The sequence below is a fragment of the Streptomyces sp. NPDC020731 genome (assembly GCF_044334705.1).
Classification (GTDB): Bacteria; Actinomycetota; Actinomycetes; order Streptomycetales; family Streptomycetaceae; genus Streptomyces.
Map to the genome: position 1 here is coordinate 1 of NZ_JBIRTN010000003.1, position 55925 is coordinate 55925.

General features: G+C 73.2%; 53 protein-coding genes (1 of these 53 running past the window's edge). 36 read left to right on the forward strand and 17 right to left on the reverse strand.

What is annotated here, in order from left to right:
• The 4 genes from ACH4VX_RS05020 to ACH4VX_RS05035 all read left to right on the forward strand — a co-directional run.
• Window positions 1–135 (forward strand): alpha-glucosidase C-terminal domain-containing protein (locus tag ACH4VX_RS05020; RefSeq protein ID WP_398366293.1); only part of this gene is annotated, 135 nt, incomplete at its 5' end.
• 28 nt (window positions 136–163) lie between these two features.
• Complete coding sequence (locus ACH4VX_RS05025; protein ID WP_398365943.1) at window positions 164–1522, forward strand: maltokinase; 1359 nt, start codon at window positions 164–166, stop codon at window positions 1520–1522.
• A gap of 4 nt (window positions 1523–1526) precedes the next feature.
• The gene (gene glgB, locus ACH4VX_RS05030; RefSeq protein ID WP_398365944.1) at window positions 1527–3752 is read left to right on the forward strand and encodes a 1,4-alpha-glucan branching enzyme; all 2226 of its coding nucleotides are present in this window, start codon (window positions 1527–1529) and stop codon (window positions 3750–3752) included.
• A gap of 109 nt (window positions 3753–3861) precedes the next feature.
• On the forward strand, window positions 3862–4983 hold the full coding sequence (locus ACH4VX_RS05035; protein WP_398365945.1) for a glutamate--cysteine ligase: 1122 nt from the start codon (window positions 3862–3864) through the stop codon (window positions 4981–4983).
• 6 nt (window positions 4984–4989) lie between these two features.
• On the opposite strand, the gene ACH4VX_RS05040 is transcribed toward ACH4VX_RS05035, so the two are convergent.
• Window positions 4990–5223, reverse strand: coding sequence for a DUF6480 family protein (locus ACH4VX_RS05040; protein ID WP_398366294.1), 234 nt, complete (start codon window positions 5221–5223; stop codon window positions 4990–4992).
• Between the two features lie 153 nt (window positions 5224–5376).
• On the opposite strand from ACH4VX_RS05040, the gene ACH4VX_RS05045 reads away from it, so the two are divergent.
• Window positions 5377–7281 carry an AMP-dependent synthetase/ligase gene (locus ACH4VX_RS05045; protein ID WP_398365946.1) on the forward strand — a complete coding sequence of 635 codons (1905 nt, stop codon included), beginning with the start codon at window positions 5377–5379 and terminating at the stop codon, window positions 7279–7281.
• A 162-nt stretch (window positions 7282–7443) separates the two neighbouring features.
• Entirely contained in the window at window positions 7444–7878 is a 435-nt protein-coding gene (locus ACH4VX_RS05050) for an ATP-binding protein (RefSeq protein WP_085573630.1), read from the forward strand.
• Between the two features lie 2 nt (window positions 7879–7880).
• On the opposite strand, the gene ACH4VX_RS05055 is transcribed toward ACH4VX_RS05050, so the two are convergent.
• Together ACH4VX_RS05055 and ACH4VX_RS05060 are read right to left on the reverse strand one after the other, a co-directional pair.
• Window positions 7881–8312 carry an ATP-binding protein gene (locus tag ACH4VX_RS05055; protein WP_398365947.1) on the reverse strand — a complete coding sequence of 144 codons (432 nt, stop codon included), beginning with the start codon at window positions 8310–8312 and terminating at the stop codon, window positions 7881–7883.
• Window positions 8309–8680: a PRC-barrel domain-containing protein gene (locus tag ACH4VX_RS05060; RefSeq protein ID WP_398365948.1), complete on the reverse strand. Its 372-nt coding sequence runs from the start codon at window positions 8678–8680 to the stop codon at window positions 8309–8311. The genes ACH4VX_RS05055 and ACH4VX_RS05060 overlap by 4 nt, the downstream gene beginning before the upstream one ends.
• 333 nt (window positions 8681–9013) lie before the next feature.
• Between ACH4VX_RS05060 and ACH4VX_RS05065 the strand changes: the two genes are divergently transcribed.
• From ACH4VX_RS05065 to ACH4VX_RS05110, 10 genes are all read left to right on the forward strand, one after another.
• Complete coding sequence (locus tag ACH4VX_RS05065) at window positions 9014–13015, forward strand: HAMP domain-containing protein (RefSeq protein WP_398365949.1); 4002 nt, start codon at window positions 9014–9016, stop codon at window positions 13013–13015.
• Entirely contained in the window at window positions 13012–15426 is a 2415-nt protein-coding gene (locus tag ACH4VX_RS05070) for a SpoIIE family protein phosphatase (protein ID WP_398365950.1), read from the forward strand. Before ACH4VX_RS05065 ends, ACH4VX_RS05070 begins: the two co-directional genes overlap by 4 nt.
• Window positions 15427–15529: 103 nt before the next feature.
• Window positions 15530–15922 carry an STAS domain-containing protein gene (locus ACH4VX_RS05075; protein WP_398365951.1) on the forward strand — a complete coding sequence of 131 codons (393 nt, stop codon included), beginning with the start codon at window positions 15530–15532 and terminating at the stop codon, window positions 15920–15922.
• A 38-nt stretch (window positions 15923–15960) separates the two neighbouring features.
• Window positions 15961–16860: an STAS domain-containing protein gene (locus ACH4VX_RS05080; protein ID WP_398365952.1), complete on the forward strand. Its 900-nt coding sequence runs from the start codon at window positions 15961–15963 to the stop codon at window positions 16858–16860.
• Window positions 16857–17276 (forward strand): STAS domain-containing protein, encoded by a 420-nt coding sequence (locus ACH4VX_RS05085; RefSeq protein ID WP_398365953.1) that lies wholly within the window; start codon window positions 16857–16859, stop codon window positions 17274–17276. The genes ACH4VX_RS05080 and ACH4VX_RS05085 overlap by 4 nt, the downstream gene beginning before the upstream one ends.
• Window positions 17276–17716: an anti-sigma regulatory factor gene (locus ACH4VX_RS05090; RefSeq protein WP_398365954.1), complete on the forward strand. Its 441-nt coding sequence runs from the start codon at window positions 17276–17278 to the stop codon at window positions 17714–17716. The genes ACH4VX_RS05085 and ACH4VX_RS05090 overlap by 1 nt, the downstream gene beginning before the upstream one ends.
• Window positions 17716–18768, forward strand: coding sequence for a SpoIIE family protein phosphatase (locus ACH4VX_RS05095; RefSeq protein WP_398365955.1), 1053 nt, complete (start codon window positions 17716–17718; stop codon window positions 18766–18768). The genes ACH4VX_RS05090 and ACH4VX_RS05095 overlap by 1 nt, the downstream gene beginning before the upstream one ends.
• On the forward strand, window positions 18765–20480 hold the full coding sequence (locus ACH4VX_RS05100; protein WP_398365956.1) for a PP2C family protein-serine/threonine phosphatase: 1716 nt from the start codon (window positions 18765–18767) through the stop codon (window positions 20478–20480). Before ACH4VX_RS05095 ends, ACH4VX_RS05100 begins: the two co-directional genes overlap by 4 nt.
• A 118-nt stretch (window positions 20481–20598) precedes the next feature.
• Window positions 20599–21972, forward strand: coding sequence for an NAD(P)/FAD-dependent oxidoreductase (locus ACH4VX_RS05105; RefSeq protein WP_398366295.1), 1374 nt, complete (start codon window positions 20599–20601; stop codon window positions 21970–21972).
• A gap of 79 nt (window positions 21973–22051) precedes the next feature.
• Window positions 22052–24286, forward strand: coding sequence for an FUSC family protein (locus ACH4VX_RS05110; RefSeq protein ID WP_398365957.1), 2235 nt, complete (start codon window positions 22052–22054; stop codon window positions 24284–24286).
• A gap of 214 nt (window positions 24287–24500) precedes the next feature.
• On the opposite strand, the gene ACH4VX_RS05115 is transcribed toward ACH4VX_RS05110, so the two are convergent.
• The 4 genes from ACH4VX_RS05115 to ACH4VX_RS05130 all read right to left on the reverse strand — a co-directional run bounded on the left by ACH4VX_RS05115 (window position 24501) and on the right by ACH4VX_RS05130 (window position 26720).
• Entirely contained in the window at window positions 24501–24929 is a 429-nt protein-coding gene (locus ACH4VX_RS05115; RefSeq protein ID WP_073935966.1) for a hypothetical protein, read from the reverse strand.
• Window positions 24930–24957: 28 nt separating this feature from the next.
• Window positions 24958–25188 (reverse strand): DUF5133 domain-containing protein, encoded by a 231-nt coding sequence (locus tag ACH4VX_RS05120; RefSeq protein WP_398365958.1) that lies wholly within the window; start codon window positions 25186–25188, stop codon window positions 24958–24960.
• A gap of 32 nt (window positions 25189–25220) precedes the next feature.
• Window positions 25221–26084 carry a SigB/SigF/SigG family RNA polymerase sigma factor gene (locus ACH4VX_RS05125; protein WP_398365959.1) on the reverse strand — a complete coding sequence of 288 codons (864 nt, stop codon included), beginning with the start codon at window positions 26082–26084 and terminating at the stop codon, window positions 25221–25223.
• Between the two features lie 195 nt (window positions 26085–26279).
• A complete protein-coding gene (locus ACH4VX_RS05130) occupies window positions 26280–26720 on the reverse strand; it encodes an ATP-binding protein (protein ID WP_398365960.1) in 441 nt (146 codons plus the stop codon).
• A 142-nt stretch (window positions 26721–26862) separates the two neighbouring features.
• Here ACH4VX_RS05130 and ACH4VX_RS05135 point away from each other — a divergent pair, with 142 nt between their 5' ends.
• Entirely contained in the window at window positions 26863–27093 is a 231-nt protein-coding gene (locus ACH4VX_RS05135) for a hypothetical protein (protein WP_398365961.1), read from the forward strand.
• A gap of 908 nt (window positions 27094–28001) precedes the next feature.
• Entirely contained in the window at window positions 28002–28460 is a 459-nt protein-coding gene (locus ACH4VX_RS05140; protein ID WP_398365962.1) for a cyclic nucleotide-binding domain-containing protein, read from the forward strand.
• A 182-nt stretch (window positions 28461–28642) separates the two neighbouring features.
• Here the strand turns inward: ACH4VX_RS05140 and ACH4VX_RS05145 are convergent, their stop codons facing one another.
• A complete protein-coding gene (locus ACH4VX_RS05145) occupies window positions 28643–29260 on the reverse strand; it encodes a LysE/ArgO family amino acid transporter (protein ID WP_398365963.1) in 618 nt (205 codons plus the stop codon).
• Window positions 29261–29330: 70 nt separating this feature from the next.
• Here ACH4VX_RS05145 and ACH4VX_RS05150 point away from each other — a divergent pair, with 70 nt between their 5' ends.
• Complete coding sequence (locus tag ACH4VX_RS05150) at window positions 29331–30227, forward strand: LysR family transcriptional regulator ArgP (RefSeq protein ID WP_398365964.1); 897 nt, start codon at window positions 29331–29333, stop codon at window positions 30225–30227.
• 262 nt (window positions 30228–30489) lie between these two features.
• Here ACH4VX_RS05150 and ACH4VX_RS05155 read toward each other — a convergent pair whose 3' ends face one another.
• Window positions 30490–31185 carry a TetR/AcrR family transcriptional regulator gene (locus ACH4VX_RS05155; RefSeq protein ID WP_398365965.1) on the reverse strand — a complete coding sequence of 232 codons (696 nt, stop codon included), beginning with the start codon at window positions 31183–31185 and terminating at the stop codon, window positions 30490–30492.
• A 132-nt stretch (window positions 31186–31317) separates the two neighbouring features.
• On the opposite strand from ACH4VX_RS05155, the gene ACH4VX_RS05160 reads away from it, so the two are divergent.
• The 3 genes from ACH4VX_RS05160 (at window position 31318) to ACH4VX_RS05170 (ending at window position 33324) form a co-directional block, all read left to right on the forward strand.
• Window positions 31318–32538: a saccharopine dehydrogenase family protein gene (locus ACH4VX_RS05160; RefSeq protein WP_398365966.1), complete on the forward strand. Its 1221-nt coding sequence runs from the start codon at window positions 31318–31320 to the stop codon at window positions 32536–32538.
• Between the two features lie 110 nt (window positions 32539–32648).
• Window positions 32649–32906 (forward strand): WhiB family transcriptional regulator, encoded by a 258-nt coding sequence (locus tag ACH4VX_RS05165; RefSeq protein WP_398365967.1) that lies wholly within the window; start codon window positions 32649–32651, stop codon window positions 32904–32906.
• 67 nt (window positions 32907–32973) lie between these two features.
• Complete coding sequence (locus ACH4VX_RS05170) at window positions 32974–33324, forward strand: DUF488 domain-containing protein (protein WP_398365968.1); 351 nt, start codon at window positions 32974–32976, stop codon at window positions 33322–33324.
• A gap of 11 nt (window positions 33325–33335) precedes the next feature.
• On the opposite strand, the gene ACH4VX_RS05175 is transcribed toward ACH4VX_RS05170, so the two are convergent.
• Window positions 33336–35009, reverse strand: coding sequence for an FAD-binding dehydrogenase (locus ACH4VX_RS05175; protein ID WP_398366296.1), 1674 nt, complete (start codon window positions 35007–35009; stop codon window positions 33336–33338).
• Between the two features lie 32 nt (window positions 35010–35041).
• Entirely contained in the window at window positions 35042–35650 is a 609-nt protein-coding gene (locus tag ACH4VX_RS05180; RefSeq protein WP_398365969.1) for a TetR/AcrR family transcriptional regulator, read from the reverse strand.
• Window positions 35651–35797: 147 nt separating this feature from the next.
• On the opposite strand from ACH4VX_RS05180, the gene ACH4VX_RS05185 reads away from it, so the two are divergent.
• From ACH4VX_RS05185 to ACH4VX_RS05195, 3 genes are read left to right on the forward strand one after another with little or no spacing between them, the layout of a single operon-like run.
• A complete protein-coding gene (locus tag ACH4VX_RS05185; protein ID WP_398365970.1) occupies window positions 35798–37030 on the forward strand; it encodes an acyltransferase in 1233 nt (410 codons plus the stop codon).
• Window positions 37031–37089: 59 nt separating this feature from the next.
• Window positions 37090–37842, forward strand: a complete 753-nt coding sequence (locus tag ACH4VX_RS05190; protein WP_398365971.1) for an MBL fold metallo-hydrolase — start codon at window positions 37090–37092, stop codon at window positions 37840–37842.
• A 41-nt stretch (window positions 37843–37883) separates the two neighbouring features.
• Window positions 37884–39116, forward strand: a complete 1233-nt coding sequence (locus tag ACH4VX_RS05195) for a DUF4032 domain-containing protein (RefSeq protein WP_398365972.1) — start codon at window positions 37884–37886, stop codon at window positions 39114–39116.
• A gap of 10 nt (window positions 39117–39126) precedes the next feature.
• Here the strand turns inward: ACH4VX_RS05195 and ACH4VX_RS05200 are convergent, their stop codons facing one another.
• On the reverse strand, window positions 39127–39999 hold the full coding sequence (locus ACH4VX_RS05200) for a universal stress protein (RefSeq protein WP_398365973.1): 873 nt from the start codon (window positions 39997–39999) through the stop codon (window positions 39127–39129).
• A gap of 210 nt (window positions 40000–40209) precedes the next feature.
• Here ACH4VX_RS05200 and ACH4VX_RS05205 point away from each other — a divergent pair, with 210 nt between their 5' ends.
• The 7 genes from ACH4VX_RS05205 to ACH4VX_RS05235 all read left to right on the forward strand — a co-directional run bounded on the left by ACH4VX_RS05205 (window position 40210) and on the right by ACH4VX_RS05235 (window position 48552).
• Complete coding sequence (locus tag ACH4VX_RS05205; protein ID WP_398365974.1) at window positions 40210–41886, forward strand: FAD-dependent oxidoreductase; 1677 nt, start codon at window positions 40210–40212, stop codon at window positions 41884–41886.
• On the forward strand, window positions 41883–43352 hold the full coding sequence (locus ACH4VX_RS05210) for an ATP-binding protein (RefSeq protein ID WP_398365975.1): 1470 nt from the start codon (window positions 41883–41885) through the stop codon (window positions 43350–43352). The genes ACH4VX_RS05205 and ACH4VX_RS05210 overlap by 4 nt, the downstream gene beginning before the upstream one ends.
• A complete protein-coding gene (locus ACH4VX_RS05215; RefSeq protein ID WP_398365976.1) occupies window positions 43349–43702 on the forward strand; it encodes a UBP-type zinc finger domain-containing protein in 354 nt (117 codons plus the stop codon). Before ACH4VX_RS05210 ends, ACH4VX_RS05215 begins: the two co-directional genes overlap by 4 nt.
• Before the next feature lie 87 nt (window positions 43703–43789).
• A complete protein-coding gene (locus tag ACH4VX_RS05220) occupies window positions 43790–45091 on the forward strand; it encodes a CAP domain-containing protein (protein WP_398365977.1) in 1302 nt (433 codons plus the stop codon).
• 69 nt (window positions 45092–45160) lie between these two features.
• Window positions 45161–45838, forward strand: a complete 678-nt coding sequence (locus ACH4VX_RS05225; RefSeq protein WP_398365978.1) for an AIM24 family protein — start codon at window positions 45161–45163, stop codon at window positions 45836–45838.
• A gap of 82 nt (window positions 45839–45920) precedes the next feature.
• Entirely contained in the window at window positions 45921–46880 is a 960-nt protein-coding gene (locus ACH4VX_RS05230; protein ID WP_398365979.1) for a threonine/serine dehydratase, read from the forward strand.
• A 79-nt stretch (window positions 46881–46959) separates the two neighbouring features.
• A complete protein-coding gene (locus tag ACH4VX_RS05235; RefSeq protein ID WP_398365980.1) occupies window positions 46960–48552 on the forward strand; it encodes a serine/threonine protein kinase in 1593 nt (530 codons plus the stop codon).
• On the opposite strand, the gene ACH4VX_RS05240 is transcribed toward ACH4VX_RS05235, so the two are convergent.
• Window positions 48523–49995: a serine hydrolase domain-containing protein gene (locus tag ACH4VX_RS05240; protein WP_398365981.1), complete on the reverse strand. Its 1473-nt coding sequence runs from the start codon at window positions 49993–49995 to the stop codon at window positions 48523–48525. The genes ACH4VX_RS05235 and ACH4VX_RS05240 overlap by 30 nt on opposite strands.
• Window positions 49996–50068: 73 nt before the next feature.
• Between ACH4VX_RS05240 and ACH4VX_RS05245 the strand changes: the two genes are divergently transcribed.
• Complete coding sequence (locus ACH4VX_RS05245) at window positions 50069–51049, forward strand: LLM class F420-dependent oxidoreductase (RefSeq protein ID WP_398365982.1); 981 nt, start codon at window positions 50069–50071, stop codon at window positions 51047–51049.
• 107 nt (window positions 51050–51156) lie between these two features.
• Window positions 51157–51582: an SsgA family sporulation/cell division regulator gene (locus tag ACH4VX_RS05250; RefSeq protein ID WP_398365983.1), complete on the forward strand. Its 426-nt coding sequence runs from the start codon at window positions 51157–51159 to the stop codon at window positions 51580–51582.
• A gap of 203 nt (window positions 51583–51785) precedes the next feature.
• Here ACH4VX_RS05250 and ACH4VX_RS05255 read toward each other — a convergent pair whose 3' ends face one another.
• Window positions 51786–52283, reverse strand: a complete 498-nt coding sequence (locus ACH4VX_RS05255; RefSeq protein WP_398365984.1) for a DUF6328 family protein — start codon at window positions 52281–52283, stop codon at window positions 51786–51788.
• 140 nt (window positions 52284–52423) lie between these two features.
• On the opposite strand from ACH4VX_RS05255, the gene ACH4VX_RS05260 reads away from it, so the two are divergent.
• Entirely contained in the window at window positions 52424–52765 is a 342-nt protein-coding gene (locus ACH4VX_RS05260; protein WP_398365985.1) for a hypothetical protein, read from the forward strand.
• A gap of 12 nt (window positions 52766–52777) precedes the next feature.
• On the opposite strand, the gene ACH4VX_RS05265 is transcribed toward ACH4VX_RS05260, so the two are convergent.
• The 3 genes from ACH4VX_RS05265 to ACH4VX_RS05275 form a co-directional block, all read right to left on the reverse strand.
• Complete coding sequence (locus ACH4VX_RS05265; RefSeq protein ID WP_398365986.1) at window positions 52778–53761, reverse strand: aldo/keto reductase; 984 nt, start codon at window positions 53759–53761, stop codon at window positions 52778–52780.
• A gap of 64 nt (window positions 53762–53825) precedes the next feature.
• On the reverse strand, window positions 53826–54524 hold the full coding sequence (locus ACH4VX_RS05270; protein WP_398365987.1) for a ribonuclease H: 699 nt from the start codon (window positions 54522–54524) through the stop codon (window positions 53826–53828).
• A 623-nt stretch (window positions 54525–55147) separates the two neighbouring features.
• Window positions 55148–55630, reverse strand: coding sequence for a VOC family protein (locus tag ACH4VX_RS05275; protein ID WP_398365988.1), 483 nt, complete (start codon window positions 55628–55630; stop codon window positions 55148–55150).
• Between the two features lie 225 nt (window positions 55631–55855).
• Here ACH4VX_RS05275 and ACH4VX_RS05280 point away from each other — a divergent pair, with 225 nt between their 5' ends.
• A protein-coding gene (locus tag ACH4VX_RS05280) for an ATP-dependent Clp protease proteolytic subunit (RefSeq protein ID WP_398365989.1) crosses the window boundary here: on the forward strand, window positions 55856–55925 show its 5' portion. Its footprint extends 587 nt past the window's final position; 70 of the gene's 657 nt are visible here — the first part of the coding sequence; the start codon lies at window positions 55856–55858; its stop codon lies off the right edge, out of view.

Genomic DNA, 55925 nt, shown 5'->3' on the forward strand with positions numbered 1-55925 from the left:
CACCCGGTCGAGCTGTTCGGCGGGGTGCGCTTCCCGGCCGTCGGCGAACTGCCGTATCTGCTGACCCTCGGGGGCCACGGCTTCTACTGGTTCCGGCTCACCCGAGCCGCATCCCGCCTCGGCCGACGACTGTGAGCGTGTGCCGGGGAGAGGAGGCGTCACCATGACGAAGACCGCGTTCCTGCGGCCGCGAAGCGCGCCCGCCGAGCCCATGGAGTCGCTCGCCGGGCTGCTGCGCGAGTGGCTGCCGCTGCAGCGCTGGTTCGCCGGCAAGGACCGGCCCGTCGCCGACCTCGGTGTGCTGTCGATGACGGAGCTGTTCCCGGGCTGTCTGCACATGCTGGTGCACGCCGGTCACGGAGGTGTGCCCGCTCCCGGCGGCACGATTCCGGCCGGTGACTGCTACCAGCTCCTCCTCGGCGTACGGGAGCATCCCTCGCCACGGCTCGGCAAGGCACTCATCGGCAGGGTGCTGGACGGCCGGCTGGACGGACTGACGGTCTACGACGCCCTTCACGACCCGCGCACCGCCCAGCTGCTCCTGGAGCGGCTGCGCCACCCCGGCGCGGCGGGCCCGCTGCGTTTCGAGTGCGACGGGTCCCAGCAGGTGCCCGCCGGACTGGTGCCGCGCCTGATGACCGCCGAGCAGTCCAACTCCTCGCTGGTGTACGGCGACGAGTACATCCTGAAGGTGTTCCGGCGCATCCAGCCCGGTGTCAATCCGGACCTGGAGGTGCCCGGGGCGCTCGTCCGGCAGGGCTGCCACCGGGTGCCCGCCCCGGTCGCCTGGCTGCACACCACGCATCCGTTCAAGGCGACGCTCGGCGTGCTCCAGCCGTATCTGCGCAACGCCTCCGACGGCTGGACCCTGGCCCTCGACGCGCTCGCCGCCGGCGACGACTTCACCGCGCAGTCGCACGCCCTCGGCCGGGCCACGGCGGACGTCCATCTGGCGCTGTCCTCGGCGTTCCCCATCGGCGCGCCGGGCGAGAACGGGCGGACGGCGGCGGCGATGACCGAGCGGCTGACCGCCGCGGCGCACGCCGTCCCCGCGCTCCAGCCGTTCGTGCCGGGGCTGCGGGCCGCCTTCGCCGCCCTGGCCACCTGCGACGCCGGGCCGCCCGCCCAGCGCATCCACGGCGACCTGCACCTGGGGCAGGTGCTGCGGGCGGGACGCGAGTGGTTCGTCATCGACTTCGAGGGCGAGCCGTCCCGGCCGCTCTCCGAACGGCGCAGCGCCCACTCCCCCGTGCGGGACATCGCCGGGATGCTGCGCTCCTTCGACTACGCCGCCCGCCAGCGCCGCCCCTGGCGCCCGGAGTGGGCGCGCCGCTGCCGTGAGGCCTACTGCGCGGGCTACGCCGCCCGTGCCGGCTGGGACCCACGCAAGAAGCACGGCCTGCTCCGCGCCTACGAGACGGACCGGGCCGTGTACGAGGTGCTGTACGAGGCCCGGCACCGACCCGACTGGCTGCCCGTACCCATGGCGGCGATCGAGCGCCTCGCCGTGAGAGGAGACTGAAGCCGTGGCCCTGCGTGACACCCCGCTTCCCGAGTCGGCCGGGCCCGTCCCGTCCGCCACCGCACCCCCCGGTGCGGCACCCGCCCTCGACCCGACCGACAGGGGGCGCCTGCTGGCGGGCGCCCACCACGATCCGCACGCGCTGCTCGGCGCCCGTCCGGTGCCCGGCGGGATCGCCGTCCGCGCCCTGCGCCCGTTCGCCCGTGAGGTGGACGTGGTCGTCGACGGCGCGCGCACCCCGCTCGTCCCGGAGGGTGACGGCCTCTTCTCCGGCGTACTGCCGCTGGACGCGGTCCCCGCGTACACGCTGGCGGTGGCCTACGGCGACGACGAGGCCGTCGAGACGCACGATCCGTACCGGTTCCTGCCCGCGCTCGGCGAGTTCGACCTGCACCTGATCGGCGAGGGCCGGCACGAGGAGCTGTGGACGGCGCTCGGCGCGCACCCGATGACCCACCAGGGCGTCACCGGCACCCGCTTCACGGTGTGGGCGCCGAACGCGCAGGGGGTGCGGGTCGCCGCCGACTTCACCCACTGGGACGGCACGGCGTTCCCGATGCGCTCGCTCGGCTCGTCCGGGGTGTGGGAGCTGTTCCTGCCCGGTGTCGGCGAGGGCACCCGCTACAAGTTCGAGATCCACTCCCGCTACGGCCACCGGTTCCTCAAGGCCGACCCGATGGCGCGGCGCACGGAGGCGCCGCCGAACACGGCGTCCGTGGTGACGGCCTCGCACTACGAGTGGGGTGACGCCGAGTGGTTCGCGCGGCGGGCCGAAGTGCCCGTGCACGAGGCGCCGTTCTCGGTGTACGAGGTGCACCTGCCGTCCTGGCGGCCGGGTCTGACGTGCCGTCAGCTCGCCGAGCAGCTCCCCGCGTACGTCAAGGACCTCGGCTTCACCCACGTCGAGCTGATGCCGGTCGCCGAGCATCCCTTCGGAGGCTCCTGGGGCTACCAGGTCACCGGGTTCTACGCGCCCACGGCCCGCCTCGGCACCCCGGACGACTTCAGGTACCTGGTCGACGCCCTGCACCGGGCCGGGATCGGCGTGATCATGGACTGGGTGCCGGCGCACTTCCCGAAGGACGACTGGGCGCTGGCCCGGTTCGACGGGGATCCGCTGTACGAGCCCGGGGACTCCCGGCGCGCGGAGCACCCCGACTGGGGGACGTACACCTTCGACTTCGCCCGCACCGAGGTGCGCAACTTCCTGGTCGCGAACGCCGTGTACTGGTGCCAGGAGTTCCACATCGACGGGCTGCGGGTGGACGCGGTGGCCTCCATGCTCTACCTGGACTACTCGCGCGAGGACGGCGGGTGGGAGCCGAACGCGTACGGCGGCCGGGAGGACCTGGCGGCGATGGCGTTCCTGCAGGAGATGAACGCGACCGTGTACCGGCGCTGCCCCGGGGTGGTGACGATCGCGGAGGAGTCCACGGCGTGGGGCGGGGTGACCCGGCCGACCGACACCGGCGGCCTCGGGTTCGGCTTCAAGTGGAACATGGGCTGGATGCACGACTCGCTGGAGTACGTGTCCCACGAGCCGGTGCACCGCAAGTACCACCACCACGAGATGACGTTCGCGATGGTGTACGCCTACAGCGAGAACTACGTACTGCCCATCTCGCACGACGAGGTGGTGCACGGCAAGCAGGCGCTGGTGTCGAAGATGCCGGGCGACTGGTGGCAGCGGCGCGCCAACATGCGTGCCTATCTCGGTTTCATGTGGGCCCATCCAGGCAAGCAACTGCTCTTCATGGGGCAGGAGTTCGCCCAGGGGGCCGAATGGTCCGAGAAGCAGGGCCCCGAGTGGTGGCTGCTCGACGAGGGCTACCACTCCGCGGGAGACCACCGCGGGGTGCGGGACCTGGTGCGCGACCTCAACGTCCGCTACCGGGCGACCCCGGCGCTGTGGCAGCGCGACACCGACCCGTCCGGCTTCCGGTGGGTGTCGGTCGACGCGGCCGACGACAACGTCTTCGCGTTCCTGCGGTACGACACCGGGGGCCGGCCGCTGCTCGCGGTGTCGAACTTCTCCCCCGTGGTCCGCCGCGACCACCCGCTCGTCGTCGGCGACGACGTGATCGCCTGGCAGGAGGTCCTCAACACCGACGCCGCGCACTACGGCGGCGGGGACGTCACGAACCCGGACCCGGTCAAGCCCGAGGACGGCACCGTCCGGCTCACGCTGCCACCGCTCGCGACGATGTGGCTGACGCCGGTCGCCCCCTGAGAGTCCGGTGCCGCCGCCAGGTGTCCGATGCCCTCGCCGGGGCATTCGGGGTCGTACGGCCGAGGGCTTCTCGGCGTCGTCGCGGCAGGTCACAGAAGGGCGGCAACAGGTGCGCACCGTCGGAGTGGAGGAGGAGCTCCTCCTGGTCGATCCGGAGAGCGGCGAACCGCGGGCGATGTCCGCGGCGGTACTCGCCCGGGCCGCCCGGGACGGCGCGGAACAGGACGTCTTCGAGAAGGAACTGCACGAGCAGATGCTGGAGTTCGCCACGCATCCGCAGTCCTCGATGGAAAGCCTGCACGCGGAGATCGTCCGCTGCCGCGAGGAGGCCGCCGGGCACGCCGGGGAGATCGGCTGCGCCGTCGCCGCCCTCGCCACCTCGCCGCTGCCGGTGAGCCCGTCCATCGGCGTCAACCGGCGGTACCGGTGGATGGAGGAGCAGTACGGCATAGCCACCCGGGAACAGCTCGTCATGGGCTGCCACGTCCATGTGTCCGTCGAGTCCGACGAGGAGGGCGTGGGGGTCCTGGACCGGCTGCGGCCCTGGCTGACGGTGCTGGCGGCGCTGAGCACGAACTCGCCGTTCTGGCAGGGCAAGGAGACGGGGTACAGCAGCTACCGCAGCCGGGTCTGGCAGCGCTGGCCGTCGGCCGGTCCGGCCGAGCCGTTCGGCTCGGCCGAGCGCTACCACCGGCGGGTCGCCGACATGGTGGCCACCGGCGTCATCCTCGACGAGAAGATGGTCTACTTCGACGCCCGGCTGTCCCAGCAGTACCCGACGGTGGAGATCCGCGTCTCCGACGTCTGTCTGCACGCGGAGACGGCGGGGCTGATCGCCACCCTCGCCCGCGGGCTGGTGGAGACCGCGGCACGCGAGTGGCGGGCCGGCCGGGAGCCGGTGGACCCCGGCGTCAGCCTGCTCCGGCTGGCCGCCTGGCAGGCGGCCCGGTCGGGGCTGACGGGCGAGCTGCTCCACCCGGAGACCACGCGCCGCATGCCGGCCGAGGCGGTCGTACGCGGCCTCCTCGACCACACCGCCGAGGCCCTGGAGGCCACCGGCGACCTGGAGCGCGCCCGTGAGGGCTGCGCACGGCTGCTGCGCGACGGCAACGGGGCGCAGGTTCAGCGCGCCCTGCTGGAACGCACGGGCAGCCTGAGGGACGTCGTCACGGAGTGCGTACGGCACACCCAGGGGGTGGCGGGGCGTACGGGGTCCGCTCCTCGTGGGTAGGGGGCGTCAGAGGATGAGGATGATGGCGTAGACCAGGAAGAACGCCGCGATCAGCACCACGAGGACGAGGATCGCGGCCAGCGGGCCCTTGGCCCAGCCCTTGGTCGGGTTGTGCGTCTCCCGGGGGCCCGCCTCGGGCATGCTGCTCTCCGCGGGCGGGGTCTCACCCGGGGGTACGCCGCCGCCCGGTTCGAGGCCGGTGCTGCGTTCCGGTTCGGGATCTGGATTGACGTAACTCATGCCGTCCGGGTCCCCCGAAAGCGCCGAGATCATCAGTGCGGACACACTTGTCGCGATCCCGGCGCGGGGGCGCTCCGGCTCGGCTACATTCAGGCACCGCCGATGACGGTGCCCATCGGCCGGGTCACACCCCGCACACGTCAGGAGCAGTGCATGCGCGACCTCGCTCTCGCTCCCCCGTCCGCCTCGCCCCTGACCGGCGGTCTCGCCGACAGCCTCTTCGAGACGGCGGCCGAGAGCCCCGCCCTGCCGATGCTCGCCCGCCGCACCCGTCCGGCCTCCGCCACCTGGGAGCGGATCACCGCCGTCGAGTTCCGCGACGAGGTCGTCGCCGTGGCCAAGGGCCTGGTGGCGTCCGGGGTCTCGCCCGGCATGCGGGTGGCGATCATGGCGCGCACCCGCTACGAGTGGACTCTCCTGGGCCACGCCCTGTGGACGGTGGGCGCCGAGGTCGTCCCCATCCATCCGACCTCCGCGCGCGAGCAGGTGGAGTGGATCCTGAGGGAATCCGGCTGTGTGGCCGTGCTGGTGGAGGACGAGCAGGGCGTGATGACCGTCGGGTCCGTGTGCGCCGCGCTGCCGCGGCTGCGGCACGTCTGGCAACTGGACGCGGGCGCGCTGGACCAGCTGGTGGCGCGCGGCGAGTTCATCCCGGCGGCCACGGTCGACTCGCTGCGCCGCATCGTCCTGCCGGACTCCACGGCCGTCGTCGCCTACACCTCCGGTACGTCCGGCCACGCCATGGGCTGCGCGCTGAGCCACCGCGGCCTGGCCTTCATGAGCGACACCCTGCTGGCGGGCTGGGGCCACGTCACGGCACCCCCCGGTGAGCAGGGCGCCGTCCTCGCCTTCCTGCCCTTCTCCCACGTCTACGGTCTGATGATCCAGGTGCTGTGCGTGCGCGGCGGGCTGCTGATGGGGCACGAACCCGACATCGGCGGGGAGGCCCTGTCCTCGGCCCTGCGCACCTTCCGGCCCACCTATCTGTACGCCGTCCCGTCGCTGCTGGAGAAGATCTACAAGAACTTCCTGCGCGCGGCGCAGCTGTCGGGCCGCGGCGCCCTGTTCGAGCGGGCGGCCGGCACGGCACGGGACTTCGCCGCCGCGCTGGAGCGGCAGCGGCTGGGCCGCGGCTCCGGGCCGGGCCTCGATCTGCGGCTGCAGCACGCCCTGTACGAGCGCACGGTCTACCGCAGGCTGCGGGCCGCGCTGGGCGGCCGGGTGCTGCGCGCCACCTCCGGGGGTTCGACGCTCAACCGCGACCTGTCCCTCTTCTACGAGGGGATCGGCATCTACGTCCACGACGGTTACGGGCTCACCGAGACCAGCGGCGGGGTGACGATGCAGCCGTTCGGGCGGGAGAAGTCCGGCACCGTCGGGCAGGCGCTGCCGGGCACCGGGATCCAGGTGGCCGACGACGGGGAGATCCTGGTGCGCGGGCCGTCGGTGTTCCAGGGGTACGTGGGGGACGAGGCCGCCACCCGGGCCGTGCTGCGCGGCGGCTGGCTGGCCACCGGCGATCTGGGCCGGCTGGACGCCGAGGGCTACCTCACGATCACCGGCCGCAAGAAGGACATCATCATCACGAGCAGCGGCAAGAGCGTGGCGCCGACGGCCCTGGAGCAGCGGCTGCGGATGCACCCGCTGGTCCATCAGGCCGTCGTCGTGGGCGACAACCGGCCGTGTGTGGGCGCCCTGATCACGCTGGACCCGGAGTTCCTCAACGACTGGCGGGCGGCGCTGTCCCTGCCGGGCGACGCGCCGGCCCGGGAGGCGCGGGAGGAGAACGCGCTGCGGGAGGAGGTCGCGCGGGCGGTCGCCGCGGCCAACAGCAGTGTGTCGCGCTCGGAGTCGATCCGGGTGTTCCGGGTGCTGCCCGAGCCGTTCGACGTGGCCAACGGGCTGCTGACGCCGTCGATGAAGCTGCGCCGGGACGAGATCGTGCGGCGCTACGCGCTGGAGATCGACGCGATGTACCAGTCGCGGACGCGTCCGGGGCGGACGCCGGCCATGGACGAGCCGTCCGCCTGGGACGACTCCGACAACGTCTTCCGCTGAGCGCCCGGGGAGGGCGGGGAGCCGCTGCCGGTCGGTGACGGGTTTGTCACCGGCCGGGTACGGGCATGCGGGCGCGTAGGCTCCGCCCGCGCGGGAACCCACAGTTCGAGGGATGCAGAAGCGAGAACGACTGCCCCGCGACGACGGGGCCTGGAAGGCGAGATGGCACGCGAGCCGCGTAGGGACAGGACACTGGCTGCCGAGGACATCACGAGCCGCATCGCCAGCTTCCCGGGGGAGCTGCACGATGTGACGGACGCACGCCTGGTCGCGGAGGAGTTCCTCTTCGATCTGGCCCGTGTGTCGGCGCCATCGGCCCCCGAGCACTGGGACGACATCCTCCTGGTGGTCACGGAGCTGGCCGCCAACGCGGTCCAGTACGCTCCGGGGCCGTTCCAGCTGCGTCTGCGCAGAACGTTCGACGGCGTGCACGTGGTGATGCACGACACCAGCACCACCGAGCCGGCCCCGCGCCCCTTCCACCCCAACCGCGGCGGCGGCGGTATCGGCTGGCACCTGATCCACACGCTGTGCGATCAGGTCAGCGTCGTCGGCAACGACCAGGGCAAGGACATCCACGTCTTCCTGCCCTGGTGAACCTACGGCGGCGCGTCGCGCAGGGGGACGAACACGCTGATGGTCTTGCCGCCGCCGGGGCGCCTGCGGACGTCGATGTCCCGGGCCAGCCGGATCACCAGGGGCCAGCCGTAACCGCTGCCGCGGTGCACGGCCGGCAGGGCGCCGGTTCCGCCGGCGGCCTCGGGGATGACATCGCTGTGGTCGTGGACGGCTATCCGTACGCCCTCCCCCGTCGTCCGCGCGTCGAAGCCGGCCAGTCCGGCGCCGTGCCGGATGGCGTTGGTGACCAGCTCCGACACGACGAGCGAGAGGTCGATCATGTCCTGCTGGTGCGGGGTGCGGCCCTCGGAGTCCCAGCGCGCCCGCACCGTCGCCTCGGCGTGCGCCCGCGCGCCGGCCGCGCTGCGCACCCCCGTGCCGTCGGCCGGACGCGTCCGTCGCGCGGTGTTCACCCGGTGGGGTTCCCACGCGGCGGCAGCCGGTGGTAGTGGTCACCGACCGCGGTGAGATAGGCGGGGTCCATGGTCTCGCTGTCGGTGTGGAACCGGGGCGCCGCCTTCACCTCGGCCCTGGTGCAGTCCAACGTCACCTGCCGTTCCCCGGCGTGGACGTCCGCGACGACGCCGACCGGCACCAGGAGGCTGCGGCCGAACACCCACACTCCGGTGTCGACGACGAGGTGCCGCATGCCGTGGTGGTCGGCCTGCCGGTCCACATGGCCGATGGTGCCGTCGCTCGCGACGACGGTGTAGCCCGTGAGGTCCTGCTCCTGGACATGGTCCAGGTCCGGCGCGTATGACCAGATGCTGTCGATGGGCACTGCTCCTTGCCTCCCCGGTGACGACGGATCCCCTGGGCGACGCCCAGTTCCACAACAGCAAATACCCGGCGGGCGCGCGCGCATTCGAAAGGCACGGACCAAAACCGCGCGCCGGTACCACGAGGGCTTCGCGCACCACGGGAAATTTGATCGAGTACCCCTCATGAGCCGGGGTATGCATGCGATTTCAGGATTCTCCCGGACCGGTTCCCCTGTGGTGCCACGCTTTGTTCCGTGCCCGCGACCTGGGTTAGCCTTCGGCGTATTTTCTCATCGCGCACATCCGTGAACTGCGGAAACGCGCACTGATCTCTGGCCGGAACGAGGGTGCGCATGACCAGCAAGAGCACCGAGGGGACCGAGGCGGCGCCGGGGGACCAGGAGCTGAGGCGGCTCCTGGCGGGGCTGACGGCCGTACGGGACGGGGACTTCGGTACCCGGTTGCCGGACGACGCGGACGGCCTCATGGGGGACATCGCCAAGGTCTTCAACGGGATGGTGGACCAACTGTCGGTGTTCACCTCCGAGGTGACTCGTGTGGCCCGCGAGGTCGGCACCGAGGGGGCGCTGGGCGGCCAGGCGCAGGTGCCGGGAGTCTCGGGCACCTGGGCCGACCTGACGGACTCGGTGAACGCGATGGCGGGCAACCTCACCGCGCAGGTCCGCAACGTCGCCCAGGTGACGACGGCGGTCGCCAAGGGCGATCTGTCGCAGAAGATCACCGTGGACGCCCGCGGCGAGATCCTCGAACTCAAGAACACCATCAACACGATGGTCGACCAGCTCTCCGCCTTCGCCGACGAGGTCACCCGCGTCGCCCGCGAGGTCGGCACCGAGGGCCGCCTCGGCGGCCAGGCCGATGTGCAGGGCGTGAAGGGCACCTGGCGCGATCTCACCCATTCGGTGAACTTCATGGCCGGCAACCTCACCGGCCAGGTCCGCAACATCGCGCTGGTGGCGACGGCGGTCGCCAAGGGCGATCTGTCGCAGAAGATCACCGTGGACGCCCGCGGCGAGATCCTCGAACTCAAGAACACCATCAACACGATGGTCGACCAGCTCTCCGCCTTCGCCGACGAGGTCACCCGCGTCGCCCGGGAGGTCGGCACCGAGGGCCGCCTCGGCGGCCAGGCGCAGGTGCGCGGTGTCTCCGGCACCTGGAAGGACCTCACCGACAACGTCAATGTGATGGCGTCCAACCTGACCGGCCAGGTCCGCTCCATCGCCCAGGTCTCCTCCGCGGTGGGCCGGGGCGATCTGTCGCAGCGGATCAGGGTCGAGGCGGCCGGGGAGGTCGGGGCGCTGGCCGACGTCATCAACACCATGGTCGACACCCTGTCGGCCTTCGCCGACGAGGTCACCCGCGTCGCCCGCGAGGTCGGCACCGAGGGCCGCCTCGGCGGCCAGGCGCACGTGCCCCATGTCGCGGGCACCTGGAAGGACCTCACCGACAACGTCAACTCCATGGCCAACAACCTCACCGGCCAGGTGCGCAACATCGCGCTGGTGACGACCGCCGTGGCCCGCGGTGATCTGTCGAAGAAGATCGACGTCGACGCGCGCGGCGAAATCCTGGAGCTGAAGACGACCATCAACACGATGGTCGACCAGCTCTCCGCCTTCGCCGACGAGGTCACCCGCGTCGCCCGCGAGGTCGGCACCGAGGGCCGCCTCGGCGGCCAGGCGGAGGTCGAGGGCGTCTCCGGCATGTGGAAGCGGCTCACGGAGAACGTCAACGAACTGGCGGGCAACCTCACCCGGCAGGTCCGGGCGATCGCCGAGGTGACGAGCGCGGTCGCCGAGGGCGACCTGACCCGCTCCGTCAACGTGGAGGCCTCCGGTGAGGTCGCCGAGCTCAAGGACAACATCAACTCGATGGTGGAGTCCCTGCGCGAGACCACCCGGGCCAACCAGGAGCAGGACTGGCTCAAGACCAACCTCGCCCGGGTCTCCGGCCTGATGCAGGGCCACCGCGACCTGCCCGTGGTCGCCGAGCTGATCATGGACGAGCTGGTGCCGCTGGTGTCGGCCCAGTACGGCGCCTTCTATCTCGCGGAGGACGGCGACGGCGGCCCCGAGCTGCGGCTCGTCGGCTCCTACGGCTACCCCGACGACGGCGACGGCCGGCCCACCCGGATCGCCTTCGGCCGCACACTGGTCGGCCAGGCCGCGCGCAGCCGCCGGGCCATCACGGTGGACGAGCTGCCGCCGGACTACGTGACCATCTCCTCCGGGCTGGGGCAGGTGGTGCCGACCGCGCTGGTGCTGCTGCCCATCGTGGTCGAGGGCCAGGTCCTCGGTGTGATCGAGCTGGCGTCGGTGACCCCGTTCACCCAGATCCACCAGGACTTCCTGGCCCAGTTGATGGAGACCATCGGCGTCAACGTCAACACCATCGTGGCCAACGCCCGTACCGACGAACTGCTCGTCGAGTCGCAGCGGCTCACCGCCGAACTGCAGGAGCGCTCGGCGGAGTTGCAGACCCAGCAGGAGGAACTCCAGCACTCCAACGCCGAACTGGAGGACAAGGCCGCGCTCCTGGCGGAGCAGAACCGGGACATCGAGGCGAAGAACCTCCAGATCGAGCAGGCCCGGCAGGAGCTGGAGGCGCGGGCCCAGCAACTGTCACTGGCCTCGAAGTACAAGTCCGAGTTCCTGGCGAACATGAGCCACGAGCTGCGCACCCCGCTCAACAGCCTGCTGATCCTGGCCCAGTTGCTGGCGCAGAACCCCTCGCGCAACCTCAGCCCGAAGCAGGTCGAGTACGCCCAGATCATCCACTCGGCCGGCTCGGACCTGCTGCAGCTGATCAACGACATCCTCGATCTGTCCAAGGTCGAGGCCGGGAAGATGGACGTCAGCCCCGAGCGGGTGGAGCTGCGCCGGCTCATCGAGTACGTCGAGGCCACCTTCCGGCCCATGACGATGCAGAAGAGCCTGGACTTCACCGTGACGACGGCGCCGGGCGCGCCGGCCGACCTGCTCACCGACGACTCGCGGCTGCGGCAGGTGCTGCGCAACCTGCTGTCCAACGCGGTCAAGTTCACCGAGCGGGGCGGCGTGGAGCTGCGGATCGAACCCGCGCCGGACGGTGAGGTGCCGAGCGGTGTGCTGCGGGGCGGGTCCGTGGTGGCCTTCCGGGTGCAGGACACCGGCGTCGGCATCCCGGAGCAGCACCTGGAGGCGATCTTCGGCGCCTTCCAGCAGGCGGACGGCACGACGAGCCGCAAGTACGGCGGCACCGGGCTCGGCCTGTCCATCACCCGGGAGATCGCGCATCTGCTGGGCGGCGCGGTGACGGTGGACAGCGTCGCGGGCCAGGGCAGCATGTTCACCCTGTTCCTGCCCGTGGCCCGGCCGGACTTCGAGGACCTGCTGCGGCCTTCCCCGGTCCCGGACGGGGACCTGGGCGAGGCCCTGCCGGAGGTGCCGGCCCGGCAGTTGCCGGCGATCGAGGCGGGGCCGGCGTCCGGCCCGCGTCCGCGGCGGCTGCTCGTCGTGGAGGAGCGGCCCCGGGGGCTGCTGACCCTGGTCGCGGAGAGCGTGGTCCAGGACGTCGCGCACGGCGACGGCACCTCCCGGCCGTCGGTCGACATCCTCACCGCCGTCGGCGCCCAGGAGGCGGCCGGTGCGCTGGCCGCCGATCCGTGCCACTGCGTGGTGCTGGAGCTCGGCACGGCCCAGGAGGAGGTCACCCGGTTCCTGGAGGCGCTACGGGGCGACTCCGCCCTGACGAGCGTGCCGGTGCTGGTGCACAGCGGCCACCGGGTCGACTCGGCGGTGGAGGAGGACCTGCGGTCCCGGGCCGAGGGCACCGCGCTGGAGTTCCTGTCCAGCCTCGACGAGCTGCGCGAACGCATCGCCCTGCACCTCTCCGCGGAGGAGCCCGGCGACGTGCTGTCACTGGTGCGGCCCGACGAGCCGCAGCGGCCGGCGCCGCAGACCGTCGTGGACGGCACGTTCTCCGGCCGTACCGTCCTCGTCGTCGACGACGACGCGCGCAACCTCTTCGCGCTCAGCGGGATCCTGGAGCTGCACGGCTTCCGGGTGCTGCACGCGGAGAACGGCCGCAAGGGCATCGAGAGACTGGTGAACAACCCGGACGTGGCGCTCGTGCTGATGGACGTGATGATGCCCGAGCTGGACGGCTACGCCGCCACGGCCGAGATCCGCACCATGCCGCAGTACGCCGAGCTGCCCATCATCGCCGTCACCGCGAAGGCGATGCCCGGGGACCGGGAGAAGAGCCTCGCCTCGGGGGCCAGCGACTACGTCACCAAACCGGTCGACACCCAGGACCTGATCGCCTGCGTCCGCCGCTGGCTGTCCGCATGAGTGCCGTGGAACAGCCGAGCGCGCCGCAGCGCGGCGGGGCACCGGTCGAACGCCCCGCCGCCGGACCCGCCGGGGTGTCCGCGGACTCGCCCGTGGGCAGGCTGGCGGCCACCGTGGACCGGCTCAGCCGGGAGGTGCGGGCGGCACAGGCCGAGGCCGAGGGCCGGGCGCTGATCGAACTCGCCAAGGGCATCCTCGTCGAACGCCTCGGGTGCGGTCCCTCGCAGGCCGCCCGCCAGCTCGCCGAGCTGACCGAGCAGGCGGGGACGACGCAGCTGGAGTTCGCGGTCGAGGTCATCAACCAGGCCGCCCGGGACCGGATGTCCGAGGTGACGGACGCCTTCCTGGCCGCCACCCGGGCCGCCGAGGAGGCGGGGCAGGACCCTGCCGCCGTACGGCTGCGCGCGGCCGAGAGCGGGGCGCTGGCGGCGGACGACACCCAGGCCGTGGCCGAGTCCCTGCTCGCGCAGGCGCTGCGTCCGCTGGGCGCGGTGGCCGTGGCGATCTGGGCGGTCGGCGCCGACGGATCGCTCACCCTGGCGGGCAGCGCCGGGTTCTCCCCCGCGGAGGCGGCGCGCTGGTACTACGTGCCGCCGGACGTGGCGACGGTCGCCCGGTGCGGCCTCGCGGAGCGCGACGGCCTGTGGATCACCTCGCTGGCCGACCGGGGCCTGCCCAGTGTCGGCCGGCACCATCACCCGGACGGCGGCAGGGCGGCCGTACCCGCCGGTACCGGGGGCCGTGTGTACGGCGTGCTGGAGATCGTCTGGCCGGCTCCGCTGCCCGAGCAGCCGCCGCAGATCGTGCGCCAGGTGGAGGCCCTGGCGGAGCTGTGCGCGCACACCCTGGAGACGTACACGGCGCCGAGCGGCCCGGCCCAGCAGCCCCGGTTGCTGCCGGACGCCGCGGAACTGATGGACCTGGCCGACGGACTGTACGACCCGGCTCTCGTCCTGGTGCCGCACCTGGACGCCCACGGGAACCTGCTGGACTTCCGCATCCAGCACGTCAACAGCCGTTTCCTGGATCCGGCGGGCCGGCCGCGCGGCATGGTCAGCGGTGCGCTGCTCCTGGAGGCGTATCCGATGGCCGCCGGAGACAGCGAGCTGTTCCAGCGGATCGAACGGGTGTACGCCACGGGGGAGCCGTTCCGTGCCCGGCGCATGAACCTGACCGCCCTCGTCGACCAGGTGCCGCTGGCGGCGGTCGCGGACATCAGTGTCAGCCGGCACGGCTCCGGCATCCTGTTCATCTGGCGGATCGAGGACGAGGCGGCCCGCCTGGCGAGCCTGCTCCAGCACGCCCAGCGGCTCGGCCGGATCGGCGGTTTCGAGGAGAACCTGCTGACCGGGGAGATCACCTGGAACGGACAGCTCTTCGACCTGTACGGGCGTCCGCAGTCCAGTCTGCCGGTGCCGCTGGAGGAGTTGCCGGCGCACGCCCACCCGGACGACACCGTCACCATCGGCCGCTTCCTGCGCACGCTGCTGCACCACCGGCGTCCGGCGTCGGCCGCCTTCCGGCTGCAACGGCCGGACGGGGTGACCCGGCACATCCGGGTCGTCGCCGAGCCGGTCCTGGACACCGACGGCCGGCTGCTCACCACCCGCGGCGCCTACCAGGACATCTCCGCCCAGCACTGGACCGAGGTGGCGCTGGCGGCCACCCGCGACCAGCTGGCGCACACCGAGCAGCACGCCAGCGAACGCGACCGGCTGACACTGCAGCTGCAGCGCGCCATCATGCCGCCCACCCAGGCACCGCTGCGGGTGCCCGACCTCGACGTGGCCGTCCGCTACCGGCCCGCGGAGACCGAGCAGCTGGTGGGCGGCGACTGGTACGACGCCGTGGTGCTGCCGTCCGGGCTGGTGCTGCTGTGCGTGGGCGACGTCGCCGGCCACGGCATAGAGGCGGCGACCAGCATGGTCGTCCTGCGCAACGCGCTGCGCGGCCTCGCCGTCACCGGGGCGGGCCCCGGGCAGCTGCTGTCCTGGCTGAACATCGTGACGCACCATCTGACGGGCGGCGTCAGCGCCACCGCCGTGTGCGGCCTGTACGACCCGGCCTCGCGCACGCTGCGATGGGCCCGGGCGGGTCATCTGCCGCCGGTGCTGGTGCGCGGCTCCGAGGCCGCTCCGCTGCCGCTGGTCCGCGGGATGCTGCTCGGTGCCGTGCCGGAGGCGGTGTACGAGGAGTCGGAGGTGCGGCTGGCCGCCGGGGACAACCTGCTGATGTACACGGACGGTCTGATCGAGCGCCGGGACCGCCCCGTGGAGGAGTCGCTGACCCATCTGCTCACCACCGCCGCCACCGCCCCGGGCACGCTCGACCAGCGCCTGGACCGGCTGCTCACGTACAGCAGGTCGGACACGGACGACGACACCTGCATCGTGGGCATCCGGGTCGGCTGAGGAAGGAACCCCGGCAGGCCGGGCGGGCCGAGGCATGACCGGACGATTCGGGGGTACGCGCGGCTGCGCGACCAAGAGCTTGATCACCTTGTTGGAGGTACTCGTGCCCATTGCCCAGGACCCGTTGTCCGTCGAGGTGACCCTGCCGCGTGAGGATGTGGCGCTGCTCACGGTGGAGGGGTACTTGGACGTCGACACGGCGACCGAGTTCCAGCACCACCTGGCGAACCAGCTCCATCACGGCCGCCGGCACTTCCTGCTCGATCTGTCGGCGGTCCCCTTCATGGACTCGTCCGGCATGAACATCATCCTCCGGGTCTATCAGGAGGCCCGTGAGCTGCCGGGGAGCGTGCACATCATCTCCCCGGCCCCGGCGGTGCGCCGCATCCTGGACCTGACGGGCGTGAGCATCACCGTGCCCGTCTCGGAGAGCGTCGACGAGGCGCTGGAGCGCGTGGACAAACTGCCGGAGGTCCCGGTCGAACCGGAAGTCTGAGCGCGGTCGGACACAACCATCTCGAGGAGAGGAAACAGGTGCCGGAGCACGAAGCGGGCGGATCACTCGGAACGCCGGCCCACGAGGTCAGGGACTTCCTGCGTCGCCGACGCGAGCAGATCGCCCAGCGGTGGGCGGACGAGCCCCTGTTCCGTACGGTGTTCACGGTCTCGCGTGACGAGGCGGTGGAGGCGGGGAAGGCGGTCGTCGACGCGCTGGCCCAGGTCGCCGACGCGCAGCAGGTCGAGGACCCGGACGCCGCGGGCTTCTCGGCGGTGCGTGAGCAGCTGGCGCGGATGGGGGCGGCCCGCTCCCGTGCGGGGCTGTCCAACACCCAGGTGTCGAGCGAGCTGGCGGCGCTGTGGCCGCCGGCCGAGAATCTCCTGGTCGCCGAATTGGAGCAGGCGTCACCGGAGGAACTGCGGGCGTGTGCGACCACGCTCAGCATGCTCCTGGGCACACTGCGCCTGGTGGCCATGCAGACGGTGCTGAGCGAGACGCAGTCCCTCATCGACCGGCAGCGGCTCCAGCTGCTGGAGGTGGCGACGCCGGTGATCAAGCTGTGGGACGGCATCGTGGCGGTCCCGCTGATCGGGACGCTGGACAGCGCCCGCAGCCAGGGGGTGATGGAGACGCTGCTGAACGCGGTCGTCGACCAGCACGCCCGGTTCGCGATCCTCGACATCACCGGTGTGCCCACGGTCGACTCCCTGGTGGCGCAGCACCTGATGAAGACGGTCGCCGCGGCCCGGCTGATGGGCGCGGAGTGCGTGGTGTCCGGCATCCGCCCGGCGATCGCGCAGACCATCGTGCACCTCGGTCTGGACCTCGGCACGGTGAAGACGCGGGCGAGCCTCGCCGACGCGCTCGGGTACTGCCTGCACGAGCTGGGGACCAACATCGTGAACACGGCGCCCGACGGTGCGGGCCGGCGGTGAGCGAGGGGTTCGCCCGCCAGGTCGCGGGACATGTGCCGGTCCTCAGACTCGGTGACGTTCTGCTGGTCACCCTCCAGGGGGACCTGTACGACAGCACGGCGCACCAGCTGCAGCAGGATCTCTCCGAGACGATCGCCCGCAGCGGGGTCACGGGGGTGGTCATCGACATCTCCGGTGTGGAGATCGTCGACTCCTTCCTCGGGCGGGTACTGGCCGAGATCGCGGCGCAGACCGAGCTGCTGGCCGCGCGCACCGTGGTGGCCGGTATGCGGCCCGCGGTCGCCATCACCCTGGTGGAGCTGGGTCTGACGCTGCCGGGGCTGCAGACCGCGCTCACCACCGAGGCGGCGATGGAGCTTCTCGCGCAGCCCATCGTGTCGCTGCGCTCCGGGGGCATGCGCGAGGGGAGACGGTGATGCACACCGCCGCGGGCGTCGAGGCCCGCCTGCCCATCCGGTCGGACCTGGACCTGGTGTGGGTGCGTCAGCATGTGCGGCAGGCCGCCGCCCGGCTCGGGTTCGGCCTGGTGGACCAGACGAAACTGGTGACCGCCGCCAGTGAGCTGGCCCGCAACACCCTGGTGCACGGCGGGGGCGGCCTGATGGAGGCGTCGCACGTCACCACGGGCGGGACCGACGGGCTGCGGCTCACCTTCAGCGACTCGGGACCGGGCATCCCCGATCTCGACCGGGCGCTCAGCGACGGCTACACCTCCGGCGGCGGGCTGGGGATGGGACTGGGCGGCGCCCGGCGCCTGGTGCACGACTTCGGGGTCGAGAGCGCCCCGGGGTCGGGGACCACGGTGCGGGTGACGTCCTGGGTGTCCCGGCCGCCGCGTCCGCGTGAGGGCGTCTGATGCCCCGCGTCCGGTACGTGCCGGTGCAGGACCCGACCCGGGTGCGTGACGTCCGGGTCGCGGCGGAGGAGGCCGCGGCGACGGCCGGGCTCGACGAGCAGCGCAGGGCCGCCGCGGCGCTGGTGGCGACCGAGCTCGCCACCAATCTCCTCAAGTACGCGCAGGCGGGTGAGGTGATCGTCGACGTCGTGGACCCGCCCGTACCGCGGGAGGGCCGGCCCGGACAGGTCGTGCAGATCACCGCGCTCGACCACGGGCCGGGCATCGCCGATGTGGCCGGTGCGCTGCGGGACGGGTTCTCCACCACCCGCTCGCTCGGCGCGGGCCTCGGCACCTGCCGGCGTCTGGCCGACGACTTCGGTCTGCACAGCGTGTTCGGCCGGGGCACCGTGGCGGTGGCCCGCGTCGGCTCCACCGCCGGCGAGGACTCCGCCGAGGCCCCCGGTGCGCGCGCCGGTGGCGTCAACGTCCCGTTCGCCGGGGCGGACTTCTCGGGGGACGCCTGGGCCTGGGTCAGGTCCGGTGACCGGCTGACCCTGATGCTGGCCGACGGGCTGGGCCACGGGAGCGAGGCGGCGCGTGCCTCGACCGCGGCCGCCGACGAGCTGCGCCACTGGGCCCGGCTCCCGCCCGCCGAGTGTCTGCCGAAGCTCCACGCGGCGCTGGCCGGTACCCGGGGCGCGGCCGTCGCCGTGGCGCAGCTCGACACCTGGGCCGGCCGGCTGCGCTTCGCGGGGATCGGCAATGTGACGGCCCGGCTGCGGGAGGGCGACCGCTGGCGGTCGCTGCTGTCCCGGCCCGGCATCGTCGGGGTGCACCGGCCGCTCACCGTGCGCGAGGACGAGGTCGCCTGGACGGCGGAGAGCCTGCTGATCCTGCACACCGACGGTCTGCCCGGCCGCTGGACGCCGCCCCCGGACACGGGACTGCCGCCGGCCGACCCGGCCGTGACGGCCGCCGTGGCCGTCCGGGACGCCGGGAGCCCGGCGCGCCCGGTGCGGGACGACACCGCCGTGGCCGTGCTGGCCCCCGCTCCGCCGGACCGCCCATGACGCGCACCTGGCGGATCCGGACCGTCACGGACGCGGCACGCGCCCGTATCGCCGTGGCCCGGCTGGCCGCGGCGCACGGGGTGCCCACCGTCGAGCGCGCCCGGCTGGCCGCGGAGCTCAGCGGCCGACTGCGGCAGTGCCTCACCAAGGGCGGCGTCTGGGTGCTCACCCTGGATGTCCCCGCCCCGTCCGCCGGGGCGGGGACGCTGCACGCCGCGGTGACGCCGGCACCCGGCGCGGGTGCCGCCGACCGCGCCGGGTGGACGCTGACCGTCCCGTGCCCCGAGCCGGGCCCGGCGTCCGACACCGGCCCGGTACCGGAGGATCCGGCCGGCCTGTCCGAGGCGCTGCTGGGCGCCGACGAGGACACGGCCGTGGTGCTGGACAAGCTCGCCGAACAGGAGGAACTGGTCGCCTTCCACCGGGAGGAACTGCACCAGACCAACCAGGGCGTCCTGGCGCTGCACGCCGAGCTGGACGCGGCGGGACGCGCCCAGCGGGAGGCGTTCGCCGCCGAGCGCCGGGCGCGCAACGAGGCGGAGAACGCGCGACGCAGGCTGACGTTCCTGGCGGACGCGAGCGCCGTGCTGAACGCCTCGCTCAACCACGACGAGATCGTGCGCCGGCTGCCGGAGCTGCTGGTGCCGCGGTACGCCCACCGCGTCGACGTATGGCTGTTCGACCAGGAGGACGACCGGCACCCGCCCACGTCCCATCCGCGCGCCGCGGTCCGCGCGGCCCGCAGCGGGCGCCCGCAGTACGCGGCCGTCCACCCCGGCGGTCTGCCCGGGGTGGACGACCAGCCTCCGTCGGCCCTGGATCCCGACCGGTCGCTGCTGTGCATCCCGCTGCTGACCCGCCGGGCGCCGCTGGGGGTGCTGACGCTGTCGTCGCCCGGTGAGCGCTGGGACCCGGACGACGCCGTGATGCTGCTCGAGCTCGCCCGGCGGGCCGGCACCGCCATCGACAACGCCCGCCGCTTCGAGCACAACCGTGACATCGCCGAGACGCTGCAGCGCGCCCTGCTCACCGACCTGCCGACGACGCCGGGCCTGAGCCTGGCCGCGCGCTACCTCCCCGCCACGCACGGGCTGAACATCGGCGGCGACTGGTACGACGCCTTCCGGCAGCCCGACGGCGGTCTGATCACCGTCATCGGCGATGTGACCGGGCACGGGCTGCACGCGGCGGTGATGATGAGCCAGCTGCGCACCGCGCTGCGCGCCTACGCCGTCGACGGCGACAGCCCCGGCCGGCTGCTGACCCGGCTGCACGGGTATCTGCGCCATCTCCAGCCCGATCTGTTCGCCACGGCGGTCATCGCGCGGTTCCATCCGGACGGGCAGACGCTGACGTGGGCCGCCGCCGGTCATCCGCCGCCGGTGCTGCGGCTGCCCGACGGGCGGGTGCGCACCCTGGACGCCAAGCCCGGCGCGATGCTCGGTATCCCGCTGAAGCAGGACATCGGCGACCACACCGAGCGGCTGACGCCCGGTTCGACGCTCGCGCTCTACACGGACGGGCTGGTGGAGCGGCGCGCCCGGGGCATCGACCCGGGCATCGAACGGCTCGCGGCGGTTCTCGGCGCGTTCGGCTCCGCGGAGCTGGACGCGGACCTGGAGGACTCGGCGGACCGGATCCTCCGCCCCCTGCTGAGCGACTCGGAGCGCGACGACGACGTCTGCCTGCTGCTGTGCCACCTGCACGGCTGAACCGGCCGCCGATCTCTTCCCGGTGCGTTCCGGCGAAGGTACGGGCATCGTGGTGCCGAACAGGGGCACGCGTCAGTTGTCGATGTTCGAGGCAGACCGCCTGGAGCCGCAGGAAGGGATGGACACCGTGACACGACCCAGGATCCTGGTGGTGGGTGCGGGCTTCGCCGGCGTGGAGTGCGTGCGCCGGCTGGAGCGCAGGCTCGCCCCGAACGAGGCCGACCTCACGTTGGTGACGCCGTTCTCCTACCAGCTCTACCTGCCGCTGCTCCCCCAGGTGGCCTCCGGCGTGCTGACCCCGCAGTCGGTCGCGCTCTCCCTGCGCCGCAGCGAGAGGTACCGCACCCGGATCATCCCGGGCGGGGCCATCGGCGTGGACCTGAAGTCCAAGGTCTGTGTCATCCGCATCGTCAACGGCGAGATCGTCAACGAGCCGTACGACTACATCGTGCTGGCCCCCGGCAGCGTCACCCGCACCTTCGACATCCCGGGGCTGACGGACCACGCCTTCGGGCTCAAGTCGCTCGCCGAGGCCGCCTACCTCCGCGACCACGTCATCTCCCAGCTCGACCTGGCCGACGCGAGCCACGATCCGGCCGAGCGGGCCTCGCGGCTGCAGTTCGTGGTCGTCGGCGGCGGTTACGCGGGCACCGAGACCGCGGCCTGCCTCCAGCGGCTGACGCACGCCGCCGTCAAGCGCTACCCGCGCCTCGACCCGGGCCTGATCAAGTGGCATCTCATCGACATCGCGCCGAAGCTGATGCCCGAACTGGGCGAGAAGCTCGGGCGCAGCGCGCAGGAGATCCTGACCCGGCGCGGCATCGAGATCTCGCTGGGCGTCTCCATCGCGAAGGCGGGCGCCGAGGAGGTCACCTTCACCGACGGCCGGGTGGTGCCCACCCGCACCCTGATCTGGACCGCCGGTGTCGTCGCCAGTCCGCTCATCGCCACGCTCGACGCGGAGACCGTCCGGGGGCGGCTCGCGGTCAACACGGACATGTGCCTGCCGGGCCACGACGGGGTGTTCGCGCTCGGCGACTCGGCCGCGGTGCCCGACGTGGCCAAGGGCGACGACGCCGTGTGCCCGCCGACCGCGCAGCACGCCCTGCGGCAGGGCAGGCACGTCGCCGAGAACGTCATCGCGACGCTGCGGGGCCGGCCGACGCGGCCGTACGTCCACCAGGACCTCGGACTCGTGGTGGACCTCGGCGGCACCGACGCGGTGTCCAAGCCGCTCGGCATCGAACTGCACGGCCTGCCCGCCCAGGCGGTGGCCCGCGGCTACCACTGGTCGGCGCTGCGCACCGGTGTCGCCAAGACGCGGGTGATGACCAACTGGCTGCTGAACGCGGTCGCCGGCGACGACTTCGTGCGCACCGGGTTCCAGGCGCACAAGCCGGGGAACCTGCGGGACTTCGAGTACCTGGACGCCTATCTGACGCCGGAGCAGGTGCGGGAGCACGTCGCGGAGGCGGGCCGGGCGGCGCGGTGATCCGCAGGGCCACAGGCGGCACGCGTCCGGTGGTTCCGGGGTCCGGGCGCGCGTGTGCGACGGGAGAGAGTGCGGCGGCGTGAAGGCGGCGGGACGCTCGGTGCGGACACGGCTGCGGGACCGTCTGGCGGCGTCCGACCCCGGTCTGCTGCGGCTGACGGCCGGGTTGCGGACGGTGGGCGCGATCGCGCTGACGCTGGCCGTGCTGGCCTCGGCGGGGTCCGATGTCACCCATCTGGTGGCGGGGGCGATGGCGGCGATGGTCGCCACCTTCGCCATCCGGGAGAAGCGGCGCGGCGCTCAGGCGGTCACGCTGGCCGTCGGCCTGCCCGTCGCGCTGGTGTCCGTGTCGCTGGGCGCGGTGCTCAGCGAGCGCGTCGTCGTCGGGGACGCCTTCTTCGTGGTCCTCATCTTCGCCGCGGTGTACGGCCGCCGGTTCGGGGACCGCGGGACCGCGCTCGGTCTGATCTGCTTCCAGGTCTACTTCGTGTCCCTGTTCGTCGGTGCCTCCGCCTCGCAGCTGCCGGGACTGTGGGCGGCCCTGGCCGTCGCGTTCGCGTGCAGCGCCCTGGTGCGGTTCGCCGTCGTCCCCGTGACGCCCGCCGGCCTGCTCCTGCGGCTGCGCCAGGCCTTCCGGGCCCGGCTGGGCCGGCTCGTCTCCGCGCAGCTGGCGCTGCTGGACGCCGGGCCGAACGAGGTGGACAAGGCGCTGGAGGACATGCGGGAGGGCACCGCACGGCTGCACGACACGGCCCTGATGATCCAGAGCCGGCTGGAGGAGGGCACGCCGGACGAGTCGACGGCGCGGCTGGTGCAGCGCCGGATCGCGGACGCGGAGATCGCCGCCGAGCGGCTCGGCCTGCTGCTGCTGTCGGCGCGCAGCACCGAGCGGGCGGACACCCTGACCCTGCATCTGCCCGGTGCGCCCGCCCCGGAGGTGGGCCGGCTGCCCGGTCCGGACGAGGCCACCGCCGTACTGCGGCGGGACCTGCTCGCGCTGCGGGTGCTGGTGGTACGCACCGGGGCCGGCGGAACGGGCGTGGCCCAGCTGCGCAACCGGCTGCTCGGCTACCGGGACGAGGAGAACCTGCCGGCCGCCACCCCGGCCGTGCGGGACGTGTTCCGGGCCGTCGGCGAGACCGCGCGCGCCGTCATGGGGCTGCGTATCGCGCTGGAGGGGCCGCAGGACGAGTCGGACGACAGCCCGGCGACGGCACGCTCGCGGGAGGAGCTGGACGCCGAGGACGCCGCCATCGACGCCGGCGAGGAGACCGAGCGGGCCGAGCCGCCGAAGGGGCTGCGGCGGCCCACCACGCGCGCCGCCGTGCAGGTCTCCGTGGGCTCGACGCTGGCCATCGCCGGGGGCGAGCTGCTGTCCACGCACCGCTGGTACTGGGCGGTGCTGACCTGCTGGATCGTCTTCATCAACACGGCCTCGACCGGCGAGATCCTGGTCAAGGGCTACCGGCGGCTGCTGGGTACGGTGTTCGGCGTCGTCGCCGGCATCCTGCTGGCCGCCCTGGTGGGCCGTCACACCTGGACGGCGTTCGCGCTGGTGCTGGTGCTGATCTTCGCCATGTTCTACACGGCGCCGCTGTCCTACACGCTGATGTCGTTCTTCGTGACGGCGATGCTCGGGCTGCTCTACACCCTGCTGCACACCTACAGCTGGGAGGTGCTGGTGCTGCGGGTGGAGGAGACGGCGCTGGGCGCGGCCTGCGGGGTGGTCGCGGCGGCGCTGGTCCTGCCCGTGCACACCGACCGGCGCACCAACGAGCTGCTGGTCACCGTGCTGGAGCGGCTCGCCGAGGTGACCGAGGCCGCCGTCGGTCAGCTCAGCGGGGGGCCCGCCGGCGACCTGCTGGACAAGGCACGGGAGCTGGACCAGGCGCTGGGCGACCTGCGTTCCGCCACCCAGCCGCTGACGCATCCGGTCACCCCGCTGCGGGCCCGGCGCACCAACGCGCGGTACGTGGTGGCGCTCCTCGAGACGTGCGCATACCACGCGCGCTCGCTGGCGGCCACGGCGGAACTGCTGCCGGCCCATCCTTCGATCGCGGCGGACCCCCGGCTGCGCGGGGCGGCGGGGCGCACGGTGCGCAACATCGTGACGATCGCGGACCGCGTCGCCGACGAGGACGTCACCGCGCCGGTCGAGACCGGGCCGAGCATCGCGTCGCTCCTGGGCGGTGACGGCACCGCCCGCTACGGCCGCATCACCGACCGGGTGCTGCGCCACCTGGAGCGCCTGGACGAGGCCGTGGTGGGCCTCGCCCGCCCCCTGGCCGTCCCGGTGAAGACCCCCGAACGATGAGAACCCGCTGCCCCGCGGCCCGGCATGCGGACGGCGGCAGCGCGAGGCCGACCGCGGTGCGGGCCGGTCGCCGGGGTTCCGTCGGTGCCGGGGCCGTACGCGAGGACCGGTTGCCGGGGCGCGTGATGTCGGTCCTGTCGGCCGGTCCCGGCAGGCGTGCGTACGGCCCCGGCGGTTGCCGGGGCCGTACGCACGGGTGAGGCGTGGGCGGGGTTCAGAAGTCGGTGGGGAGGCCGCTGGCCTCGGCGATGCCTCGTAGCTCCTCGTTCTGACGGTGGCGGTCCCTGATGTAGTCGGCGATCTCGTCCAGGCGGGAGGGGTCGGCGGCGGTCGCCGCGTCGGTGACCACCCGGACCGGTCCGGTCTCGTCGACCTCCAGCTCGACCACCTCGTTGTCCAGGCGGCCGGTGACGGCGGTGGCGATGACGAGGGCGGCCTCGTCGCGGACCTCCTGGGGAAGTTCCTCGTCCCCGCCGTCCAGCGCGAGGTCCATGCCGGACAGCCGGTGTTCCTCGATCGCCTGGAGGACCGGCTCCACCACGTGGAGCAGGAGCCGGTAGTCCTCGGTGTCCATCCGAACCCGCAGGAGGTCGAGGTAGACGTCCACGGGCCTGCCTTCCGGGGGAATCTCGGATTCGCTCATTGGCTTCGGGTTCCCCGCACACCGCGGGTCATACGGCGGCCGGGGTGCCGGCCCTCGGCGCGTCCTGCCCGGCCGTCGCCAGCCAGCCGCGCGCGGTGGTGAGTGCCTGGCGTACGTCCCGTGTGCCGGTCGACACGCACAGGGTGTACGCCAGGTCCCCGATCCGCGGGTCCGGGCCGGCCGGTCCGCTTCCGGCCGCCGTCAGGGCCTCGTACTCCTCGACGAGCCGGCGCAGCAGGGTGGGGTGGGGCTTCAGCATGTGTCTCGCTCTCTGGTGGGGGCGGGCGCCGCTCACGCCGTCGCCGAGTGTCCGCCGGTACCGCGGCGGCCGGTGCGCTGTCCCATCACCTCGGCGCGCACCCGGGCGCAGCTGCGGCTGATGAGACGGGAGACGTGCATCTGGGAGATGCCCAGCCGGTCGGCGATACGACTCTGGGTCATGTCCTCGAAGAAACGCATGTAGAGGATGGCGCGCTCGCGCTCCGGCAGCTTGCGCAGGCCCTCCTTGGCGGACTCGCGGTCGACGACGATGTCGTAGGAGGCGTCCGCGGCGCCGAGGGTGTCGGCGAGGCTGTAACCGTCGTCGTCGGACGACAGTTCCGCGTCCAGGGAAAGGGTGCTGAAGCTCTCCAGGGCCTCCATCCCGGCGCCGACCTCCTCCTCGGTCAGCCCGGTGTGGGCGGCGATGTCCGCCACGGACGGCTCGGGGCTGCCGGGGTTCTGGGTGAGTTCACGCCGGGCCACCCGCACCTTGTTGCGCAGTTCCTGCACCCGGCGGGGCACGCGCAGGGCCCACATCCGGTCGCGGAAGTGCCGCTTGACCTCGCCGGTGATGGTGGGGACGGCGTAGCTCTCGAAGGCCCCGCGGCTCGGGTCGAAGCGGTCGATGGCCTTCACCAGGCCCAGGGCGGCCACCTGGCGCAGGTCCTCGACGGCCTCGCCGCGGTCGCGGAAGCGGCTGGCGATGCGGTGGGCCATGGGCAGCCACGCGGTGACGAGCTCGTCCCGGACGGCGTCCCGCTCGGGGCCGTCCTCCAGGGAGGCCAGCCGGGTGAAGAGGACGGCGGTGTCGGGGGCGTCGTCGTGGCGACGGCGGGGTGCGGCGGTCGTCGTGTCGGAAGGGCCGGAACGATGGGCGGGCGTGTCAATGAGCATGCGGTTCGCTCCCGAACGGTGGTTTCAGGGATCTACCGCGGGAGGGCCGCCACCGGGACGCCCGGAGGGTCCACAGCAGGCGTACCACTCCCGCCGGCGCGCCTCCGGTCCGAAGCACGAACCTCCGATTGCCCCCTCACCGGTGGAACAAACTCCGCTTCTTCACCACGATGTGCCGGGGCCCGTTCCGGCCGGTCAGGGCAGGGGTACCACGGCGGTGATGCACTTGCCTCCGGCGGGCAGGTCGGACACCCGGACGTCGCGGGACAGCCGGCACACGATGGGCCAGCCGTGACCGCCCGGACGGCGGCGTCCCTGCCGGTCGGTCGGCTCCATGACGACGGGCAGCTCGTCACTGCGGTCGCTCACCGACAGACGCACTCCGGGACCGCTCACATCCACCTGGAAGTCGGTGATCCCGCCGCCGTGCAGCATGGCGTTGGTGGTGAGTTCGGAGGCGACGAGCAGGGCGTCCGCCAGCGCCTCGGTGTCGCAGGGGGTGTGGGTGGCCCGGCAGCGTTCGGACACCGCTCGCGTGACGGCCTCGCGGACCTCGGCCGGGCGGCACGGGCAGGGGGATCCGGCCCGGCGCGCGCCGGGCGTTTCGAGGGGTTCGGTCGTGTACTCCTGACACATCGTGTGGCTCCCTGGTCGGTGACGAAGTCGATTAAATGCCCCGGAACTCCCTTTTCGGCTCACCTGTCCCGGTACCGCCAAACCTCCCAGGTGCGTACCGCGTGCCTGTCATCCCAACGCCACACGGGGGTACGCGGACCACATGACCGATGTGGTGGACTCGGACGAACTGATGCGGCGCATCCAGCGGGCACGGGCCTGCGCGGCCCAGGAGGAGCGGATCTGGCGGGCCCGGGGCGACGAGCTCGGACGGGCGGACACCGGCGATCCCGGCGCGGCGCGCGACGCCGAGGTGCGCGGGGTGGCCTACGGGGTGGTGCTGCGGGTGCTGGACGAGATCCTGACGCCGGGCAAGCACGCGGCGGAGGGCTGAACGGGAGGCCGGGCCCCGCGGATCGGCTCCGGCCGTTCCCGGGCACCCGGGGCCCATGACGGTCGGCCGCAGCCGGGTGCCGGTCCCGGAAGCACCGGAGGAGTGGGCCGCGGCCGAGGAGGTCGACGGCACGCACGTCGACGACCGGGACGGCTTCGGTCCACTGCCCGGCGTGATCGATCCCGACGGTCCCGATGTCACGGGATTCCAGGCGGCGGACCCGCTGCGCGAGGACCGCGGCGTCGACGCGCGTCCGGTGGACCACCGTCGTACCGGGATGCGGGTCACCCACGGCGACGGCCGGGAGACGACCGGGGAACCGCTGTCGACGCCGCGGGTGGACGTGCCGCCGCCGGGCGGACCCCGGGTGGCGCAGGTGCCGCTGCCGCGGGACGCGTTCTTCGGCCCGGCCGGGGACGTGCCGGTGGCTCGGGCCGCCGGCACGGGGCGCGGCCGAGGTGATCACACCGGATCCGCCCGGCATCCGGCGGCCCTGCCGGGCGAACGGCTCACCGAGCCCGCGCTCCGCCCTCGGCGGGCGGGGCCTGCCGCGGGCACGCGTCTGCCGGACCCGTCGGATTCCGGTCCGGACACGGTCGGGGTCGTGGACGAGCGCGCCGGCCGGGGCCGGTGGAACAGGTCACGCGGCCCGATTACCCGAACGCCGCCGGAATGGTTTATCGTTCATTCATACGTGGTGGCGGAGTCGACATCCGTCCTCCGGACACCACCGCTTACCGCCCTGGCTGGCTTCCCCCGTCCAGCCAGGGCTTTTCCATGCCCGGACGGGGCCGGCGCGACAGTAACCGGACTTCGCGCATCCGCCGAGGTGCCCCGAACGGCCGCAGCGGCTGAAATGAACGTAGGGAAAGCACCGGAACCGAATGCCCGGCGAGGAGCCCCGCGCCATGACCAAAGCGATCAAACTCCTGACCGCCCTCCCCCCGCCGCAGCGCGAGCGCCTGATGGCACTGGCGCGGGAGGTGTCCTTCCCCGAGGACACCCGCATCTTCGAGTCAGGAGGCACCGCCGACCGGTTCTGGGTGATCCGTTCCGGCGCGGTCTCCCTGGACCAGCGGGTGAACGACCTGCACCGGGTGACCGTCGCCGGCCTCGGCGCGGGTGATCTGCTGGGCTGGTCCTGGCTGTTCCCGCCCCACCAGTGGGACTTCGGCGCCGTGGCCTTCAGCCGGGTGCGCGCCTACGAGTTCGACGCGGCGGCCGTGCTCCGGCTCTGCGAGGAGGACCCGCCGCTCGGGATGACCCTGGTGCGCAGTGTCGCCGAGGTGCTCGCCCACCGGCTGGAGACGACGCGCGGCAAACTGATGGAGCAGTACGCGCTGCACCGGCGCGGCGGGGCGCTGTAGAACGGCCTCCCACCCGGTGGCGGCGCTGCGCGGACATCGCGGCGGCCGTACGGGGGCCGGAGGCGGAACTCGCGGTGCCGTGCGGCACGTCGGCCGGACACATCGGCCGGGTGCGGCCCGCCGGGCACGACGACGGTGCGGACGCCCCGCGTCCGCGCCGGGGACCGCGCGGGACCCCGGTGTCAGGCTCCGGCGATCAGCGTGAGGCCGAGGACGATCATGGTGGCGGCGACCAGACCGTCCAGGACCCGCCAGGCGGTGGGGCGGGCCAGGAAGCGGCTCAGCAGGCGGGCGCCGAAGCCGAGCGCCGCGAACCAGCAGACGCTGGCCAGTACGGCGCCCAGGCCGAAGGCCCAGCGCAGCGGGCCGTGGTCGGCGGCGACCGAGCCCAGCAGAAACACCGTGTCGAGGTAGACGTGCGGGTTGAGCCAGGTCATCGCGAGGCAGGTGAGCACGGCGCGGCGCCGTGAGGTCGCCGCCCCGCCCTCCGTCTCCAGTCCGGTGGCGGCCGGGCGGAACACCCGGCGGGCGGCCAGGGCGCCATAGCCGAGCAGGAACGCGCCACCGATCCAGCCGACCGCCGTCAGCGCGCCGGGCCAGGCCACGACCACCGCGCCGACCCCGCCGACGCCGAGGGCGATGAGGGCCGCGTCGGACAGGGCGCAGATGCCGACGACGGCGAGTACGGCGTCGCGGCGGACGCCCTGGCGCAGGACGAAGGCGTTCTGGGCGCCGATGGCGACGATGAGGGAGAGGCCGGTGCCGAATCCGGTGGCGGCGGTGGTCAGGGCGCTGGTCACGCCGAGGACGCTACGGGCAGGAACGCTCTGCAGTACAGCTAAGGATTCTTACGTACCCTTAGCTCTCGTGATGACGGATCTTCCGCTGGACCAGGTAAGGACCCTGCTCGCCGTGGTGGACGAGGGGACCTTCGACGCCGCGGCCGCCGCGCTGCACGTCACACCCTCGGCGGTGAGCCAGCGGGTGAAGGCGCTGGAGCAGCGCACGGGGCGGGTGCTGCTCCAGCGCACCAAGCCGGTGCGGCCGACCGAGTCGGGCGAGGTGCTGGTCAGGCTCGCCCGGCAGGTGGGACGGCTGGAGCGGGACGCGTACGCCGAGCTGGGGCTGAGCGGGGCCGGGGAGCCGACCCGGGTGCCGGTGGCGGTGAACGCGGACTCGCTGGCGACCTGGTTCCTGGGGGCCCTCACCCGCCTGCCGGCCGACTCGCGGCTCCGTTTCGAACTGCGCCGGGAGGACGAGGCCCATACGGCGGCGCTGCTGCGGGAGGGGACGGTGATGGCCGCGGTGACCTCGTCGCCGGACGCGGTGCCGGGCTGTTCCGTACGGCATCTGGGGCGGATGCGTTACCTCCCGGTGGCGAACCCCCGGTTCGCCGTACGGCATCTCGCGGAACCGCTGCGGGAGGCGCTGCCCGGGGCGCCTGTCGTGGTGTTCGACCGGAAGGACGACTTCCAGGACGGCTTCGTGCGCCGGCTCACGGGCGGACGCGCCGAGGCGAGCGCACTGCGCCACTACGTGCCGACCTCGGAGGGCTTCGCCGAGGCGGTCGCCGCGGGTCTGGGCTGGGGCATGGTCCCCGAGGCCCAGGCGGACCCGCTGCTCCGGGCCGGCCGCCTCACGGTGTTCGCCCCGGACCGGGAGGTCGACATCTCCCTGTACTGGCAGCAGTGGAAGCTGGACTCCCCCGCGCTGGCGGCGGTGGCCGACGCGGTCACGGAAGCGGCGGCGCGGGCCCTGCGCCGCTAGGGGGTGTCGTTTGGATCAGGCCGGCTTCGGGCGACGGCGCCTCACAGCCGAGCCGGGCGGGGTCCGGTGCGTGCGGCCGCGAGGCGGAGGAGGGAGTCGACGCGGGGCGTCGAGGACCGACGGCAACGCAGCAGAGGTGCGTGCCGGCCCCCGCCCGGCTCGGCAAGATCCAAACGACATCTCCCAGGTCCTGTCGCCGAATCCCCGCCGTCCGTCCGGAGGGCGGACCCTGCGGCGTCGGGTGGGAAGGCGACGACAGACCCTAGGCCAGGCTCTTCCCGGCGCTCTCCAGGAGCATGTCCAGCGCCGTCGGGTAGGCGCTGGTGACCATGCGGGTGGCCAGCAGCGGCGCGGCCTCGGCGATGCGGGGGTGGGTGGCGGCGGGGAGGCGGGCGTAGGTGGAGCGCCACATCTCCTCGTCGGCGCGGCGCGCGGCGCCGGGCAGGGCCAGGGACGCGGCGTCGAGGGCGGCGAAGGCCAGCGTGGTGTCGATGAAGGCGTGGTAGACGCGGACCGTCTCCGGCAGCGGGAAGCCCGCGCCGCGCAGCACGTCCAGCACCGCCTCGTCGGCCGCCAGTTCGTTCGCCCGGCCGGAGACCCGGCTCGCCGTGAGGACGGCGGCCTGCGGGTGCGACACATAGGCCGCGTGGATGCGCAGCCCGACGGCCCGCAGGTCGGCGCGCCACTGTCCCGTGGGGCGCCAGCCGTGCAGCGCCTGGCCGATCAGCGCGTCCCCGATGGCGAGGGTCAGCTCGTCCATGCCGCGGAAGTAGCGGTAGAGGGTGCTCGGGTCGCAGTCCAGGGCGAGACCGAGCCGACGGGCGGTCAGGCCCGTGCTGCCGTGCTCGCGCAGCAGGCGGAGCGCCGTCTCGACGATCAGTGTCCCGGACAGGACCCGGCCGCTCCTCGTCGGCCTGCGGCGCCGTCGGCGCTCCTCGGGGACCACGCGTTTCGGCATCGCCGCCTCCTCGCACTCTTATGCCAACGCCATTGACCTTATGTCGTCGTGAGGCGTTGTATCTCCGGCCAGGGGCCCCGTACACATACCGGATCCATGAGGATCCACGAGGCAGAGAGGGAGTGCTCCGTCATGCGTGTACTGCTCGTGGGAGCCGGCGGCGTGGGCACCGCCGTCACCCGGATCGCGGTCCGGCGGCCGTTCTTCGACCGGATGGTGGTGGCCGATCACGACCCGGCCCGGGCCGAGGCGGCGGTCGGCGCGCTCGGCGCGGAGGGTGCCCGGTTCCGTGCCGAGCGGGTGGACGCCGGCGACGAGGACGGGGTGGCGGCGCTGCTCGAACGGCACGGCTGCGACGTCCTGCTCAACGCCACCGACCCCCAGTTCGTGATGCCGCTGTTCCGGGCCGCGCGCCGCGCCGGTGCCACTTATGTCGACATGGCGATGTCACTGTCCCGGCCGCACGCCGAACGGCCGTACGAGGAGTGCGGGGTCAAGCTCGGCGACGAGCAGTTCGCGCGGGCCGAGGAGTGGGCGGAGGCCGGTGCGCTGGCCCTGGTCGGCATGGGGGTGGAGCCGGGCATGTCGGACGTGTTCGCCCGGTACGCCGCCGACGAACTCTTCGACGAGATAGCGGAGATCGGTGTCCGCGACGGCGCGAACCTCACGGTGGACGGCTACGACTTCGCGCCGTCCTTCAGCATCTGGACCACCATCGAGGAGTGCCTCAACCCGCCGGTCGTCTACGAGGAGGGCCGCGGCTGGTTCACCACCGAACCCTTCAGCGAGCCCGAGGTGTTCGACTTCCCGGAGGGCATCGGCCCGGTGGAGTGCGTGAACGTCGAGCACGAGGAGGTGCTGCTCGTGCCGCGCTGGGTGGACGCCCGCCGGGTGACCTTCAAGTACGGTCTGGGCCGCGAGTTCATCGACACGCTCAGGACGCTGCACCTGCTGGGCCTGGACCGTACCGAACCGGTGACCGTGCCCGGCCCGGAGGGTCCGGTGCGGGTCTCCCCCAGGGACGTGGTCGCCGCCTGTCTGCCCGACCCTGCGACGCTGGGCGAGCGGATGCACGGCAAGACCTGCGCCGGCACCTGGGTGCGGGGCGTGAAGGACGGGGCGCCGCGCGAGGTGTACCTCTACCACGTGGTCGACAACCAGTGGTCCATGACGGAGTACGGCTGCCAGGCCGTGGTGTGGCAGACCGCCGTCAATCCCGTCGTCGCCCTCGAACTGCTCGCCACCGGCGCCTGGTCGGGCACGGGCGTGCTCGGTCCTGAGGCGTTCCCCGCGAGGCCGTTCCTGGAACTGCTGACCGCGTACGGCTCACCCTGGGGACTGCGCGAACAGTGACCACGCACGTCGTTCCGTTGTTTCACCGCTTGCCGACAGGTGACCCGAAAAGGAGTAGGGCGCCCAGAAGGGCGCCTGTCCGCATTCACACCGATCGCAGGTGACTCTCCATGGACAACTGGCGCGAACGTGCGACCTGCAGGACCGAGGACCCCGACCTCTTCTTCCCGATCGGCACCTCCGGACCCGCCCTGATGCAGACGGAGCAGGCCAAGGCCGTGTGCCGACGCTGCCCCGTGCAGGAGCAGTGCCTGGAGTGGGCACTGGACACGGGGCAGTCCATCGGGGTGTGGGGCGGTACGAGCGAGACGGAACGCCGCGCCCTGAAGCGTCGCATCGCCGCGCGGCGGGCCGCCGGAGGTTCCTGAGGCGCTCGCCGCGCCCGGCCCGGCGGGCCGCAGTACGCTCGCGGGACATCGCCGGAAGGGGCCGACCATGAGCGTACGCGTGCGCCGTGTCTACGAACCGCCCGAGCCGGACGACGGCGTCCGGATCCTGGTCGACCGGCTGTGGCCGCGCGGTCTGGCGAAGGACGCGGCGCGGGTGGACGAGTGGCCCAGGGGGCTGACCCCGTCCACCGAGCTGCGCCGCTGGTACCACGCGGACGACCGGCCGTACGAGGAGTTCCGCGAGCGCTACGAGGCGGAACTCGCCGCTCCGGAGGCCGCCGGACTCCTGGACCACGTCCGCGGACTGTCCGGGAAGGGCCCGGTGACGCTGCTGACCGCGTCCAGGAGTCCGGCGACCAGCCACGCGGAGGTGCTGGCCCGGCTCCTGGACGACTGACGGGGCGTGACCTACGCCGTCCGGGCGGCCGCCGCCCGCCCCGCCGCCCGGCCCGAGAAGAGACAGCCGCCGAGGAAGGTGCCCTCCAGGGCGTTGTAGCCGTGGACACCGCCGCCGCCGAAGCCCGCCACCTCGCCGGCCGCGTACAGCCCCTCGACCGGCCGGCCGTCGGCGCCCAGCGCGCGGGAGTCCAGGTCGGTCTGGATGCCGCCGAGGGTCTTGCGGGTGAGGATGTTCAGCTTGACGCCGATCAGCGGGCCGGCCGCGGGGTCGAGGATGCGGTGCGGGGTGGCGACGCGGCCGAGGCGGTCGCCGATGTAACGGCGGGCGTTGCGGATGCCCTGCACCTGGGCGTCCTTGCTGTAGGCGTTGTCCATCTGCAGGTCGCGGGCCTCGATCTGGCGCCGTACGACGGCCGCGTCGAGCAGCGGTTCGTCGGTGAGGGTGTTCATCTTCTCGACGAGCTGTTCGAGGGTCGGGGCGGTCACGAAGTCGGCGCCCTTGCGCAGGAACGCGTCCACCGGCCCGGGGGCGCCCTTGCCCAGCAGGCGGGTGCGCAGGAAGCCGGCCCGGTCCTTGGCGGTGATGTCGGGGTTCTGCTCGGAGCCCGACAGCGCGAACTCCTTCTCGATGATCCTCTGGGTGAGGACGAACCAGGAGTGGTCGTGTCCGGCGAGGTCCTCGGTGGTGCGCAGGTGCTTCAGCGTGCCGAGGGTGTCGTAGCCGGGCAGGCAGGGGTCGGGCAGGCGGCGGCCGAGGGCGTCGAACCACATCGAGGACGGTCCGGGCAGGATGCGGATGCCGTGCCCGGGCCAGACGGGGTCCCAGTTGCGCAGGCCCTCGGTGTAGTGCCACATGCGGTCCCGGTTGACCAGGCGCACCCCCGCGCGGGCGCTGATGTCGAGCATCCGCCCGTCGACGTAGGCGGGGACCCCGGTGACCATCTCGCGGGGCGGGGTGCCCAGCCGCTCGGGCCAGTACCGGCGGACGATGTCGTGGTCGGCGCCGATGCCGCCGCTGGTGACGATCACGGCCTGGGCGGTGAGCTCGAACTCACCGGTCGTCTCACGGCTGGAGGCGACACCGCGCGGTGCGTTGTCCTCCGCGAGCACGGTGCCGCGCACCCCGCGCGTGGTGCCGTCCCCGACGACGAGTTCGTCGACCCGGTGGCGGTGGTGGAAGGTGAGCAGCCCGTCGCGCGAGGCCTGCCGGGCGTACCGGACGAAGGGTGCGACGACGCCGGTTCCGGTGCCCCAGGCGATGTGGAAGCGGGGCACGGTGTTGCCGTGTCCGTCCGCGCGGAGGTCGCCGCGCTCGGCCCAGCCGACGGTGGGCAGGAAGGTGATGCCGTGGCCGTCCAGCCAGGACCGCTTCTCCCCCGCCGCCCACTCGACGTAGGCCCTCGCCCAGCGCACCGCCCAGGTGTCCTCGTCGTCGAGCCGGTCGAAGCCCGCGCTGCCCTGCCAGTCGTTCCAGGCCAGGTCGAAGGAGTCCTTGATGCCCAGCCGCCGCTGCTCCGGTGAGCCGACGAGGAACAGCCCGCCGAAGGACCAGAAGGCCTGGCCGCCGAGGTTGGCGGCGTTCTCCTGGTCGACCAGGGCGACCCTGCGGCCCCTGCTGGTCAGCTCGTGGGCCGCGACGAGGCCCGCGAGTCCCGCTCCGACGACGATGACGTCGGCATCCATGGCGACCGTCCCTTCCTGTTGTGCGGTGGCTGTCATGCGGTGAGCAGCGCGGTCAGCAGTTGTCTCAGCCAGGCCCGGGCGCCCGCGACGTCCCGGTCAAGGAGCAGTCGGGTGGTGACGCCGTCGTAGGCGGCGACCACGGCGTGCGCGGCGCCCTCGACGTCACCGAGCACGGCGGGCAGTTCGGTGTGACCGCGGGCCCGGGCGAGCCGGCCGGCGACGACCCGCCGCAGCCGCGTCCGGTGCTCCAGCAGGACGCGCGCCACCTCCGGGTCGCGGGCGGCGCGCACCAGGAAGTCGGTCTTCACCAGCAGCCAGTCGCGGTCCAGGAGCAGGACCTCGGTGACGCGGTCCACGGCGGCGGGCACGTCGAGGTCGGGTCCGTCCTGGGCGAGGGCCCCGGCGACCTGCTCGGCGATCAGTTCGGCGCGCTCCGTGTACAGGGCGAAGAACAGTTCGTCCAGGTCGGCGAAGTTGGAGTAGAAGGCGCCCCTGGTGTAGCCGGCGGCCTCGCAGACCTCCTCGATCGAGACGTGCCCGAAGCCCTTGGCGGCGAAGACGGAGAACGCGGCCTCGAGCAGGTTCGCGCGCGTGCGCAGACGGCGCCTGGTGACGCGCCCCGCCGTACCGCCCACCGCCATGCCGGCCCCGTTCCCTCGGTTCGATACGGGAACGTATCCGATACACCGGTGTATCGAAAGGTCCGGGAGCGGCGGAGTTCGCACCGGAAGCCTGTCCTCCCCGCCCCCGCTCCCCCACACTGGGCCGCACCCGGGCGGGGAGGGCCGATGGGCGCGGACACGGAGCGGGGGGCGGGGGCCGGCCGGCGCGGCGAACTGGACGTGCTGCGCGCCCTCGTCGTCCTCGGGCTGGTGTTCTTCCACACCGCCCTCGTCTTCTCCCCGGACGACGACTTCTACGTCAAGAACGCGCGGACGACGGACGCCGTCACCGTCCTCGCCGGGTTCGGCGTGGTGTGGGCCATGCCCATGCTGTTCCTCGTCGCCGGTCTCGGCGCCCGGCACTCGATCCGCCGCCGGGGACCCGGCGGGTTCGCCCGGGAACGGCTGCTGCGCCTGGGTGTCCCGCTGGTCTTCGCGACGGTCGTGCTGTGCCCCCTCCCCCCGTGGCTGCGGCTGCGCGCCGCCGACCCCGGGTACGACGAGTCGTACGGACGGTTCTGGGCGCGCTTCCTGTCCGTGCGGCCGGACCTCGCCGACTTCCCCTTCGTCCTGGAGGGCGATCACTTCGAGACCGGACATCTGTGGTTCGTCGTCCTGCTGCTCACCTTCTGTCTGCTGCTCGCCCCCGTCGCCGCCCGGCTGGCGGCCGGGGCCGACCGCGTGGCGCCCGTGCTGCGGCGCCGGCCTGCGCTGCTCCTGCTCCCCGCGCTGCCGTCGGCCGCGGTCGACGCGCTGCTGGGCATGGAGGAGGGCTTCGCGGGCTGGAACCGCTGGGCCTACCTGCTGTTCTTCGTGTACGGATTCGCCCTCGCGGACGACGAGCGGGTCCGGGAGGCCATGCGCCGCGCCGCGGTACCCGTGGGCGTGCTCGGCGTGGTGCTGTTCGCCGGGACCGCGCCCGGTTTCGTCTCCGGGGACGACCCGTTCACCGCGTGGACCCCGTTCGCGCTGGTGACCAGGGCGCTGTTCGGGGCGGCCGGCTGGTGCTGGGTGGTCGCGCTCCTCGGCCTGCTGGACCGGCCGGGGCGCCCGCGCCTGCGGAGCGGCCGGGGCGGGGGAGCCGAGGTTCTGCCGTATCTGGCCCTCGCCGCCCTGCCGTTGTACGTGTTGCACCAGCCGGTCGTGGTCGCCTTCGCGTACGGCGTGGTCGGCTGGTCCGCGCCGACGGCCGTCAAGTACGCGGTGATCGTGGCCGCCTCCCTGGCGGTGGTCCTGGTGCTGTACGAGTACGGGGTGCGCAGGTGGGCGGTGACCCGGTTCCTGTTCGGGATGCGTCCCGTCGCCCCCGCCGTACCGGCGCCGCCGCGGCCGGGTCCACCGCCCGCGCCGGCGCCGTGATCTGCTTTCCTTCTCCCGTCCGGCAGGAACGACTGGAACGACTGGAACTCGGGACGATCATGCGAGCAACCGTGCGGCACGTCGCGGAGGGCACCTACCTGGTGCACGGCACGAACACCAACTGGGTGATCCTGACCGAGGGGGACGCCGTCACACTGATCGACACCGGCTACCCGGGCGACCGCGAGGGGCTGCTCGCCTCCCTGGCGGAGGTGGGGAGTTCACCGGAGGCGGTGACGGCCGTACTGATCACCCACGCCCACAGCGACCACCTGGGATCCGCCGAGTACCTGAGCACCGCGTACGGCACTCCCGTGTACGCCCACAAGGCCGAAGTCCCGCACGCCCGAAGGGACTTCCTGCACCAGGTGACCGTCGGACAGGTACTGCGCAACGGCTGGCGGCCGGGCGTGCTGCCCTGGGCGGCGCACGCCCTGCGCTCCGGCGGGACGGCGGATGTGGCGGTCACCGCGCCCGAAGCGTTCCCGGAGTCCGGTCCCGGCCCGCTCGATCTGCCCGGCCGGCCCGTGCCCGTGCACACGCCCGGCCACACCGCCGGGCACTGCGCGTTCCACTTCCCGCACACCGGGGTGGTGGTGTCGGGCGACGCCCTGGTGAGCGGCCATCCCACCTCGCGGGCCGAGGGGCCGCAGATGCTGACGGACATGTTCCACCACGAGCGCGCCACCGCCGTGGCCTCGCTGGACGTGCTGGCCGGACTGGACGGCGGCCTGCTGCTGCCCGGACACGGCCCGCTGTACGAGGGGTCCGTACGGGACGCTGCCCGACTGGCCCGGGAGCGCGCGCAATAGGGTGAGGTGACGACCGCCCACGAGACGAGGACACCCCCGCCATGGCACTGCAGATCAACGCCACCAACCCGGAGCATCCCGCGCTCCTGTTGGAACTGCCGTGGCACCTGCCGCTGGAGGAGTGGCCGGAGGAGTACCTGGTGCCGCTGCCGCGCGGCATCTCCCGGCACGTGGTGCGCTACGCGCGCGCCGGCGACGAGGTGATCGCGGTGAAGGAGCTCGCCCGGCGGCCCGCGCTGCGCGAGTACGAACTGCTGCGCGGCCTGGACCGGATCGGCATCCCGGCGGTGGACCCGCTCGCCGTGGTCACCGGCCGCACGGACCCCGGCGGGGAGCCGCTGGAGAGCGTCCTGATCACCCGCCACCTCGGCGGCTCCATGCCGTACCGGTCGATGTTCGAGACGACGCTGCGCCCGGCGACCATGCACCGGCTCATGGACGCGCTCGCCGTGCTGCTGGTGCGGCTGCACCTGGCCGGGTTCGCGTGGGGCGACTGCTCGCTGTCCAACACGCTGTTCCGGCGTGACGCGGGCGCCTACGCCGCCTACCTCGTGGACGCCGAGACCGGGGACCTGCACCCGGAACTCAGCGTCGGCCAGCGGGAGTACGACCTCGACCTCGCGCGGGTCAACATCAGCGGCGAGCTGCTCGACCTGGAGGCCTCCGGGGCGCTGCACCCCTCCGTCGACCCGATCGAGTTCGGCACCGAGATCTGCGCCCGCTACACGGGCCTGTGGCAGGAGCTGACCCGCACCTCCGTCTACCCGGCGGGCAAGCACCACTACATCGAGCGCCGTATCCGCCGGCTGAACGACCTCGGTTTCGACGTGGCCGAGATGCAGATCGAGCACGCCTCCAACGGCGACACGGTCACCTTCGTGCCCAAGGTCGTCGACGCCGGTCACCACCAGCGGCAGCTGCTGCGCCTGACCGGTCTGGACGCCGAGGAGAACCAGGCCCGGCGGCTGCTGAACGACCTGGAGAGCTGGATGGCCACCCAGGACGACTACGCGCCGGGCGACCCCCTCGGCGCCCGTCCGGAGGTCCTCGCCCACCGCTGGGTGCGCGAGGTCTTCCGGCCCACCGTGCGGTCCGTGCCGCCGGAGCTGCGCGGCCCGGTGGACGCCGCGGAGATCTACCACGAACTCCTGGAGCACCGCTGGTACCTGTCCGAGCGGGCGCAGCACGACATCGGGCTCGGCACGGCCGTCGAGGACTACATCAGGAACATCCTGCCGAAGGCGCGGGAGACGCTCCGGCCGACGGCCGGCTGACGGCACGGGGTCAGGCCGGCGGCACCACGGCCACCGGGCAGTCCGCGTGGTGCAGGACGCCGTGGGCCACCGAGCCGATCCGGGCGCCCACGGCCGTGCGGTGGGCGCGGCGGCCGACCACCATCAGCTGGGCGGTGCCCGCCACCGACAGCAGCACCTGTCCGGCGCTGCCCATCTCGACGTGCTCGATCACGTGCACGTCGGGGTAGCGCTCCCGCCACGGCGCGAGGGCCGCCGCCAGCGCCTTCTGCTCGTACGGTTCCAGGCCGCCGGCCTCGTCGAGGAGCCGGAGCGAGGCGGGGCTGTAGGCGAACACCGGCGGCAGGGTCCAGGCCCGCACGGCGCGCACCGCGGCCCCGCGCCGGGCCGCGGTCTCGAAGGCGAGGCCGAGCGCGGCGGCACTGTCCTCCGGGTCGCCCTGCTGGCCGACCACGATCTCGTGCCCGGAGACCTCGTTCGACGCCTGCTCCCCGGCCCGTACGAACACCACCGGCCGCTCGGCGTCGACGATCACCTGCTGGCCGACCGAGCCGACCAGGAAGCCCACGATCCGCCCGTGTCCGCGCGAGCCGAGCACCAGCATCTCCGCGTCCGCGGCGACACCGGTCAGCGTCTGCACGGCGTCGCCCTCCAGGACGTCCGTCGTCACGGCGAGACCGGGGTGCCGTTCGCCGACGGCGCGGACCGCCTCTTCCACCGACGCGCGGACCCACTGCTCCTGTGTGGCCCGGTCCCCCGTGTCCACCGCGTCGTGCGCCTCGAACCGCCAGGCGTGCACCACCCTGAGCGGCAGTCCCCGGCGGACCGCCTCCCGTGCCGCCCAGGCCAGCGCGGCGAGGCTCTCCCCGGTTCCGTCGATCCCTGCCGTGATCGGGCGCGTCATGCGGTTCCTCCCGGTGTCGTGTCCGCTTCGCGTGGTCCAGTCTTCCCTACGCCGCCGCCCCGGCCGCACGCGGTCGCGCCGCACGTGGGGCTCACGCATGTCCGAGCGCGCCGGCGCGACCGAACATACGATGGGCAGGGCCGGTGCGGTGGCTGCGGCTGGACCGGGGCCCGCCGCGCCGGGGATCCGACCGCACGACGGGGGGGACGTATGGCACAGGCCGCCGAAGCGGCACGGACGGTGATCATGACCGTGGACGACGACCCGGGCGTCTCCCGCGCCGTGGCCCGGGACCTCAGACGGCGCTACGGGGCGTCGTACCGGATCGTGCGCGCGGAGTCCGGCGAGTCCGCGCTGGACGCGCTGCGCGAACTGAAGCTGCGCGGCGACCTCGTCGCCGTGATCCTCGCCGACTACCGGATGCCGCGGATGAACGGCATCGAGTTCCTGGAGCAGGCCCTCGACATCTTTCCGGGTGCGCGCCGGGTGCTGCTGACCGCGTACGCGGACACCGGCGCGGCGATCGACGCGATCAACGTCGTCGACCTCGACCACTACCTCCTCAAGCCGTGGGACCCGCCGGAGGAGAAGCTCTACCCGGTCCTGGACGACCTCCTCGAGGCCTGGCGGCGCAGCGACCACCGGCCGGTGCCCAGCACCAAGGTGGTCGGGCACCGCTGGTCGGCGCGCTCCTCGGACGTACGGGAGTTCCTGGCCCGCAACCAGGTGCCCTACCGCTGGTACTCCTCCGACGAGCCGGAGGGCCGGCGGTTGCTGGCCGCCGCGGGCGAGGACGGAATGCGGCTGCCGGTGGTGATCACCCCGGGCGGGGTGCCCCTGGTGGAGCCGGAGTCCGTGGACCTCGCCGCCCGGGTGGGCCTGGCGACCACCCCGGAGGCCGACTTCTACGACCTGGTGGTGATCGGCGGCGGCCCGGCGGGGCTCGGCGCGGCGGTCTACGGGGCCTCCGAAGGGCTGCGGACCGTGCTGGTGGAGCGGTCGGCGACCGGCGGGCAGGCCGGGCAGTCCTCCCGGATCGAGAACTACCTGGGCTTCCCCGACGGCGTGTCGGGGGCGCAGCTCACCGACCGGGCGCGGCGGCAGGCCACGAAGTTCGGCGCCGAGATCCTCACCGCGCGGGAGGTGACGGGTCTCGAGGTCAACGGCGGCGCCCGGGTCGTACGGTTCTCCGACGGTTCGGCGGTCGCCGCGCACAGCGTGATCCTGGCGACCGGGGTGTCGTACCGGCAGCTGGCGGCACCCGGCTGCGACGAACTGGGCGGCTGCGGGGTCTTCTACGGATCCGCGCTGACCGAGGCCGCCGCCTGCCAGGGCCACGACGTGTACATCGTCGGCGGCGCCAACTCGGCCGGGCAGGCCGCGATGTACCTGTCCCGGTTCGCCAAGTCGGTGACGCTGCTGGTGCGCGGGCCGGATCTGGCGGCGTCGATGTCGCACTACCTGATCCAGCAGATCGACCGGGCGCCGAACATCTCGGTGCGGTGCGGCGCGGTCGTCGAGGGCGCGCACGGCGACGGTCATCTGGAGCGGCTGACGCTGCGCGACACGGAGAGCGGGGGGACCGAACTCGTGGACGCGCAGTGGTTGTTCGTGTTCATCGGCGCCGCCCCGCTGACCGACTGGCTGGACGGCACGGTGCTGCGGGACGAACGCGGGTTCATCCTCGCCGGACCCGATCTGACCCCCGACGGGCGGCCACCGGCCGACTGGGAGCTGGACCGGCCGCCGTACCACCTGGAGACCAACGTGCCCGGCGTGTTCGTCGCGGGCGACGCGCGGGCGGAGTCCGCCAAGCGGGTCGCGTCCGCCGTCGGAGAGGGAGCCATGGCCGTGATGCTCGTCCACCGGTACCTGGAGCAGTCGTGAGCGGGCGGCCGATGCCGTGCAGCCCGCAGGAGATCGGCTCCCTGTTCCTGTTCGAGAAGCTCACCGCCGAGCAGCTCGGGCGGCTCTGCGCCGAGGGGCGGGTGGAGGGGTTCGGGCCCGGTCCCGTCTACGCCGAGGGCGACCCCGCCACCTGCTTCTACGTGATGCTGGAGGGCACCGTCGTGCTGTCCCGCCGGGTCGGCGGGGACGATGTGGAGGTCAGCCGCACGTCCCAGCGCGGGGTGTACGCGGGGGCCATGCAGGCGTACCTCGGGGACCGGGTGCGGCAGGTCTACAACAACTCGATGCGCGTGACGGAGCCGACGCGGTTCTTCGTGGTGCCCGCGGACACGTTCGCGGACATCATGCAGGAGTGGTTCCCGATGGCGGTCCATCTCCTGGAGGGGCTGTTCTTCGGTTCGAAGAGCACCCAGCGCGCCATCGGCCAGCGCGAACGGCTGCTGGCGCTGGGATCGTTGTCGGCCGGACTGACGCACGAACTCAACAACCCCGCCGCCGCGGCCGTAAGGGCGACCGCGACGCTGCGCGAGCGCGTCGGCAAGATGCGGCACAAACTGCGCGTCATCTCCGCGGGCACCTACGACCGCGAGACCCTGGCCAACCTGATCGACATCCAGGAGCGGACGGCCGAACGGGTCGCGAAGGCGCCCGTGCTCAGCCCGCTGGAGGCGTCGGACCGGGAGGACGCGCTCTCCGACTGGCTGGACGACCACGGCATCCCCGACGGCTGGCGGATCGCCCCGACGTTCGTCCAGGCCGGGCTGGACCTGGACTGGCTGGACCAGGTCGCCGCCGCCGTGGACGGGGCGACGCTCCCGTCGGCGGTCGGCTGGCTCAGCTACACGGTCGAGACGGAACTGCTCATGGACGAGATCGCGGACTCCACGAACCGCGTCTCGCACCTCGTCGACGCCGCCAAGCAGTACTCGCAGCTCGACCGCGCCCCCTTCCAGATCGCCGATGTGCATGAACTCCTCGACAGCACCCTGCTGATGCTGTCGGGGAAGTTCGGAGAGCGGATCAAGGTGGTCAAGGAGTACGACCGCACGCTGCCGCGCATCCCGGCGTACCCGGCGGAGCTCAACCAGGTGTGGACCAATCTGATCGACAACGCGGTCGCCGCCATGAACGGCGCGGACGGCCAGGACGGCCGGGGCACGCTGACCGTGCGCACCGCGCGGGAGCACGACCGGCTGCTGGTGGAGTTCGGCGACACCGGCACGGGCATCCCGCCGGAGGTCCGCGACCGGGTCTTCGACCCGTTCTTCACCACCAAGCCGGTGGGCGAGGGCACCGGCCTCGGCCTGGACATCTCCTGGCGGATCGTGGTGAACAAGCACCACGGGACCCTGCGGTTCGAGTCCGAGCCGGGCGACACCCGCTTCCAGGTGCTGCTGCCGCTCACCGCTCCCGCCCCCGACGACACCCCCGAGGAGCCCGCATGACCAGCGACCACGCCATCGACCCCGGTGTCCCGCCGACCGGCACGGGCTGCGCCGACTGCGACACCGTGGGCGGCTGGTGGTTCCATCTGCGGCGCTGCGCGCGGTGCGGCCACATCGGCTGCTGCGACAGTTCGCCGGGGCAGCACGCCACGGCGCACTTCGAGGCCACCGGGCATCCCGTGGTCCGCAGCTACGAGCCGGGCGAGGACTGGTTCTGGAACTACGCCACGAACGAGCTGTACGAGTCCGGCCCCGGCCTGGCCCCGCCCGTGAGCCACCCGACCGACCAGCCGTCGCCGGGCCCGGCGGGACGGGTGCCGTCGGACTGGGCGGAGACGCTGCGCCGCTGAGGGACCGCGGCCGGGAACCCGCGGCCACCGCTCGTCGTTGTCCGGACACCCCCACCGGTCCGTGTACGACGACAGCAGGGCGGCGTGATGCAGGAGTTGGTCCCCGGCGGCAATCTGGCCCTCCCGGGCGGTGCGGTGACCGTCCGGGTGCCCGGCCCCTTCGACGTGTCCGCGCTGATCACGGACGACGGTGGAAAGGTGCGCGGTGACGGCGACTTCGTGTTCTACAACCAGCCGTCCGCGCCGGGTGCCCGGCTCGGCGGGGACGCGCTCACCGTCGACCCGGCGGCGCTGCGCCCCGGCGCCACCCGGGTCACGGTGGCCGTCAGTCCCGCCGGCCCCGGCACCCCGCTGAGCGGACTGCCCGCCCCCGTGCTCCAGGTCGCCGACGCCGGCGGACGCCCGCTCGCCCGGTTCTCCCCGCCCCGGGTGCGACAGGAGGCCGTGCTGCTCCTCGCGGAGATCTACCGGCGCGGCGGGGACTGGAAACTGCGCGCCCTGGGACAGGGGTACGCCGACGGACTGGCCGGTCTCGCACGGGACTTCGGGGTCGACGTGGCGGACGACGGCGGGGCGGTCTCCACGCGCACGGCACCCGCCGCCCCGGCCCGCCCGGCCGCCGGGGACGATTTTCTCGAGCTGGTGAACTCGGCCCGGGCCGCCGCCGGTTCGCCTCCGGTCGCCCATGACGCGCGGCTGGCCGGCGCGGCGCGGGAGCACGCCGGTTCGATGGCGCGGGGCGGACGCCTCGGTGTCGAGGGCATGGACGGCGTCTCCGTCCACCAGCGAGTCGTCGCCGCCGGATACCCGTACCTCACCGTCGGCGAGCATCTGGTCTCCGGGCCACTCACCGTCGACCGGTTCGTCGACCACTGCCTGCGCCACGACGCGGCCCGCCGCACCGTGTGCGACCCTTCCTTCACCCACGCCGCCGTGGCGTCCTGCGACGGGTCCGGCGACACCTACTGGACGGCGCTGTGGGCCAGTCCGCTCACCCCGGACGGCCGGGACCGCACGGCCGGCGAGGTCATCGACCTCACCAACCGGGAGCGCGTCCGCGCCGGACTGCCGCCCCTGTCCCACGATCCCCTGCTGACCGCGGCCGCGCAGGCACACAGCGCCGACATGGTGGCCCGCGACTTCTACTCCCACACGGCACCCGACGGCGGCAGGCCCTGGGACCGGGCCGCCGCCGCGGGCTCGGCGCTACGGACGATCGGCGAGAACATAGCGTGCGGACAGCACTCGGCCGCCGAGGTCGTCCAGGGGTGGATGAACAGTCCCGGTCACCGCGCCAACATCCTCGGGGCCGGCTTCACCCACATCGGTGTCGGATTCGCGGGCGGCGGCCGGGCGGGCACGTACTGGACCCAGCTCTTCGGTGGCTGACGGCGCCGGTCCCGGTGTCGTCGGCACGTGCTCCTGGCGGAGGGAGAGCGTCCGGGCGAGGATGCCCCCATGAAGGGTGACCTGTTTTCCAGTCAGCACATGGTGCGGCCGGCCACGGCTCCGGGCATGACGGTCGAGAACGCCAAGTGCGTCCGTTACACGGTCGACGGCGAGATGCTCGCCCGGCAGGGCGCGATGATCGCCTACCGCGGCAACCTCCAGTTCGAGCGCAAGGGCCAGGGCGTCGGCGGCATCCTCAAACGGGCGGTGACCGGCGAGGGGCTGCCGCTGATGGCGGTCCGCGGACAGGGCGAGGCATGGTTCGCGCACGAGGCGCAGAACTGCTTCGTCGTCGAGGTCGACCCCGGTGACGAGTTCACCGTCAACGGCCGCAACGTCCTGTGCTTCGACTCCTCGCTGTCGTACCGCATCGCGACCGTGAAGGGCGCCGGCATCAGCGGCGGCGGGCTGTTCAACAGCGTCTTCAGCGGGCACGGCCGGCTGGGGCTGGTGTGCGAGGGGAATCCGCTGGTGATCCCGGTGTCGCCGCAGTACCCGGTGTACGTGGACACGGACGCGATCGTCGGCTGGACCGCGGGCCTGGCCACCTCGCTGCACCGTTCCCAGTCGCTGGGCTCGATGCTGCGCGGCGGGTCCGGCGAGGCCGTGCAGCTGATGCTGCAGGGTGAGGGGTATGTCGTCGTCCGGCCCAGTGAGGCGACACCGCAGAAGGCCCAGCAGCACTGAGCGTTGTTGACCTCGGCCGCCGTGCGGGTCAGGGTGGGTCACGGCGCGGATCACCACCCCCCGGGCCGGAAAGGTGACAGTCGTGATCGGGATCGCCGACATCGAGACCGCGGCCGAGCGGATCGCCGGGCACGTGGTGCGGACCCCGACCGTGCCGAGTCCCGGCCTGTCGGCGCTGCTGGGTGTCCCGGTCACGGCGAAGCTGGAGCTGCTGCAGCGCACCGGTTCGTTCAAGGTGCGGGGCGCGGCGGCGAAGCTGCTGTCGCTGAGTGAGGCCGAGCGGGCCGCCGGGGTCGTGGCGGTGAGCGGCGGCAACCACGGGATCGCCCTCGCGGTGACGGCCGCGGCCCTCGATGTGAAGGCCACGGTGGTGATGCCGCGTTCGGCACCCGTCCGGGCCGTGGAGATCGCGGAGTCCGCGGGCGCCTCGGTGCGGCTGACCGACGGCATGGACGGCGCGTTCGCGCTCATGACGCGGCTCCAGCAGGAGGGGCTGACCCTGGTCCACCCCTTCGACGACCCGGTGGTGATCGCCGGTCAGGGCACGGTGGGGGCGGAGTTCGCCGCGGACGCCGGTGACCTCACGGACGTCCTGGTGAGCATCGGGGGCGGCGGACTGATCGCCGGGGTCGCGGCGGCGCTGCGGGCGCTGCGGCCCGGGGTGCGGGTCTGGGGCGTGGAGACCGGGGGCGCGCAGGCGATGTCCGAGGCGCTGGCGGCGGGTGGCCCGGTACCGGTGGAGCTGACGTCGATCGTGTCCACGCTCAGCGCCCCGTCCGTGTCCCGGCTGACGTACGCGCATGTGTCGGAGCTGGTCACCGAGGTGCTGGTGGTGCCGGACCGGGAGGCGGTGCGGGGCTCGCTGGAGCTCGCGGACCACGCCAAGGTGTGGGCCGAGCCCGCCGCCGGCTGTCTGCTGCCCGCCGCGCGGCGGGTGCTGAAGCGGGTCGGCGAGGGGGCCCGGATCGGTCTCGTGGTGTGCGGCGGCAACGCCACCACCGCGGACATGATCGCCTGGGCGGAACACTTCGAGCTTCGCTGAGCCTTCCGTTGAACGGACCCCGCCCGCTCCCCCGTACCACTGGGGGAAGCGGGATCCAGCGGTTCGACGAGGGATGGCCATGGGCAGGGCGCACGTCTCCACAGACCGGACGGTCGCCGGACGGTACCGGCTGGCCGAGATCACGCATCGCGAGACCAACCGCGTCCGCTGGTACGCCGACGACCTGGGGACCGGCCGCCCCTGCCTGGTCACCCGGGTCGGCCTCCCGCAGGACGCGGCCGGCGCCGCACACCGCGCGCCCTCCCGTGTCCTGCGGGCGACGGAGAGCGTGGCCCGGCTGTGCCCCGGCCGGATCGCCACCGTCGTCGACACCGTCGACGAGTCCGGCTCCCTGTGGACCGTCACCGCGTGGATCGACGGCACACCGCTCGACGAAGTCCTCGCCGAGGAGGGCACGTTCGACTACGTGCGGGCCGCGCGCATCGCCCTGGAACTGCTCGACGTCCTGGACGCCGCGCACGCCGGGGCCGTCACGCACGGCGAGCTCAGCCCCGGCCAGGTTTTCCTGCGCGAGAGCGGACCGGCCGTCGTCACCGGGTACGGCCTGGCCGGCACGACGTCGGCGCCCCGGCTCACGGCACCGTCGTACGCCTCCCCGGAGCAGGCGCGTGACGAGCGGATCGGGCCCGCCGCGGACCTGTGGGCGCTGGGCGCGATCCTCTACACGATGCTGGAGGGGCGTCCGCCGTTCCGGGACCGCGGACGGCCCGAGGCCACGCTGAAGGGCGTGGACCGGCTGCCGCTGCGCACACCGGTACGGGCGGGTCCGCTCACGCAGGTCGTCCAGGGGCTGCTGCGCAAGGATCCGCGGGAGCGGCTGACCCGCCAGGTGGTCCGCGAGGCGCTCACCCGTGTGCTGCGGGAGGGCCCCGGCGCCGTCCCGGTGGCGGTGCCGGGCCCCCGGCTGCGCGGCGGGCGCACCGGCACCGTGCGGTACACGGGCCGGAAGCGGGGCGCACGGACGACGCTCCTCGGCACCGCGCTGGCCGTCGCCACGGTGGCGGTCGCGGCGCTCGCCGCGACACAGGGGCTGCCGGGTGGCGGCGGCGGTCCCGCCGCCGACGCGCCACCGCCCTCGGCGTCCGCGACGGCCGGTACGGACGAGCCCGGGGACCGGGGCTCGTCCCCGCCGTCCACCGCGACGCCGCCCACCGCGTCCCCGTCGGACGGCGCGGGCGGCCTCCCGCCCGGCTACCGGACCTACCGGGCCCCGGAGGGCTTCTCCGTCGCGCTGCCCGAGGGCTGGGAGCGGCTGGACACCTCGCGCGCCTCCGATCTGGCCTACCGCGTCACCTTCGGCGCCGACGGGGATCCGCGCACGCTCGCCGTCACGTACAGCAGGCGTGTGGGGTCGGACGCGGTGGCCGTGTGGCGGGACGACGTGGAGCCGCGCCTGGAGCGGTCCGGCGACGGCTACGAGCGGATCGGCGGAATCCGGGCGACGACGTACCAGGGGCGCGAGGCCGCCGACATGGAGTGGTACGCCGAGGCCGGCGGCGTCCGGGTGCGCACCTTCGGCCGCGGCTTCCTCCTGGGCGGCGGGCGCGGCTTCTCGCTGCGCTGGACGACCCCGGCCGCCGGCTGGGAGGAACCCGCGGGCCGGGAGGCCCTGCGGACCTTCCTACGGACGTTCCGGCCCGCCGCGGACTGAACCGCGCGGGGCGCGCAGCTTGTTCAGGGGCCACTCGTGCAGCGGGCGGGTGAGCCAGCGGGCCCGGAAGGTCCGGTCGGTGAGGGAGCAGGTGATCCGGAGGCGGTGCGGCGTCTCCAGGAACACCAGGTCCACGGCGAGGGTGCCGCCGTCGTCCCAGCCGCCGCTCGCGGCGGCCGGAACGGGCTTCTCGGCGGTCGTCCATCCCTGCCCGTCGAAGAACCGTGCGTCGAACCGCCCGCCGTCCTCGGTGAGGGTCAGTGCCCAGCCGCCGTCGGCGTCCGCCGTGACCTCGGCCGCGGTCAGCTCCGGCTGGTCGCCGCAGACCCCGCCCTCCGGGGTGAACACGGCGCCGGACCAGTCCCCGGCCCGCTCCGGCGGTACGGGCCCGCCCCCGGCCGGGGGCAGGGCGAGCCGTTCGAGGCGCTCGCGCAGGGCGGTGTCCGCGGCCTCTTGGCCGGTCAGCGGCCCGGAGCGGAAGGCGGGCAGGAGATGGCGCCAGACCAGGTCGAGGTACTCCTGCATCCGCTCGGTCGCCGTGGTCGCGGCGATCACCGCGTCGTGCCCGGGCAGGACGAGGCAGAACTGCCCGTAGGCCCCGTCGCCCCGGAACCCGTGCCGGGACATCCAGAACTGGTACCCGTAGCCGCGGTTCGAGTCCGGCCGGTCCCCCTCCCCCATGACTCCGTCGGTCGGTATGTGCGGGCGCGAGGCGCGGGCGACCCATCCCTCGGGCAGCAGCCGTTCGCCCCGCCAGGTCCCGTCGTCCAGATACAGCTGGCCGAGCCGCGCCACGGCGTCGGTGGCGGCGTGCAGTCCGCTGAAGCCGATCTCGCGGCCGGTGCGGTCCCGCTGCCACAGCGTCTCGCCGACGCCCAGCGGGTCGAACAGCCGGGGCCGCAGGTAGTCGGTGAGTGTCTGCCCGGTGACCCGCTGCACGATCGCGCCGAGGGTGTAGGTGCAGGGCTGGTTGTACGCGAAGACGGTGCCCGGGTCGCGCTGCGGCGGCTGGAGCAGGAAGCCGCGCACGGGTTCGGCGGGGTCGGCGGCGAACGCCTCGTCGACGGTCTCGCTCTCGTGGCCGCTGGCCATGGACGCCACGTGCCGGACCAGCATCGCCCGGCTGCGCGGGTCGGTGATGTCGGCCTCGAACTCCGGGAAGTACGACAGCACCGGGGCGTCGAAGTCGAGCAGTCCCTCGGCCTCGGCGAGGGCGGCGGCGGTCGCCGTGAAGCTCTTGCTGAGCGAGTACAGCAGATGCGGGCGCCCGGCGGCGTACGGCGTCCACCAGCCGGCGGCCACGAGGTGACCGTGGCGCAGGATCATCAGGCTGTGCGGTTCGATGTCCGGGGCGGCTTCGAGGGCGTCGAGGAAGGCGTGGACGCCGGACGCGTCGACGCCTTGGGCGGCGGGGCCGGCGGTGGGGAACGGGTGGGCGGTCATGGGAGGCATCCTGCCCGGATCGCCGCCGGGTGATCCATCGTTTTCCCCGCCCCCGGCCGGGGACCCGGGCGGCATGGTGCGAATCGGATACACGATGATGACCGAGCAGGCCGGGCCCCGTGAGCTGGTCGACCATGTGGTGCGGGCCGAGGAGGCCGGCTTCGACTTCTCGGTGACCTCGGACCACTTTTTCCCCTGGCTGGCGTCGCAGGGGCACGCGCCGTACGCCTGGAGCGTGCTGGGCGCCGCCGCGCAGGCCACCTCGCGCATCCCGCTGATGACGTACGTGACGTGTCCGACGTTCCGCTACCACCCGGCGGTGGTGGCGCAGAAGGCGGCGACGCTGCAACTGCTGTCCGGGGGCCGGTTCCGGCTGGGGCTCGGCTCCGGCGAGAACCTCAACGAGCACGTGGTGGGCGGCGGCTGGCCGTCCGTGGACGTGCGGCACGAGATGCTCGAGGAGGCGGTGGAGATCATCCGTGCCCTGTTCGAGGGCGGCCATGTGAACCACCGGGGCACCCACTTCGACGTCGAGTCGGCCCGGCTGTGGGACCTGCCGGACCAGCCGCCGCCGATCGGCGTCGCGGTGTCCGGGAAGCGGTCCTGCGCCCTCGCGGGCCGGCTCGCCGACCTGGTGATCGCCACCGAGCCGGAGGCGGAACTGCTCGACGCCTTCGACCGGCACGGCGGGCAGGGCAAGCCGCGGGTGGGGCAGCTGCCGGTCTGCTACGACCCCGACCGGGACGCGGCCGTCGCGCGCGCCCACGACCAGTTCCGCTGGTTCGGCAACGGGTGGAAGGTCAACTCGGAGCTGCCGCACCCGGACTCCTTCGCGTCGGCGACGCGGTTCGTCCGGCCCGACGACGTCGCCGGGTCGATCCCGTGCGGCAGCGACCCGGCGGACTTCGTCGAAGCCGTCCGCCCCTACGCCGAGGCGGGTTTCACCGAGATCGCCCTGGTGCAGATCGGCGGCGAGTCGCAGCCGGCGTACCTGGACTGGTCGGAGAAGACGCTGCTGCCGGCGCTGCGGGACGCCCTCGGCCGACGCCCCTGACGTCCCCGGCGGCCCCCGCGGTCGGTGATTCACCCATAGGGCCGAGCATCTCGCACGGATGCGGGGTACTAGAGGGCTCTACGTCGGTACTTCCCGGAGGCCCTTTCGTGAACTCGTTCGTGCACAAGACCCTGGTGGTGGAGCTCCAGGCGGGCGACACGGACCGCTTTCCCGTGCTCGCCCACCTGAGCTACGACCCGTCCGACCCGTTCGCCGTCACCATCGTCTTCAGCCACGACGGCCGGGTCCTCGCCCGCTGGCAGCTGGACCGGGAGATGGTCACCGAGGGTCTCACCCGCCCGGTCGGCATCGGGGACGTACGGCTGCGGCCCGAGTCCCGGGGTGTGGGGCGGGAACTGTGCATGGAGTTCCTCGGCGAGGCGCACGCCGACGGCGGCCGGCACCACGCGGTGGTGTTCGCCTGGGCCGAGACCGTCGGCGAGTTCCTGCACGAGACCCGGCTGATGGTCCCGCCGGGGTGCGAGGAGGTCCGTGTGGACGACTTCCTCGCGGACGTCCTCACCGGGAACTGAACCCCCTGGGTCCTGTCGTCGCATTCCCGCCGTCCGCCCGCGGGACGGGCCCTGGTCCTCGTACCGGACGTACCCGGGTCGGGGCCCGGCACGGCGGGAGGGCGGGCACGGCGTCGCGGGGCAGGCGGGAATGTGACGACAGGATCTGGTGACCTGAGTCGGAGATTCGCCGGCAGTAGGCGGCGAATCTCCGACTCAGGTCACTAGCGCGTGGTGTGGCGGTACCGGGCCCACATCGGCAGGCCGAACCAGCACAGCAGGTACCAGGCCACCACTCCGGTCACCAGGTACGGCACGAAGTCGTCATGGGTGGCCACGCGCAGGATGAGCAGCAGGGAGCAGCTGGTGGTGGCCAGCAGCAACAGGAGGCCGAGCAGGGTGAGCCGGGAGGCCCACTGCACGGCCTGCGCCTTGATGCGCCGCCCGGAGACGAGCCGGTGCAGGGAGACCGGACCGATGAGGGCGCCGGTGGCGCAGGCGCCCAGCACCACCGTCACGATGTAGATCGTCTGGTCCATGTCGGACAACTTGGCGTAGGTCGGGGTGAACACGACGGTCAGCAGGAAGCCGAAGAGGATCTGCACCCCCATCTGGGCGACACGGACCTCCTGGATGAGCTCCGTCCACATCCGGTCCGCTCTCTCCTCCTCCGTCTCGTTCCGTCCCCGGCGCCTGCCCTCGCCCCGCTCCGTGTCCGGCACGGTGCCTCCCTCTCCGTAGGTCTGGTCTCCCCCTCACATGCCCCGAAAGCCGCCGTCCTCCCAGGCCGGTCGCCGGTTTGGAGGGGCGGGACACGGTTACACGGACGGCGATGACACCGAGGCCAGGAGGTCGTGGACGCATGTCGGACACCCAGCTCACCGTGACGATCGGCGGCGGGGACGTCGACGACGCCCGGACGGTCGTCCGGGCCCTGGAGGGCACGTTCGGGGCGGCGGACCAGCGGCCCTCCGCGGAGCACGCGACAATCCGCGTGGCGACGTTCACCGGGGAGGGGCAGGGGGCGGCGGCCGGGACCGCGGACACGGGGCCGCTGTCGGCGCCGGTGACCGTCACCGTGCAGGGCGCCCCGGAGGCGGTGCGGCGGGCGAGCGACACCCTCACGCGGTCCTTCACGGCACGCGACGAGGGTGCCGCCTCCGGCGACCAGGAGCAGGAACGGCAGCTGCTCCTGGAGCCGTGACGTGCGCCGCCGCTACCAGCGGGCTTCGACCTGGTCCTTGATCCGCCGGTCGTAGAGGTCCCGGATCGCCGTGAGCGTCGCCCCGGGCAGCTCCGGGAGCCGGGCGGCGGCCGCGTTGGCGCGGGCCTGCTCGGGCGTACGGGCGCCGGGGATGACGGTGGTGACACCGGGCTGCTCGATGATCCAGCGCAGGGCCAGCTGGGCCGGGGTGCAGCCCTCGGGGGCGAGCGCGGCGAACTCGGCGGCGGCCTCCACACCGGTCGCGTAGTCGACGCCGGAGAAGGTCTCGCCCTGGTCGAAGGCCTCACCGTGCCGGTTGAAGGCGCGGTGGTCGTTCTCGGCGAAGACGGTGTCCCTGGTGTACTTGCCGGACAGCAGTCCGGAGGCGAGCGGGACCCGGGCGATGATGCCGACGCCCGCCTCGCGGGCGGCCGGGAGCACCTCGCGCAGCGGCTTCATGCGGAACGGGTTGAGGATGATCTGCACGCTCGCCACGTTCGGCCGGGCGATCGCGGTGAGCGCCTCCGCGCAGGTCTCCACGCTGACGCCGTAGGCGGCGACGCGCTCCTCCTCCACCAGGGTGTCGAGGGCGTCGAAGACCTCGTCGGTGGAGTAGACGGGGGTCGGCGGGCAGTGCAGCTGCACCAGGTCGATGCGGTCGACGCCCAGGTTGCGCCGCGAACGGTCGTTCCAGGCGCGGAAGTTTTCCAGGACGTAGTTCCCGGGGATCTGGTCGACCCGGCGGCCCATCTTGGTGGCGACCAGTACGTGCAGATCCGGCCGCCCGCTCAGGAACGACGCGATGGTCTGCTCGCTGCGTCCGTCGCCGTACACGTCGGCGGTGTCGAAGAAGGTGACTCCCGACTCCGCGGCGGTCTCCAGGACCGCGAGGGCTTCCTTGTCGTCGACGTCGCCCCAGTCCGCCCCGAGTTGCCATGTGCCGAGACCGATCACGGAGGCGTGCTGTCCCGACCTGTCGAATGTGCGCTCGTCCATGGACGTCAGTCTGTCATCCGTTCCGGCCGGACCGCGGGCGGCTCGGCCCCCGCGCGGGGTCCGGTCAGACGCTCTGGGCCGTCCGGCAGTCGGGGTGACCCCAGCCCTTGCCGTTCTTGGCGATCGGCTCGCCGGCCGCGTAGGAGCGTCCGCACGGGCAGCGGCCGGGGAACTTCGCCTTGATCGTGCGGGCGGTCGAGGAGCCGCCGCGCTGCCGGGGCGCCGTGGCCCCGCCGGACGCGCGTTTCGCCGCGCCGCCCGCCGGGCGGTCCGGGGCGGGCGGCGGCTCGGGCGAGCCCTGCTCGCTGCCGGCGTCCTCCTGCGCGACGGCCGCCCGGCTGGCGGCGCGGTCGGCGAAGTCGTTGAGCCGGTCGCCGTCGACCTGGTGGGCGGGAACGTAGCGGAACTCGACCGAGCGGTCCTGGAGGAGTTCGTCGATGCGGACGACGAGTTCCTGGTTGGCGACCGGTTTGCCGGCCGCGGTGCGCCAGCCGTTGCGCTTCCAGCCGGGGAGCCAGGTGGTGACGGCCTTCATGGCGTACTGCGAGTCCATCCGGACCTCGAGCGGCACGGCGGGATCGGTCGCCGCCAGCAGCCGCTCCAGCGCCGTGAGTTCGGCGATGTTGTTGGTGGCCCTGCCGAGCGCGCCCGCCTCCCAGCGGGCCGGCGTCCCGGAACGGTCGGCGACCACCCAGGCCCAGCCGGCGGGCCCCGGGTTTCCCTTCGAAGCCCCGTCGCACGCGGCCACAACTCGTTCACGCATGTGCCCGATCATGCCATGTCCGGGCGGGCGGACCGGGCCCGCTCACTCCGCCCCGGCCGTCGTCGGCGTCCCGCCCGGGGTGGTGGTGACGTCGGTCACCGAGAGGCCCGCGCCCCACGGGGCACCGAGCGTCCCTCGGCCACCACCGCGTCTTCCCGACCGGCTCCCACCGTGCTCGCCCGAGGAGCCGTTTCGGCGGGCGGGAGCCGGGCGCCGCGGACCGTCCGGGTGCTGCGGGGCCCCGACCCGATCACCCCCGACCGGCTGCGCCGGGTGAACGCACCGTACGAGGAGCGGGCCGCCTCCGGTGATCCCGCCGCCGGCACGGGGAAGGCGGTGAGCCCCGCCGGGGCCCGGTACACCTGGGCGCGGTATCCGCCGTGCGACGCCTGCGAGCGCGCCCACCCGGACCGCCGCGACCGGCCCGGCCGCGACCGGACGGACCCGCACCGGGAGGACGGCCGTCCGCACTTCTGTCCGGCGCCCACGACGTCCACCCCGAAGCCCTGTCCGCTCACCCGGCCTCCTGCGCATCACGCGGGAGATCACGGGTGAGCGGGGAGGATCTCCGCGCGGGCCGGCCGGGGCGGCGGGGCCCTGCGGCGGCCCCGCCGGTCGGGGCCTCACTCGCCCGCGTACGCCTTCTCCAGGGCGGCGATGTCGAGCTTGCCCATCGTCATCATGGCCTTCAGGGCGCGGTCCGCCTTCCCCCGGTCCGGGTCGCCGATCATCTCGGTCAGCCGCACCGCGTTGACCTGCCAGGAGACGCCGAACCGGTCCTTGAGCCAGCCGCAGGGGCCGTGTTCGCCACCGCCCTCGACGAGCTTCTCCCAGTAGTGGTCGATCTCCGCCTGGTCCGCGCAGTCGAGCTGGAAGGAGATCGCCTCGTTGAACGTGAACTCGGGCCCGCCGTTCAGCGCGACGAACTTCTGGCCGTTGGCCGTGAACTCGACGGTGAGCACGGAGTCCTCGGCGCCGGGCGTGGCGGTGGTGTTCCGGACGATGTCGCCGAGGCTCGAGTCCTTGAAGACCGAGACGTAGAAGTTCGCGGCCTCCTCGGCCTGGCCGTCGTACCAGAGACACGTGGTGAATCCGTCGGTGGTCATGGTTGCCTCCCGGGCGTGGAACGCGGTCATGAGTGGTGACCCGGCCCGGCCCCGGAACTCATCGGTGCGGTCCCGGACCGTTCCGGACGGCGGCACGAGGGAGCGCTCTGCCCACGGCGAATCTGCCACGGGCAGAGTTGTCCCCGGCCGCCCCGCCGGCCGGTCGAGAGTGGAGGCACGCGGTCGCCCAGGCCGCGTTCCGACGAGCGACCACCAGGAGCGCCGATGTCTCCGTTCACCGCCGGCCCGTGGCCGGCCCCGCTGCCCCGGGCCGAGGAGGGCGACACCCCGCCGA

Excerpts from the sequence above, each read along its gene's own strand:
- ACH4VX_RS05065 (WP_398365949.1), top strand. The coding sequence starts at position 9,014 with ATGACCAGCAAGAGCACCGAGGGGACCGAGGCGGCGCCGGGGGACCAG.
- ACH4VX_RS05235 (WP_398365980.1), top strand. The coding sequence starts at position 46,960 with ATGGGCAGGGCGCACGTCTCCACAGACCGGACGGTCGCCGGACGGTAC.
- ACH4VX_RS05270 (WP_398365987.1), bottom strand. The coding sequence starts at position 54,524 with ATGCGTGAACGAGTTGTGGCCGCGTGCGACGGGGCTTCGAAGGGAAAC.
- ACH4VX_RS05135 (WP_398365961.1), top strand. The coding sequence starts at position 26,863 with ATGACCGATGTGGTGGACTCGGACGAACTGATGCGGCGCATCCAGCGG.
- ACH4VX_RS05165 (WP_398365967.1), top strand. The coding sequence starts at position 32,649 with ATGGACAACTGGCGCGAACGTGCGACCTGCAGGACCGAGGACCCCGAC.
- ACH4VX_RS05025 (WP_398365943.1), top strand. The coding sequence starts at position 164 with ATGACGAAGACCGCGTTCCTGCGGCCGCGAAGCGCGCCCGCCGAGCCC.
- ACH4VX_RS05180 (WP_398365969.1), bottom strand. The coding sequence starts at position 35,650 with ATGGCGGTGGGCGGTACGGCGGGGCGCGTCACCAGGCGCCGTCTGCGC.
- ACH4VX_RS05050 (WP_085573630.1), top strand. The coding sequence starts at position 7,444 with ATGGCACGCGAGCCGCGTAGGGACAGGACACTGGCTGCCGAGGACATC.
- ACH4VX_RS05225 (WP_398365978.1), top strand. The coding sequence starts at position 45,161 with ATGAAGGGTGACCTGTTTTCCAGTCAGCACATGGTGCGGCCGGCCACG.
- ACH4VX_RS05215 (WP_398365976.1), top strand. The coding sequence starts at position 43,349 with ATGACCAGCGACCACGCCATCGACCCCGGTGTCCCGCCGACCGGCACG.
- ACH4VX_RS05140 (WP_398365962.1), top strand. The coding sequence starts at position 28,002 with ATGACCAAAGCGATCAAACTCCTGACCGCCCTCCCCCCGCCGCAGCGC.
- ACH4VX_RS05105 (WP_398366295.1), top strand. The coding sequence starts at position 20,599 with ATGGACACCGTGACACGACCCAGGATCCTGGTGGTGGGTGCGGGCTTC.
- ACH4VX_RS05150 (WP_398365964.1), top strand. The coding sequence starts at position 29,331 with ATGACGGATCTTCCGCTGGACCAGGTAAGGACCCTGCTCGCCGTGGTG.
- ACH4VX_RS05070 (WP_398365950.1), top strand. The coding sequence starts at position 13,012 with ATGAGTGCCGTGGAACAGCCGAGCGCGCCGCAGCGCGGCGGGGCACCG.
- ACH4VX_RS05190 (WP_398365971.1), top strand. The coding sequence starts at position 37,090 with ATGCGAGCAACCGTGCGGCACGTCGCGGAGGGCACCTACCTGGTGCAC.
- ACH4VX_RS05040 (WP_398366294.1), bottom strand. The coding sequence starts at position 5,223 with ATGAGTTACGTCAATCCAGATCCCGAACCGGAACGCAGCACCGGCCTC.
- ACH4VX_RS05155 (WP_398365965.1), bottom strand. The coding sequence starts at position 31,185 with ATGCCGAAACGCGTGGTCCCCGAGGAGCGCCGACGGCGCCGCAGGCCG.
- ACH4VX_RS05175 (WP_398366296.1), bottom strand. The coding sequence starts at position 35,009 with ATGGATGCCGACGTCATCGTCGTCGGAGCGGGACTCGCGGGCCTCGTC.
- ACH4VX_RS05090 (WP_398365954.1), top strand. The coding sequence starts at position 17,276 with ATGCACACCGCCGCGGGCGTCGAGGCCCGCCTGCCCATCCGGTCGGAC.
- ACH4VX_RS05195 (WP_398365972.1), top strand. The coding sequence starts at position 37,884 with ATGGCACTGCAGATCAACGCCACCAACCCGGAGCATCCCGCGCTCCTG.
- ACH4VX_RS05045 (WP_398365946.1), top strand. The coding sequence starts at position 5,377 with ATGCGCGACCTCGCTCTCGCTCCCCCGTCCGCCTCGCCCCTGACCGGC.
- ACH4VX_RS05220 (WP_398365977.1), top strand. The coding sequence starts at position 43,790 with ATGCAGGAGTTGGTCCCCGGCGGCAATCTGGCCCTCCCGGGCGGTGCG.
- ACH4VX_RS05245 (WP_398365982.1), top strand. The coding sequence starts at position 50,069 with ATGGTGCGAATCGGATACACGATGATGACCGAGCAGGCCGGGCCCCGT.
- ACH4VX_RS05095 (WP_398365955.1), top strand. The coding sequence starts at position 17,716 with ATGCCCCGCGTCCGGTACGTGCCGGTGCAGGACCCGACCCGGGTGCGT.
- ACH4VX_RS05130 (WP_398365960.1), bottom strand. The coding sequence starts at position 26,720 with ATGTGTCAGGAGTACACGACCGAACCCCTCGAAACGCCCGGCGCGCGC.
- ACH4VX_RS05160 (WP_398365966.1), top strand. The coding sequence starts at position 31,318 with ATGCGTGTACTGCTCGTGGGAGCCGGCGGCGTGGGCACCGCCGTCACC.
- ACH4VX_RS05115 (WP_073935966.1), bottom strand. The coding sequence starts at position 24,929 with ATGAGCGAATCCGAGATTCCCCCGGAAGGCAGGCCCGTGGACGTCTAC.
- ACH4VX_RS05260 (WP_398365985.1), top strand. The coding sequence starts at position 52,424 with ATGTCGGACACCCAGCTCACCGTGACGATCGGCGGCGGGGACGTCGAC.
- ACH4VX_RS05265 (WP_398365986.1), bottom strand. The coding sequence starts at position 53,761 with ATGGACGAGCGCACATTCGACAGGTCGGGACAGCACGCCTCCGTGATC.
- ACH4VX_RS05200 (WP_398365973.1), bottom strand. The coding sequence starts at position 39,999 with ATGACGCGCCCGATCACGGCAGGGATCGACGGAACCGGGGAGAGCCTC.
- ACH4VX_RS05120 (WP_398365958.1), bottom strand. The coding sequence starts at position 25,188 with ATGCTGAAGCCCCACCCCACCCTGCTGCGCCGGCTCGTCGAGGAGTAC.
- ACH4VX_RS05170 (WP_398365968.1), top strand. The coding sequence starts at position 32,974 with ATGAGCGTACGCGTGCGCCGTGTCTACGAACCGCCCGAGCCGGACGAC.
- ACH4VX_RS05205 (WP_398365974.1), top strand. The coding sequence starts at position 40,210 with ATGGCACAGGCCGCCGAAGCGGCACGGACGGTGATCATGACCGTGGAC.
- ACH4VX_RS05100 (WP_398365956.1), top strand. The coding sequence starts at position 18,765 with ATGACGCGCACCTGGCGGATCCGGACCGTCACGGACGCGGCACGCGCC.
- ACH4VX_RS05125 (WP_398365959.1), bottom strand. The coding sequence starts at position 26,084 with ATGCTCATTGACACGCCCGCCCATCGTTCCGGCCCTTCCGACACGACG.
- ACH4VX_RS05275 (WP_398365988.1), bottom strand. The coding sequence starts at position 55,630 with ATGACCACCGACGGATTCACCACGTGTCTCTGGTACGACGGCCAGGCC.
- ACH4VX_RS05185 (WP_398365970.1), top strand. The coding sequence starts at position 35,798 with ATGGGCGCGGACACGGAGCGGGGGGCGGGGGCCGGCCGGCGCGGCGAA.
- ACH4VX_RS05240 (WP_398365981.1), bottom strand. The coding sequence starts at position 49,995 with ATGACCGCCCACCCGTTCCCCACCGCCGGCCCCGCCGCCCAAGGCGTC.